A 56494-nucleotide genomic window follows, 5' to 3' on the forward strand; every position below is an offset into this window, starting at 1 on the left:
GCAACACTTTCTCCGTGGGGTCAAAGTCATCTAACAGCAACACTTTCTCCGCGGGGTCAAAGTCACCTAACAGCAACACTTTCTCCGTGGGTCAGAACGTGCCTAACAGCAACGCTTTCTCCGTAGGTCAGAACGTGCCTAACAGCAACGCTTTCTCCGTAGGTCAGAACGTGCCTAACAGCAACACTTTCTCCGTGGGTCAGAACATGCCTAACAGCAACGCTTTCTCCGCGGCCAACATAGTTATTTATGACTATGTTGGCCACTTTAAGGTTATTTAACGCCAAAGGTAAAACCTAGGCTTGTTTCGAACCAGATGGGATCTGAAACATCAATAGCGTAACCTTTAACATCAGATTTCAGTTTTTTAAGCTCAGTCAGGTGAGCTTCAATGTCGCTACTGTCATAATGCTTATTCGCATATTCTTCAGTCCATTCGATCAAGCTATTAATAACGCTCACAGCAGCTTCAACTTCACAGTCGAAGTCAGCAACGTTCGCACTGTTTAGCGTTCCTTCATCGTCATAAACATAAATCACAATGTCTTCCAGCTGGAATGTGAACGAGTGACCTGATGAGCAAGTGCCATCCCAAGGCGTTTCTGGGGTGTCTGTGTCTTGTGTGACAGGTCTTCCACAGGTAGGGCAAAGAGGGCGAGTAAGATCAGAAGTGTATGTGTAAATTGTCATCGGAAATTCTCCGGTTTTGACCTTGACGATATGTCCGGCCTTTGAGATATATAATAGGGCATTTTACCCTAATTTGTCAAGTTGCATATCAATAAAAATCCAATAATTACAGTTATTTATTGACGATTTTTGGTTTGATGGGTTATATAAAAAATCTTTTCCCTGGAGTAAATATCTCTTTTAGATAAGTTGTTTTATAAATAACTTTTAACAGAGTGGTTAAGTATCAAACAAAGCCAGTAATTGTTGACCTATTGAAACTTGAGGGAGCTGCTTAGTCTGATGATGCAGTCTTGCTTAGAGTTGTGATTGTTCTCAACAATAAGGTTATTGATCTGATTTACCCTTAGTGTTCAAATGCTCAATAGCATTGATAATAAAAAAATAATGCTTTTCCACTTACATCTTCCTTTCGATTTCTATTTTTCCGTAAATACTTGTGACGGCTGGATCAAAAACAGCACGAGCACTATTGTTTTTATTAGGAATAAAGTTCATATCGTGAGTAAGATATTCGATAAACTGTAATTTGTTGAAACTCATGTTAGAGTGTGCTTTCGCTATCATTAATCGGAGTGTGGCTAACCTTTAATATGGAGTTAAAAACTTTAGCGGCTAAAATTGGCCTAAAGAGGGGCAGTTGGTGTACAACTACATTTTTTTTACCAATGTGCTAAAAATCTTAGATGAACGGCACATGACTAAATCAGAATTAGCAGAACGATCAGGGGTGTCTATATCGTTCTTATCTGATTTAACTACGGGGAATGCAAATCCTTCATTGAAGGTATTAGAAGCAATAGCGTCAGCTCTTGAAACACCGCTACCGCTTCTATTGGAATCTACGGACCTTAACAAAGAATCTCTTGAAGCCTTGGCGGGTGGTAAAGTATTAAGTAGTCTTCCTCCTGGCTACGAAAGGGTTTCTGTTATCTTACCTGAGCACAAGGCATTCCAGGTTAAGAAGTGGGGCGAAGAAACCAGATTAAAGCTCCAACAACTCAATTCCTCTAGAAAGTAATATCCATCCCTAATACTAATATTTTAGCGGCTAAATTTTAGCTGCTAAATTTAGCATCCCTTCATACACAAAATTCCACTATTTATCCTTCTTTTCAATATGGTTATCTCCATTTAAAAACGTGACTGCGCTCGCGTGGCGTCTCACTCGCAAGGCAAAAGGTAATTTTCTTTAAATTCTTTTGTTGTGTTTAGTTGCACATGGCTTAATTTCGGTATATCGTATGTTCAAGAAACGGATTTACCGAATTCAACTAAGTTTAAAGGCAATTGAATGCAACCTAACGAATCGACAGGCTCAGTAAAAGACAGAGCAAAAAGAAAGCTAGAAAGGGACATGGGTTCTGAACTACTAGCAATCTTTAATGATCCAAAAACCGTAGAGTTGATGCTCAATCCTGACGGCACAGTTTGGGTTGAAAAGCTAGGTGAAGATATGCAGTGCATCACCACACTTAGACCAGCTCAAGGCCGAGCTATTATCGAAACCGTAGCAGGTTTTCATGGCAAAGAAGTTACTTCATACACTCCGAATTTAGAGGCTGAATTTCCCTTAGATGGTTCTCGCTTTGCAGGGCAACTAGAGACTGTGGCAGTAGGTCAGGGTCCGTCATTTGCCATACGTAAAAAAGCGGTGAGCATATTCACGCTTGAACAGTATGTAGAAAACGGAATTATGACTGCCGCTCAAAAAGATTCTTTAGTGAATATCATTTCACAAAAGAAAAACATTCTTGTCGTGGGGGGGACTGGTTCCGGTAAAACCACACTGGCAAACGCCATTATTCGTGAAACCGTCGAACAGTTCCCTAATGACCGCTTCATCATCATTGAAGACACCAGTGAAATTCAGTGTGCCGCGAAGAACTATGTTCAGTACCGCACCTCTGAAACCGTCGATATGACCAGCTTATTAAAAACCGCATTAAGGATGCGACCTGACCGAATTCTAGTCGGTGAGGTGCGTGGTCCAGAAGCTCTCGATTTGTTAATGGCTTGGAATACAGGTCATCCAGGTGGCGTTGCCACAATACATGCGAACAAAGGCCCTTCTAGTGGTCTTGGGAGGTTTAAGTTCCTTATAACAATGCACCCTAAAAAACCAGACCCAATTGAACCGTTTATAGGCGAGGCGGTTCATGCGTTGGTGTACATCGCCAAAAACAAAAAAACCAACACTAGGGCCGTCGAAGAAATTATCGAAGTGTCCGGTTATCAAGATGGTCAATACGTGACCGAAACCTTATCAAACAAACCTATCTAGGAGTTATACAAATGCAATTCTCTCTATCAAAAATCCGATTCGACCGCTCGTCTATGTTCTACCTGGGCTTGTTTGCGTTGATGTTCTTAGCAATGGCGCTTCAACCTGCAATGGCATCCGAAGGCACTGGCGGCTCACTTCCTTATGAGAGCTGGCTAACTAACCTTCGTAACTCTGTTACTGGTCCTGTGGCGTTCGCTCTTTCAATGATTGGTATCGTTGTTGCGGGCGGTATTTTGATCTTCGGTGGTGAACTAAACGCCTTCTTCCGCACACTGATTTTCCTTGTTTTGGTAATGGCAATGCTTGTAGGTGCGCAAAACATGATGTCTACGTTCTTCGGTCGTGGTGCTGAACTTGCTGCGCTTAGCGAAGCTGTTATTAACCAAGTTGGCGGCGCGGCTTCTCGTGTTGTTAACGGTGTACAGGCGGCTTAATTATGGCTTTGCGCACGATCCCCATTCGTAGGGCTGGCAACAGAGCGAACTTGTTCATGGGCGGGGATCGTGAGCTTGTGATGTTCTCTGGTTTGCTCGCTGCCGCACTAATTTTTAGTGCTCAAGAAATTAGAGCAACTGTATTCGGTATTTGTCTTTGGTGGGGTGCGCTTTTTGTGTGCCGACTAATGGCTAAATCAGATCCTAAATTGCGTCATGTGTATCTGAGACACCGCATATACAAAGCGTACTACCCAGCACGTAGTACGCCCTTCCGTGAAAATACATCAGGCCAAGGGAAGCAATACAAATGATGATTCAATCTATTTCATTCGCCATTGCTGGCTTCGGTGCTTTGTTGTTACTAATCCTATTCTCCCGTGTCCGTGCGGTTGATGCTGAATTGAAACTCAAAAAGCATCGCTCTAAAGATGCAGGATTGGCTGATTTACTTAACTACGCTGCCGTTGTCGATGATGGTGTAGTGGTATGTAAAAACGGCGCATTTATGGCGTCATGGCTTTACAAAGGAGAGGACAACGCAAGTAGTACCGATGCACAACGAGAAATGGTGTCCTTTCGTATAAATCAGGCGCTTTCTGGTTTGGGTAGTGGTTGGATGGTTCACGTTGATGCTGTACGCCGTCCATCACCAAAATATTCAGATCGTAATTTATCTGAGTTTCCAGACAAGATTTCAGCTGCTATTGACGAAGAACGCCGCCAACTATTCGAAGGGTTGGGAACTATGTATGAGGGCTATTTTGTGCTCACTTTAACCTGGTTTCCTCCAGTATTGGCTCAGCGAAAGTTTGTTGAACTTATGTTTGATGACGATGCGGAAATTGTTGGTAAGAAAGAACAAACAAAGGGCCTGATTAATCAGTTCAAGCGTGAAATAACCGCTATTGAAAACCGTCTATCCAGCGCTGTTAATCTGAGTCGTTTGCGTGGTAACAAAATTACAAATGAAGATGGAAAAACCATCACTCACGATGATTTCTTGGGGTGGTTACAGTTCTGTATTACGGGCCTTAATCATCCTGTGACATTGCCTAGCAATCCTATGTATTTGGATGCGTACTTAGGCGGTCAAGAAATGTGGGGGGGTGTTGTTCCTAAAGTCGGTCGTAAATTTGTTCAGGTCGTAGCGATTGAAGGTTTTCCTATGGAGTCATATCCAGGAGTGCTTTCTGCTCTTGCTGAATTGCCTGTTGAATATCGCTGGTCATCACGATTCATATTCATGGACCAACACGAATCACTAAGACATTTAGACAAGTTCCGTAAAAAGTGGCGCCAGAAGATTAGAGGTTTCTTTGATCAGGTTTTCAACACTAATAACGGCACTGTAGATCAAGATGCACTATCAATGGTTCAAGATGCAGAGGCCGCAATTGCTGAAATCAGTAGTGGTGTTGTAGCTGCGGGTTATTACACAAGCGTTGTCGTCCTAATGGATGAAAACCGCGACCGACTAGAACAGTCTGCCCGCCAAGTAGAAAAGTCAGTAAACCGTCTTGGTTTCGCAGCTCGTACAGAAACTATCAATACTCTGGATGCTTACTTGGGAAGCCTGCCAGGTCACGGTGTCGAAAACGTTCGTCGTCCACTAATTAACACTATGAATCTGGCCGACTTGCTTCCAACAAGCACTGTTTGGACTGGTTCAAATAAGGCTCCTTGCCCAATGTATCCATCATTGGCGCCAGCACTAATGAACTGTGTAACAAGTGGTTCTACTCCGTTTAGGTTAAACCTGCACGTTCGAGATTTGGGGCACACTTTTATGTTTGGTCCAACAGGGGCGGGTAAATCAACGCACTTGGCATTAATCGCAGCTCAGCTGCGCAGATACAAAGGCATGTCTATTTATGCTTTCGACAAGGGTATGTCTATGTACCCATTAACAAAGGCTGTCAATGGATTACATTTTTCTGTTGGTGCAGACGATGACCGCCTAGCGTTCTGTCCATTGCAATTCTTAGATAGCAAATCAGATCGCGCATGGGCGATGGAATGGATTGATACCATTTTGGCGTTAAACGGGGTTAATACCACTCCAGCTCAACGTAACGAGATTGGTAACGCAATCCAAAGTATGTACGAAAGCGGTGCGCGTACACTGTCTGAGTTCTCCTTAACAATCCAGGATGAAAATATCCGTGAAGCGATGCGCCAATACACAGTAGATGGGGCTATGGGTCATCTATTGGACTCTGAACAAGATGGATTGTCTTTAACGGATTTCACAACATTTGAAATCGAAGAATTGATGAACCTGGGCGAGAAGTTCGCACTGCCAGTATTGCTTTACCTATTCCGTCGTATCGAGTGCAGCCTGAAAGGTCAACCGTCCGTCATTATTTTAGATGAAGCATGGCTAATGCTAGGGCATCCAGCTTTCCGTGAAAAAATTCGAGAATGGCTCAAAGTTCTTCGTAAGGCGAATTGTCTGGTTCTTATGGCAACACAAAGTCTGTCTGATGCGGCCAACTCTGGAATCCTAGACGTTATTGTCGAGTCTACTGCAACCAAAATCTTTCTTCCTAACGTGTATGCGCGTGATGAAGATACAGCGGCTCTTTATCGTCGAATGGGCCTCAATAGCCGTCAAATCGACATTTTGGCAACCGCGGTTCCTAAACGTCAATACTACTATGTTTCGGAAAATGGGCGCCGTCTCTATGACTTAGCTCTTGGCCCGCTTGCATTGTCGTTTGTAGGGGCTTCTGACAAGGAATCTGTAGCAATCATTAAACAGCTTGAAGCTAAGCATGGTGAAAAGTGGGTTGATGAATGGTTAGCAAGCAGAGGCATAAATATTAATAACTACTTGGAGGCCGCGTAATGAGCTTTTCCGACACACTAAAGGGGCTGATTTTCAAAAATCCCGCGCCAGGTTATCAATCAGAACCGACCGTTGAGAAAGAAGAAAAACAGGGTAAACGCCAAGAAGAAACTGAAAACCCTTATCTGACTGCCCGCCGTACTTGGAATGAACATGTGGGTTCAGTGGTTTCAGCAAAGCAGACCTGGCAGGTTGTGGGGATCTTGTCCCTGCTAATTACGTTGGCCGCTGTTGGTGGTGTGATTCACATTGGTAGTCAATCAAAGTTCGTCCCTTACGTAGTTGAAGTGGACAGCTTAGGTCAGGCTCAAGCAGCAGGACCCGTCACAGCTTCTTCAATGGCTGACCCGCGAGTTATGGGTTCGACGGTTTCAAAATTTATTGAAAATGCTCGCTTGGTGTCTCCAGACGTAGCTTTGCAACGTAAAGCTGTTTTTGGTGTTTACGCCCATTTATCACCGAAAGATTCAGCGACCATAAAAATGAATGAATGGCTAAACGGTAGTGCGGATTCAAGTCCATTCAAACGTGCCGCGAAGGTAATGGTAAGTATTGATATTAAATCAGTCATGCCGCAAACACCGACAACGTGGCAAGTCGATTGGGTGGAAACAGTACGAGACCGACAAGGTGTTAAACAAGGTGAACCCGCTCTAATGCGCGCATTAGTTACTGTTTACACCGCAGATACTTCAACGCAGACCACAGAAGAACAGATGCGCAATAACCCGCTGGGTATTTACGTTCGTGACTTCTCTTGGTCACGCCTGCAATGATTACGAGGCTTAAACCTATGAACAAGCAATTATCAGCTGTAATTCTTGGCACTGCGCTGTTAGTGCCTTCTCTAGCAAAAATCGCCAATGCGAACGGTCTAGAAGATAAATATTTTTCAAACAATAACCCGACTTTAACGCAACAAGAACGCCAAGCATTGGCTATTGCCAAAAAGTGGCAAGCGGGAAATGGTAACGGGGGTATTCGCCCGTTCTCTGGCCGTAACGGTTCGATACAGTATGTATTTGGAGTGCAATCACCAAGTGTTGTATGTGCTGTTCTGCAAGTTTGTGATATTGCCTTACAACCAGGTGAATACGTCAATTCAATTCAGTTAGGTGATACCGCTCGTTGGAATGTCGAACCAGCAATTTCCGGTACGGGTGCAGCGGAAACACAACACTTGTTAATTAAACCGTTGGATGTGGGCCTAGAAACAAGTCTAGTCGTCACTACAGACCGCCGTGTTTACCACATTCGCTTGCGTTCACACCGCAAAGAGTACATGCCTCAAGTGTCTTTCACATATCCCGAAGATGCTTTAGCTAAATGGGAAACAATTCGAACCCGTGAACGTCAACATCGAGAAGATAATACGATCCCTTCTACGCGAGAATACCTGGGCGATTTGTCTTTTGATTATCAAGTTTCTGGCTCAGCCGCTTGGAAGCCTGTTCGTGTGTTCAATGACGGTCACAAGACCATCATTCAAATGCCAAAGGCAATGCAACAGGCAGACGCACCAACGTTATTAGTTGTTCGAAATGATGGCGGTTGGTTCAGTGATGCTGAAACCGAAATGGTTAACTATCGAGTTCAAGGAGATCGTTACATCGTTGATACGGTGTTTAAGAAAGCGATTCTTATCTCTGGTGTTGGTAGCCGTCAAGACAAAATCACTATTACCAAAGAGGGCAAATAGTCATGCGTAAATTACTTGCCACAGCAATTTTTTCCCTAGCCTTGGTAGGGTGTGCATCGCACACCCCTTATGGGAACTTTGTAGAAAATCCAACCGGATTGAATCAACAAAAAATAGCAAACGATACTATTGAACAAATCACATCATTGTATCCACCTGCTAAGACTCGTTTTGAGATAAAACAAGCGACTCCTGATGCTTTTGGTACGGCTTTAGTTCGAGGGCTGAGAGATAAAGGTTACGCCCTCTTGGAGTTTGACCCTGAAACCGCTAAAGCGGCTCAAAGAACGTCCTCGCGACCTAATGAGTCAGCGCCAGAAGTAAAGGTAAAAACACCTGTTCAGCAAGGTTTTGGCCTGCCTATCTATTACGTGTTTGATCAGTTCTCTGGCACAAATATGTACCGAGTAACCGTCATGGTAGGCAATGAATCAATCACTCGTCCCTACGCCCAAGAAAACGGCACTGTTGTTCCTATGGGTTATTGGGTCCGTAAGGAGTAGTTCGATATGAGCGATAAAAACGATCAAATGTCTCCTGACGCTTCACCTGGTGACATGTCAAAAAAAACAGGCGTTCGCCGTGTTAATAATCGCCCAGTGATGATTCTTGGCGGTGTGCTTGGCTCTTTTTTACTGGTAATGATGCTAGTTGCCGCAGACCGTTCTGAGCAGCAGAATGCGCCAGCAGAAGGACAAAAAGAGTTTGCGGGCAATACATCAATGTTTGCCGATGAAATTGCAGGCACTCAAGAGGATGGTTTTATTCCCGCGGCACAGCCTCCTGTAATACCTGATTTAGAGGCGGGCGTTCAAGAATCGGAAGAAAGTACAGCTGAAAGCACAGCCAGCACAACCGCCGTTACGGTAGCTCGTCCAGCTAATCCAGACTTGCCACCAACGCCACCGCAAAACCCAACGCTAAATAGTCCAGAAATGGATGATGAAGCCCAGCGTATCCGTATGGCTAAGCTACAAATGCTACAAGAAGCTGTCAGCGCAAGAACAGGCGTTCAGGCGGTAGCTCCGCGCAGCAGTAATTCAGCCCCGGCTCCAGGTTCTCGCCCTGAGACTCGTAAAGAAATGCTCGCAGAAATTGCGCGTGTTCGTAGTCAAACGGCATCGCTCCGAAGCACTGACCCTAATGCAGTGTACCAAGAAGGATTAGCCCAAGCTCAGAATAGGAATAGAGGCGGCGGTTTTGGTGGCAGTTCATCAAACAGTGCGCCAATGCTCATGCAAACGTCAGCTCAAGGTGGTGCTAATGGATACGGAGAGTTTGATAGTAATGGCGGCGACCGTTGGCAGCTTAATTCACAAATGCAGGCGCCTCGTACACCTTTCGAGCTAAGAGCTGGCTTCGTAATTCCTGCCACGCTTATTTCAGGTATCAACTCAGATCTTCCAGGTCAGATTATGGCCCAAGTGTCTCAGAACGTTTCCGATACCGCGACAGGGAGTCACTTGTTGATTCCGCAGGGTTCTCGCCTCATTGGTTCTTATTCTAGCGATGTAGCTTACGGACAAGAGCGCGTGTTAGTTGCTTGGCAACGGATCATCTTTCCCGATGGTAAAGCAATGGATATCGGATCAATGCCAGGCGCGGATTCAGCAGGTTATTCAGGTTTCCACGACCAAGTAAATAACCACTATGTGCGTATCTTTGGTTCGGCTTTCTTAATGTCAGGTATCACAGCAGGTATCACATTAAGCCAGGACAACGACAACAGCAGCGATGGTAACGACCGTCAACGTGCAAGTGATGCGCTAAGTGAAGCTCTAGGCCAGCAGCTAGGACAAGTAGCTGTAGAGATGATCAGAAAAAATATGAATATTGCGCCGACTTTGGAAATTCGTCCTGGTTATCGCTTCAACGTAATTGTTACCAAAGACATGACTTTTTCTAAGCCATACAGCTCATTTGATTACTAACGCCAGGAGATAATGAAATGAAAACAAAAGGAAGAATTTTAGCCGCTAAAACTGTGCTGGTTGTCGCAATGGCAACGGGCTCGGTCGCTACTCTGATAACACAACCAGTGCAAGCAGGTATCCCTGTAATTGACGGTGGTAACTTGGCTCAAAATATTGTGACAGCGATGCAGGCTGCGGCACAAACGGCCAAACAGATTGAACAGTATCGCACTCAATTAAGTCAGTACGAAAACATGCTGCAAAACTCGTTGGCCCCAGCTGCTTATATTTGGGACCAAGCACAATCGACCATCAATGGCTTAGTGCAAGCAACGAATACACTTCAATATTACCAAAATCAGCTTGGGAGCTTAGATCGTTATCTTGGAAAATTCCAAGACGTTGCGTATTACCGTAGCTCGCCTTGTTTCTCAAATTCTGGTTGTAGTGAGGCTGAATGGTCAGCAATGAATGAGAATCGCCGCCTGGCGTCAGAATCCCAAAAGAAGGCTAATGATGCTTTGTTTAAAGGTTTAGAAAAGCAGCAGGACAATATAAAAGACGATGCTCGCCAGCTGCAACGACTCCAATCAACAGCGCAAGGGGCGCAAGGTCAACTAGAAGCTATTGGTTATGCCAATCAGCTCGCCAGTAACCAAACTAACCAACTGTTACAAATCCGTAGTTTGCTGATTGCTCAACAGAACGCAGTAGCAACCCGTATGCAAGTTGTGGCCGATAGAGAAGCGCAACACCAAGCCTCAGCTGAACAGCTCCGAAAAGGAAGCTACACACCAAGCCCAGCGCGTACCTGGTAAGGAAAATGATGAAATTTAACAAATTACAAGCACTAGGAGCCGTCATTCTGACGGCCCTATTAGCCGGATGTGGTGACGAACCCATGCCAGAAGTAAATGATGTGAATTGCACTATCAGCAACATCAAGAAAATTGAAAACCAAGAGACAAAAAAGGAATTTGCAACTAAGTGTCTACGCCGTAGCAGCACTGGTGACGGTGAACTCAAATCTAGCCCTAAAAAAGAATGGTAAGGAACTAATATGAAACTGCCAGCCAATCTTAAAATCGTTATGCCTGTGGTCGTCTGGTTGGCGTTTTTGATTGCCACCCCAGCTCATGCAGCAATCGACAACTCAGGCTTACTTGATGATGTACTTGCTCGCTACTCTACAGCCGCGGCCAGCTGGGCCAGCATTATCGTCGATGCGGCTAGTTGGTTATTTTGGACTCTAGCTGTTATTTCGATGGTGTGGACGTTCGGACAAATTCTTATACGCCAAGGAGGATTAAGCGAGATTTTTGCTGAGTTGATCCGATTCACTGTGGTTACAGGTTTCTTTTGGTGGCTACTTACAAACGGACCTAATTTCGCATCAGATATTTACGACTCTTTAAGAGAGTTAGCGGGTAATGCAACTGGCTTGGGTATGGGGTTATCACCATCAGGAATTGTTGATATTGGCTTTGCCATTTTCGACAAAGTTCTAGATCAATCCTCTTTCTGGTCGCCAGGTGATTCGCTCGCAGGGATTTTAATGGGGGCCGTTATCCTCGTTATCCTGGCGTTAATTGGTATCAATATGCTGTTACTGCTTTGTGCTGGTTGGGTGCTTGCCTATGGTGGTGTGTTCTTCTTAGGGTTTGGCGGTTCTCGCTGGACCACAGATTTTGCAATCAACTATTACAAAACTGTCTTAGGTTTGGGTGCTCAATTAATGGCTATGGTGCTCCTGGTCGGTATTGGTAAAACATTCCTCGATGACTACTACACGGCTATGAGTGAAGGTATCAGCCTCAAAGAAATGGGCGTGATGTTGATTGTTGCTGTAATTCTCTTAGTCCTCACAAACAAAGTCCCTGCAATGCTGGCAGGTATTATCACAGGCGCAAGTATTGGCGGTGCTGGAGTTGGGGCAATGGGCGCAGGCGCCGCTATGGGGGCGGCAGGTATGGCAATGGCCGCAGCTGCAACGGGCGGCGCTGCTATGAGCGCAGGTGCTTCAAATATGGCAGGTGGTGCTCAAGCACTTATGGCCGCAATCAACAAAGCAAACGAGAACGTATCAAACGGCACAGACGTTATGTCCAGTCTAAGTGGCGCCATTGGCGGGGGTGGGAGTGCAGACAGCAGCGAAGCTGGCACTGGAAGTTCACCTTTTGCCGAAGCCGCAGGTTTCGCTGATTCTTCGAGTCCTAGCAGTATTGAAACTGGCTCAAACAGTTCAGAAAGCTCTAGCAGCAGTGAAACACCTTCAAGTGATAGCCAAAAATCGGGCGGTTTCATGGCTGGGGCAAGTAAAGTTGGTCGTGTAGCTGCCGACACTGGCGCCAACTTAGCCAAAGGTATCGGTTCCGTTGCTAAAGCTAAATCAGACAATATGAAATCAAAAGCTATGCAGCGTGTCGGTGACACTGCGGGTGGTAAAGTCGCCGCAGCCATTAAAGCACAAGGCCAAGGTAGCGGCTCTGATAGCGAATCCCCTTCTTTCGACAATAACAGTCTAAGTGGCGGTAGTGGCGGTTGGGTCAATCAAACAGGTGGCTTCGATGCACTTTCCAGCGAAGACCAAGACAAGGCCCGTCAATCACACGCGGATTGGCAAGCAAGTAACCCAGATAAAAACACGTTTGATGTGGGTGAATATGTTTCTTATGCGCAAGAACGTCAGCAAGAGCGCAACGAAGAAGTTGCTAGCTTTGTAAACAAAGATCAAACAGCTTAACAAGGAGAAATTAAAGATGATTAAGACAAAAAAACAAGCAGGAAAACTATTGGTTGGCCTTAGCCTCTTTACTGTTGCTCTTACCTTTAATGCGCCAGCACAAGCAGCTTCACAAGATGAATGTTCGATTTGGCTATGTCTCCCTTCGGGCTTTCCTGGTGGTTGCGGTGCTGCGAAAAGTGCCATGAAAAAACGCATTAAGAAACTCAAGCCTCCGCTACCAAGCTTTACTTCATGTGCTGTAAATCCACCATCAGGAAGTGGTAGCCATATGTCTTCACAGCATGGATACGCAGCGTTTATTCCATCGCACCAAGTTTGTTCACAGTACCGCTATGGGGGTGACAGGAGGCGTTGTGTGAGCTGGGAAACTATACCGGACCAGTACATCAAAGGGACCCGTTGTCGACGTGATAGGGATGGTTATAGAACCCCCAAAGGTTGTACTAGAACTGAACGATTCGCTGAGGTTTATATAGAAAATGAGTTGGCTGGGCCGACTTACTACTGGTAAGGAAATACGTCATGTTACCGTTTATTGCAGATATGCCACCTTTAGAACAAGAGCGCGTTGTGTGCTCAATTTCAGCAGCTGCCAAATATGAAGTACCAGCCAACATTGTTTTGGCCGTGGCCGAAAAAGAATCAGGTAAACCAGGGCAATGGGTTAAAAACTCAAACGGTACGCATGACGTTGGTTTTATGCAGTTTAATACAGCTTATTTACGCGATCTTAAAAAGTATGGCATTACCGCAGAGCATGTAGCAGCGTCCGGCTGCTACCCTTTCGATCTCGCAGCATGGCGACTTCGCGGGCATATCCTAAAAGATTCAGGGGACCTTTGGACTAGAGCGGCTAACTACCATTCACGGACGCCAAAATACAATCAAATTTATCGTGCTGACTTGATGAAAAAAGCGATCAAGTGGGCTGATTGGCTGGATGAAAACTTTACCACTGTTGATGTGACAGCTCAGGGGGGTAAAACCCCAAGTGATAGCAACAAGATGCGCAAAGTATTGGAAGAAGCGGCAAAAATAGAAGTCAAATATAACCGTTCTGAACGCCAAGAAAAGAAGGGGACAGTTAACGCTTTAAAAGCTAAAGGTTATGTCCCTAGAACAATCTCGTTTAATTAGAGGTAGCGTAATGAATAGCCCAACAGTGAGCGCAAAAGCAGCGTTAACCATGCCTAAAATCATCATTTCGAACGGCACAATTGAAGGTTTGAAATTACTCGCCCTTATTTTGATGACTGGCGATCATGTTAATAAATACCTGTTCAATGGCACCTTACCTTATTTATTTGAAGCGGGACGATTGGCAATGCCAATATTTGTCTTTGTCCTGGCGTATAACCTCGCTCGACCAGGACAATTAGAATCCGGCGTATATGGCCGGACAATGAAACGTCTCGCTACATTTGGCATTATCGCTTCTGTTCCGTTCATGGCATTAGGGACCGTTTACGGGGGTTGGTGGCCGCTAAATATTCTCTTTACACTTTTAGCTATTACGGCCACTACATATTTCATCGAGAAAAAGCAGTTTTTCTTTGCCTTCTTAGTGTTCGTAAATGCAGGAACTGTGGTCGAATTTTGGTGGCCTGCCATGTTATTCGGGGTGGCAGTGTGGTCCTATTTAAAACAACCTTCTATTTATACAGCAGGGGTAGCAGTCCTGGCATGTGCTGCCCTTGGTGTTATCAATGGCAATATGTGGGCGCTGGCCGCATTACCAATCCTGGTTAGCTCCACAATGTTTGATCTTAAAGTTCCTCGTACTCGTTGGTTTTTTTACGTTTTTTATCCGTTACACCTCGGCGCCCTTTGGCTTATCAGAATCCCAATGAGTAATGCCGGTTATTTATTTTTTTGATTTTGGAGTATCGAGTTATGCGCAAATCAATTTGCACTTTTTTAGCTCTCAGCTGTTTAGCTTTCACTGTCCCTGCAATGTCAGGAACAAACGACTACAACAATTACAACAACAATAACGCAATGCGTGAAGTTGTATCGAGAACGGTATCTGTATCGTTCGGGGAAAGTAGCACCAGGTTTCGTCCTGGGCCTGTTGCGAAGGTAATGCTAGAAACGGCTCTTGATGCCTCAATGATCACAATCAACGGTAGAACAAGCACTAACAAGCCAAGTAAACGAGACGAAAACCTAGCGCTTGCAAGAGCGGTTTCAGCTCGAAATTATCTAGTTGCTCAAGGTGTATCACCGCTGAAAATCATGATCAACTACGTTTCAGCTGATGACTATTTAACAGAAAACTGGACGCCAGAAGGAAGACGTATCAACCAGCGCGTCGATATAGAAATGATTTATGTCCCTACCTACTAACTAAAGAGAGGTGTTTACTATGTCTGCCTTAAAGGAAACAAAAGAACTGTTATCAATTGTCAGCAACCAGAAGGGGGTCATCCCAGGATGGATGTGCAAAGACGCTTCTAAAAAGCTCGATGGTGACAAACCTAATACAGAACGCGCCGAAGCGATCATTAAAAAGCTCAATGAAAGCGAAAAGCACCCAGCTTTAGCGGCTAAAGTTCGAAGCGCTGAAAAAGAAATTGCACAGCACAAAAATCTCAACCAGGACCAACCCCAAAAACGCAGTATGCGAATGTGATTTATTGACCTAACGATCAAATCAATCAGTTGCATATTAGTTATGATGTTTGGAATCGAATGATTTCAAACATCACTACCAAACCAAAAAAGGATTTCTCATGAAAAAGTTGGCAATTATTTCTACTTCACTATCAATTCTACTATCAGGTTGTGCAGGGCTAGAAAAAAGCATTAATGATTTCAATGAATCAATGGCATCAATGAGCGATGGATTAACTCCTGAACCTGTCATGGTGACGGACACCGCGGGAAGAATATGCCAAGAGGCTCAAAAGAATGAACTAAGGGCAGAAAATGCCTACGTAGGTAAGGGCATTGTTGTTCAGGGGGTTATCGCCAGTAACTTTACAACTTATAACGCTTTTTCTAAAACATTTACCGTTACTAAAAACGATGAAATCAGCTATTTGGTTAGCAGTGAAGGTATCGACACTAACAAGCTCAATAAAGGTGACGCAATCAACCTAAAAGGGGTTATCACTGCTATTTCTACTGCATATCCAGGGTGCTCAATTTACGTCTCTAAGCCAGGTTATAACAACAACCAAGCAAGTTAGGGGAGGGTAGTCGTGTTCATTTTAAGAGTTCTAAACCTTTCTTGGACTGTTGCAATCGTAAGGCCCGCGACAGTGCTATTTATTTTCCTCTTGGCAGCTATGGTTCTTTCAGGAGGTTCAGAAGGGTTTTCCCGTTCCTTTTTAAACAACATTAAACACGTTGTATCGCTTGGCCCAGCTCCCCAAGGATTTATTAATTTGGAGTCTTGCGATGACGAACGGCTAGAAATTCAAAACATTGAAAAAATGCCCCGAACCGTAAATTGTGAAAACTTAGTAGTAGTACAAGTGCCAATGGATAAACTATCTAAAAAGTTCGGGGAAGTATTGATTTGGTGCTATTTTTCTGCGGCAATGCTTGGCAATTTAGTTGCGTTTCTATTCAATGGATTTAGCAAACCTTGGGGGATAGGTCCTGCTAGGACAATAAATAATTTGAGTGCGTCAAGATCATCCGAGGGAGAATAATATTTCATGAATTTCTTAGAACTATTTTCAGGTGCTTTAGCTCAACTACGGTTCTTAATACCTTTAATAGTTATGCTGATTATCGCTTATATATTTAAGAGTCGATGGTTTAAAGGTATGTTTGGCGAGTATTTGGTAAACAAACTATTGTCTCAGTTACCAAATCCAGACTACACGTTGGTAAAAAATGTAACCTTACCCACAGAAGACGGAACAACTCAAATCGATCATATTGTTGTATCTAAATTTGGTGTCTTCATCGTTGAAACGAAAAATATGCGCGGCTGGATATTTGGTTCAAAAAGCCAAAGACAATGGACTCAAAAAATATATCGTCATACTTCTAAGTTCCAAAACCCACTCCATCAAAATTACAAACACATCAAAACTCTGGAGTCGTTATTAGGCATAGATTCATCAAAGTTGCACTCAGTAATTGTTTTTATCGGTGATAATACGTTCAAAACGGATATGCCTGACAATGTTACTTACGCCCGCGGTTGTCTGAACTACATCCAACGTTTCTCACAGCCTGTATTTTCAGAGACTGAGTACAATCAAATTATCGAAGCCATAAATGAAATCAAACTAAAGAGAGGCGTTGTTACAGACTTAAAGCACAGGCGGCACGTTAAAGAGTTGGTTGCAGCAAAAGAAAAAGGCCGCTAGATAGTGGCCCTTTTTTCAAGCTTTTTTTTGTACTCAGCCCATATACGCTTAACCTGGCTTGTACTACACCCAGCAAGCCGAGCAGTTTCCTCAATAGTGTGATTTGGACGTAAAGAAAGGATAAGTTCATGTTGTTTGTGATTAGCCTTTCTTCCCTGGTACTTACCTTTTTTCTTTGCAAGCTCAATACCTTGCTTTTGCTTCTCTCGTCGGTCCTCGTAATCATCCCTAGCCATTTGCAAAGCCAATTTTAGTAATAGTTCCTGGACTGACTCCAATACAACTTTGGTAACACCACTGGCGCCAGAAACTAATTCTGTGAGGTCTACAACGCCAGGGACAGAAAGCATTGCGCCTTTGACACGAATTGAATCAATCAGCTTTTCAGCTTCCGGTAAAGGCAGGCGACTAATGCGATCTATTTTTTCAGCTATGACCACTTCACCAGGTTGCAAGTCGTCAATCATACGAAGTAATTCAGGGCGGTCTGAACGCGCTCCTGACGCTTTTTCTCGATAAACCCCAGCGACATAGTAACCAGCCGATTTAGCGCCCTCGATGATTTGTTCTTGGCGTTCTAAATCTTGTGATTCGGTACTAACTCGCAAATAGACCCTGGCTACTTTGTTAATTGTCATCATATATTCAAAATACCGATTTAATGTTTTTTCGACGTTTACGCGCTTCAACCTCTCTATTAAAGGTTTCCAATGTTTCTATTAGGTGCGCGTATCGTGTTTCTACATTTGAATACTCACTACTTTTAGTTAGTTCGAGAAGGTTTGCTACTGCGTCTTTAATTGGCACTTTGGCTACCCAAGAATCTTTCTCAAACGAAAATTCCCACGCTTGATTGAGGTATTCCTCTAAAGACCTTTGAGCCTTTTCGCGCATAGTCCAAATATGACGCTGCCTAAGCGTATGATCACTGTCCAGGTAGTGATTCTCGATATTATCGTTAATGTCTAACTCCCAAGATTCGGGAATGTTACGCATACGTGTAAAGTGCGCCGCAGTCACCCATAGACAAAGCTGCTCTTTGGTGAAAATATCACTGTCTGAGTTCAGAGATTCCAAGACCTGAGTGGCGTATTTACTGCATTGGGATTTAATGTGCGCCAGTTCTTGAGCCTTGCGCTTTTCAATGCGAGCTTTCTTCTCTTTGATATGTGCAAATTTATGCTTGGCTTGACTCAAAGCTTGAGCCGCAACTTTCATAGCTTCGATTTCTTCTGGCTCAAACAGTTCTGTTGCTAATGGGTTCTCGATAACTTCTTTAAGCAAGCCGTTAGAAAGCTTTGTCAGTGCCGTTTGCTTTTTTCGAGCACGCTCAGAAGTCCAGTATTTAGTAAATTCCATATCAGACATTACTTTTCCTCTCTGATTTATTCTTATTGAAAGTCTCAAAAACTGTGATTATACCTACTTGTACTGTCCACTATCGAACTTGCTTAATATCATCTTCGGGACTTGCTAAATTCGCAGCATATAGCATTCTGCGCCATGCGTTCGCATCAATTTCTCGGTGTTCTTTTTTATCGCTTGCAGTTTCCCATTTACGAACAATAGAACAACCTTTGGGACTTACCGTCTTACCAAGAAAATAGCCAAGTTTTGCTTGAGACAAACCAAGATAAACTCGCAGCCATTTTATTTGCTCTGGTGTCGGTGAAAGATAATCAGGATCACTCAAAGGCAAAGTGCATTGAGAGTTCATTAGATCATCTAGCGTCATTTGCGGTTCAAAGCCGCTGTATAGTGTTTTATCTTCACTCATATTAACAAACCCTTAGAGCGCGACACAGTGTGCCGCGCAGTCATAACTAAATTATCCCATGCTCAGAGAACGCATAAGTTTCTTCAACACTGACCACGATGTGATCCAAAGTACGAACATCAACCAACTCCAAAGCGTCTTTTATTCTTCGTGTAATACGACGATCAGAACTAGATGGGGTTGCAACACCTGACGGATGATTATGAGCCAGGATCACAGCTGCGCCATTGTGTTTGAGAACGGATTTTACAACCTCACGCGGATATACAGAGGCACTATCAATCGTTCCCTGAAAAAGCTCTACGGCTTCAATTAGTCGGTGCTGATTATCGAGTATTAGCAGCATGAAAATTTCACGCTCAGATGTAGCAAGTCGAGCCTGGCAAAAGCCTTTAACTAGATCAGGACTGGTAAAGGCATCACAAGTTTTGATTTTTTTTGCAAAAATAGCGGCTGCTTGGTCAATGATGCTTTGTTCTTCTGGTGTAAACATTGCGTTTCTCCATTTATAGGTCATGGAACATTCCCGACCTTTCGTAAACAATTATACCGCCCCACTGTGGCGGCGTCTACTTTTTTTTAATCTATTTCTTCATTATTTCCAATGTGTAATAAGACTTTAGGGCTAACGCTCCACTCAAAAATTGTAACTATTCACCCACGAGCTATTGACGACGGTTTACGCTAAAAATACTGGTGCCTGATAATCAACTTTCAACATGTGATGTTCGACGATTTCACGCAGCCATTTATAAGCAGAGACCTGCTGAAGTTTGGCGGTTTCTATCAGCGAGAACATTCGTTCGCGGAACTGGTCGCCTCGATATGAGCGAGTCACGTAACAACACTTCCTCATCAGTATGTAATTACGGAGAACTCGCTCCGCTGCGTTGTTTGTTAACGGGCACTCGGAGTCGTCCATAAACCGCCAGACCATGGCATCATCAGCGATGAGGTTTCGACATCTACCTCGATATCGTTTTGAGCATTGATAACTACCCAATTTGAGCCAATGAAGCCAGCTCTTTCGTAATCGCCTGAGTCGCCGGTAATATTGGCTTTCGGTAATTTTTTCTTCGATATATCGGTGATGACACCTGAATACGCTATGAGCGATTAAAGCGAGTTTTTCTCCGATTTTTTGGTTTTCAGGACAAACGCTCTCCTCGATAGCGATGACGTTCCTTAATATGTGAGCCCAGCATAATTGGCGCTTAGATTCGTCGATATATTTGTAGGCAGAATATTGGTCAGTCACTAAAAGGTGTGAAACCGCTTCACCAAGTAGTCGTTTGGCAGCATGTTGGTTTCTTCCACTGTTAATTTGGAAAAAGGCTACGTCATTGCTGAGTGCGGCCCACATCCAGCGTTTATCATTATTGCGCTGATGTGAAGTCTCATCAGCCATAATCAGTTTAGATGCTTTTACTGTGTCATGGATTTGAGTATGAGTATCAGCTAAGTATTCAGTGACTCGTCCTTGCGCCGCAGATATTGCACCTGTTGAGAAGTTTAGCTGGAAGACGTCTTTCAGCATAGATTGTATTTTACCTATGCTTTGGTGGTGCTGCGTCGCTTGGATTGCGATAAAGCTATGTAGATTTGGCCCCATTTGAACATCGGGCACAGACTCTGGAAGCTCCGCTTGGTGCTTATCACCACACCATGAGCACTCGCCTTTAAAAATTTGATGTTCAACAAGCGTGTATGAGATATCTGGCAAGTCAAAGATTTGGTGTCGTTTATAAGGTTTTCTATTTGGAATAACACACCCACCGCAGTGGCATATCTTATTCGGTAAGTATTGCTCAACCGAGGCACTGTCTTCAACAGGGTGAAGCAGTCGGCGATGGCCTTTATGACCTGGTTGAGCTCCTTGCTTTTTTCCAGATTTCTTCCGATTTGGCGAAGTATTCTTAGCTTTATTATGCAGGGGTTGTTGAGATGATGGCACAGAAGAGTTTCGACTATTTTGATTTAGTCGGTCTTCAAGCTCTGCCAGCTTATTCCATAAAAAGTGTATGATGTCTTTCGCCTCTTCAGGCGAATCGAAATCTGGCGGTGGAGGTAATGTTTTCTTATTCATACCTCCAGATTGCCACCACAAAAAGATCACTCAAGTTGAATGTGGGATCAAGTTAACTCAGTCACATAAATTTGCTGTCAATAGCTCCTGGGTGAATAGTTACCAAAAATTGATAGCATTTACTTTTGGCGTAAAAACAATCATGTGTCTTTTTAAGAGGTGTTCATTTTAGGTATGCTCTATTTACCTGGTGAATGTTGATAGGACAATATAAGTGAACATCGAGGCTATTTGACCAATTCAATTTAACCAACCCAAATTAGCTAGGTTAGGTTATTTTCTAGCAGCTAAAAGGAATAAAGCTATTGGATTTCCTTCCTGGCGTAATTTTCATCGAGTATAGACACCTATATCTATGGCAGCTGTGGCCGTCATAGACATAAATGTCTATACTGGCCACAGAGTAAGGAATGAGGGTTAGAAAGTGGGTTATTTAGGCGCTAAAAGTGGAAGCGGGGTGTTTCAGACAATTATCAATCTAATACCGCCACACGATACTTATATCGAAGCATTTCTTGGTACGGGTGCAGTCATGAAAAGGAAAGCCCCTGCTCAAAAAAATATTGGCATCGACTTAAACAAGAAATGTATAGATGAATTTGACTATGCTGCAGCAAGCTTGATTTGTGGTGATGCTTTTGATTATTTACGTACCCATGATTTCGAGTCCAGTGGTAGAACGGTTGTCTATGCCGACCCTCCTTATGTCCCTGACACGCGCACCAGTTCAGCTAAATATGATTATGAACTCACTAATGAGGACCATATAGAACTACTGGAAATACTTTGTAGCTTACCTTGTTATGTCCTTCTTTCTGGTTATCGCAGTGACCTATACGACGAACACCTAAAGGATTGGTGGAGTATAGATTTTCAGTGTATGAGTCGAGGAGGGGTCCGAACAGAAACAGTGTGGTGCAACTTCAAGCCTGGGGACATTCATTACCATACGTTCGCAGGGACAAACTTCACCGACAGACAACGCATCAAAAGAAAGGCGGCTAGATGGGCCAACAATTTTAAGTCTTTGCCGCCAGGTGAAAAGCAAGCCGTTTTATCAGCAATTTTACAATCGTTGTGAGAGAGTAATAAATTCGTTACCAAGTAATAAATCGTTACTGAGTATTAAAGTATCATAATAAAATGGCAGCGATCGCAATCGATACGCTGCCATTCCTAAATCTAAAATGCCCCAAAACAATTCAGAGCAAAAGATCTTGCTCAGTTCGAACCTAGTAATTTCCCCTATCAAAAGTTATCCGAAGGAGTTTGGGCACCAGCATTTTTCTGAAATCATCAGGCATCATACAATCTAATCTCTGTTAACTTTCATTAACCTATTGATTACACGTTGATGTGGTATTAAAAAGGTTACATGATAGGAATATGAAAGGCGGCTAAAATCCGCATAGAAAGCGTTATGCAATTTGAGGACTTCGTTTGAAAGTAGGTATAGAGACAGTTCACGAGTTACGTGAAAAATTAAAATTTGAGCGGCAACGAGTTACTCAAAGTTATCACCCTTATGATTTCTTCAACTTTGTGGTCACTGCATGGCACTTGCACCACGACTGGATTAAAAACGATAAACAAAATCGGCCTAACTTGTTTAATAAAAAAGTTAATCAAGCGCCGCCACAAATGAAGGAACTAGTTAATGCTACGCGCGATCTAGCAAATGGTTCGAAACATTTTCGATTGGACAAACCTAGCGATGAAAAAAAGGTTGTTACAGAGGTCCACAAACCAGAAATTAGGGATCATTTTACTTACGTGTTTGGACCTCAGCCTGGAATTTCAGTAGCGAACGCATATTAGGGGTAGACAGGGAAAACGGAAAATATCCTACGCTAAGCACGTGGCCACCGGTATTCTCCGGTCAGAGTTATGTAATCCCCCATCCGAGTGGCGAAATATGCTGTAGCGTGACCTTATTAATATAAGAGCCCTACGACAAGACAACTTTTCTTATATATTCATAAGCGTATTATTTGGAGCTGCAGTCCTTGTCCGTTAATAACTTCTTTACATCTAAGATTTCTATTAACCCATCGTAACTCTCAGCAAACCCTTCCTGAGCTGGCGGTAGTACTTTAATTTTAGCGCGGATAAAGATGGGCTGGTAAGGGCTTTTTCGCACTATAGCTTTATTAAAGCTTGCTTCATTCAGCGGCTTAGTAATAGCCGTTTTACCTGTTGCCCAATATTGATAATTTGAAGCGCACGGCTCAAATGACACCACCTCATGCCCCCAAGTGTATAAACCATCAAGTATTATAGTATCACCCACTTTTAACTCAGAAGCGTCTCTGTAAGGCGTCCTTACAAGGGGTAACTCTGCTTCTATCTGCTCACGCTGCTTTTTCAGCATATAATTACTGGACGGCTTTCCATTGGCATCGACTAGCCATACCCTGTTTTCACCAACCATCCATGTGCGCTTATCCTCGCCTCGAAAGGTAATCCTGCTACCGGAGTCATCCCAGTCGAATAGGCCTTCACTACGAAATATGCCATCTTTTTCCCCTAAATACGTTTCCTCAAGCCTGTAATAGCCACCTTCGCTGACCGTGAGAATCATCTTGATACCAGGACAGCTCGCGCAAGGAATCGTACCAATGTAGACGCCATCCCAGTCCACAGCATTTTTAGTACTATGTGCTTGGTCATAAAGGTTATTAGTGGTTCTTGCTGACAAGTCATCCCCTGAGACATCACTTACCACCGCCTCTGAAAGCGGTAGTAGAGATTTCTCGTTTGAACTGCAGCCAGCGAGGAAATAAAAGGCCAATAAATAAATAGTACCAACGGCGATACGTTTAATTACTTTCATTTTCACTGCCCTAGCCCAAAAACAAGCTCTTTGTCTGACGTCAGAATAGTAGCGCTGTCTCTGGAGTCATTTTCAGGGTATTTCACGCCGTCAAATTTAAGACGAGCATCGCTAGAGGGGTAGCCACCACCGCTCTTTCGTACAATGATGTCTCTCATGCCAAAAGATGTTAGCTTAGAAAGATAAATAGGTTCGTTTACGATAGGCGTATTGCTTATAAAGCGTAACGTTTCGTCTTCACACAACAGAGCCACTAATGAGCAACCCGCGTTGCCACAATAACCGCTCTCATAGTTCATTAATATTAAAAAATCAGGGCAACTGTCACCATTAAAATCTATTGCCTTAGATTGATAGTGTTCTATTTTGATACCCGCATCGTCCTGTTGCAGGGTGTAAAGCACTTGATGATTAAGGCGATACAGTAGCCATTCATCAAATGTTGAGCCCCCCGGCAGATTACAATAGCCTCTATCACCTTGATCCGCTTTTTCTATAGCGCTTTTACCACCAATTAAGCTGCAGTGCGTCGATGCAGGATTAGCCAAAGCCCCTAGACTCTCTGCATGCTCCAACGCGGTATTAGAGCATGCAGAGATAAAGAGGAAAAAACATAATGCAGTTATATTCTTCAAGCTGTCTAACCAGGCTGCTTTATTTTTAATTATGCGATTCATTAATTTATTTACCTCTGCTTTGTTGCTGTATAAACACACCCTCCCCAGAAGAATATACTTCACGGAGACGGCACGTATTAAATATGACTTCATTATACTGCTCCGATCATTCTATTCTTCGCTAGTAGCCGTGTAACAGTTGAAGGGTGAACTCTGAATAGTCGGGCGGCATCAGCCGCTGTTTTCGTCCCTGACGTAACAAGCGAAATTATTTCATTTTGTTGTTGTGGCGTTAGTTTGGGTCGCCGACCACCAACTCGCCCTTCCTTTCGCGCTGACTCAAGCCCAGCTTTTGTTCTTTCTCGTAGCATCGCTCGTTCAAATTCCGCAAACGACCCGACAATTTGCATCATCATTCGACCGGCTGGCGTTAAGGTGTCAATGGATTCTGTCAGGCATTAAGAATGCCGCCCCTGCTTTCTCTACTTTCTCAAGAATCATTAAAAGGTCTTTTAGTGATCTTGATAGCCGATCCAGTTTCCATACGACAAGCACGTCTCCTTTGCGTAACTGCTCTAACAGACGTTGAAGCTCTGGCCGATCCCAACGACCACCGGAAGCCTGTTCATGAAAAATCAATTCACACTTTGCTTTTTCAAGGGCGCTAACCTGAGCCTGAGAGTCTTGTTCTTGTGTCGAAATGCGAGCGTAACCAATATGCATGATTGCGTTTATCTATTGCCATTTGTTTTGATTGTGCAATATATTTATGCAACGCACAAACCCTTGTTTTTCCGTTACGACTAATACTGTTGCACAAACTAACGTTTATACAAAAGAGGAAGTGATGCCCAGACGACAATTATTGACCAAGATGGAAAAAGAAGCGCTGCTAGCAATCCCCTCCGATGAATCGGGACTCATTCGGCTAACAACATTCAGTGAACACGATTTATCTTTAATTAAGCGACACCGAGGCGAATCCAACCGGCTAGGTTTTGCGCTACAATTTTGCTATTTGAAATATCCAGGCTGCGTGCTTGAAAAAGGTGCTGAGCCAGATTCAGCTCTGCTGCTACGGGTTGCAAAAAGCCTAAAAACAAAACCTGAGCAGTGGCAGTTTTATGCAGAACGTTCTGCAACTCGTTGGGAGCATTTACAAGAGCTGTACGGTTATTTGGCAATACGTCCCTTCACACAAGATGATGATCAAGCGGTCATTGATGCCCTGACTGAGTTAGCTACGCGCACGGATAAAGGCATGGAGTTGGCCAAGGCGATGGTTTTCTGGTTGCGTCAAAACAATATTATCGTACCCTCAATATCAGTTATTGAGCGAACATGCACCACGGCCCTGACGCAGGGAAAGCGTCAAGTCTATGCGTTGTTGAATGATGCGTTATCACGCCAGCAAAGACGAGCATTGGACGGATTATTAGAGCGGCACGAAAGCAGCCATATGACAGAGCTCGTTTGGTTACGCCAGCCACCGTTAAAAACCAATGCGAAGCATATTTTACTGCATATTGAGAGACTTAAAATCCTGGAGAGTTTAGAACTCCCCAATGGTATTGACCGACTCATTCATCAAAATCGATTATTAAAGCTTGCCCGTGAAGGCAAGCAAATGACGTCCAAAGACTTGTCCAAACTGGAAGCAGCACGTCGTTACGCAACACTGACCGCTATAACAGTAGAGGCGCGAGCCACTGTCATTGATCAAATCATCGATTTACACGACCGTATTATTAGTAAGCTATTTAGCAATGCAAAACGTACTCAAGCAGACAAGCTCCAGCAATCGTCAAAAACGATTCATGCCAAACTAAGACAATTCCACCAAGTTGGCCTGGCACTTATAAAAGCAAAACAAGCGGGTCAAAATCCATACGAAGCAATCGAGCAAATTTTGCCCTGGAATCAATTTGAGACTAGCGTCAATGAGACACAGTTATTGGCCAAACGAGAAGATTTTGACTCCCTTTATTTGGTTAGCGATGGTTATCGTGCCTTGCGTAAATATGCCCCCGCAATGTTAAGTGTATTGCAAATGAAAGCAGCGCCTTCAGCCTCTGGAATTCTGACAGCTGTAAATGTTTTACGTCAAATGAATGAACAACAGTCCCGTAAAATACCGGAAACCGCGCCAACTGACTTCATACCTAAACGTTGGAGAAAGCTGATCTTTACTGATGAGGGTGTTGACCGGCGTTACTACGAAATATGTGTTCTTACTGAATTGAAAGGGGCGTTACGGTCAGGCGACATTTGGGTAACAGGATCACGGCAGTTTAAAGACTTTGATGATTATATGGTGCCAATGCCACACTTCAAAAACCTTCAAGCTACCAACGCATTACCTGTTAGCATCAGTATTCAAAGCCATGATTATTTGGAGCAACGATTAACATTACTTAGCGAGCAATTAGAAGTCGTTAATGATCTCGCCATCACCGATAAATTGCCCGATGCATCCATTACAGAAGTTGGGCTACGAGTATCTCCTTTAAAGAAAATAGTTCCCGACGAAGCGGCTGCATTGAGCACTCAAGTATCTGGGCTTTTACCGAGTATTAAGATTACGGATTTACTCATGGAGGTTGATAGTTGGACTGGCTTTACTCGTCATTTCACCCACTTAAAAACAGATAATGAGGTAAAAGATAAAACGCTATTGCTAACCAGTATCCTCGCTGACGGCATCAACCTAGGGCTTAGTAAAATGGCTGAATCTTGCCCTGGCACGACATATTCCAAGCTTGCGTGGTTACAAGCATGGCATGTGCGAGATGAAACCTATTCATCGGCATTATCTGAGTTGATTAATGCACAATCTCAGCATCCATTCGCGAAAAACTGGGGTGATGGCACAACATCATCATCTGATGGACAAAACTTTAAGGTTGGTGCACGCGGCGATTTTTCTGGGCGAGTCAATCTGAAGTATGGACAAAAACCAGGTGTGCAATTTTACACCCATATTTCAGACCAATACGAGCCGTATCATGTACAAAATATTAGCACCGCAATACGTGACTCAACACATGTCTTGGATGGTTTGCTATACCATGAATCGGATTTGAGAATTGAAGAGCATTACACCGATACCGCTGGCTTTACCGATCACGTATTTGCTTTAACCCATTTGCTGGGTTTTCGCTTTGCACCCAGAATCAGGGATCTTCACGATAAACGGTTGTTTATTCCTCCAGGAGAGAAAAGTCACTCTGCATTATCCTCCCTAATTGGTAGCAAACTCGATATAAAGCTGATTCAAACTTACTGGGACGAAATATTACGTCTGGCGACATCAATCAAACAAGGTACTGTCACGGCTTCGTTAATGTTGCGCAAACTGGGGAGTTATCCTCGACAGAACGGGTTAGCGCTCGCATTGAGGGAATTAGGGCGTATCGAGCGTACTTTGTTTATGTTGGAATGGATGCAAAGCACCGAGTTACGGCGGCGTGTTCAAGTGGGGCTGAACAAGGGCGAAGCACGTAATGCTTTGGCCCGTGCGGTTTTCTTTAATCGCCTTGGAGAAATCCGAGATCGCAGTTTTGAGCAACAACGTTACCGTGCCAGTGGCCTGAATTTAGTAACAGCGGCTATAGTTCTATGGAATACAACTTATCTGGAGAGAGCTGTCCAGGCACTCAAAGACCAAGGCACTGATATTAATGAAGACCTGCTACAACATATCTCGCCACTCGGATGGGATCATATAACTCTGACTGGAGAATACCGGTGGCCACGTGCTTAGCGTAGGATATTTTCCGTTTTCCCTGTCTACCCCTATTACACTATTGGAGAGTTGGTCGATATTCTCGATGAGTATTTTGAATGGTTGTTTGATGATCTTATTCCAGCTGATAGCTTTCCAGATAAATTGCAAAAAATGCTTATGGCTAGGGTGCTCTAAAAATTTGCATAACAAATTGTTCAAGAGTGATTCGGCACGCGTGGCATTTTTACTATGCGTTGTTTTTAGTGGTCAAGGTGGCATGCGGGATCTTCGGTATTGCGCGCCTCACACCTTAACAAGGCTACATGGTTCATTGGAGGATTAGCAGATTGAAAAGAGATATGGCTTTAATCAGAAGATTACTTCTTTCTATTGAGAAGCATCCTGACCGAATTTCTGGCTTTAATTTTGAAAACTATAAGCCAGAGGACATAAATTATCATGTTGCTTTGTTAATTGATGCCGGATTATTGGAAGGTGATTACGTTAGAAGTCACTCCTCCTCATCGATGGCTCCTGCAAGGTTTGTTATAACTAGTATGACTTGGGCTGGGCATGAATTTTTAGATAACTTGCGCCAAGAAGATGTATGGAATGTTATCAAAACTAAGTTCAAGGACGATAGTGTGGCAACTGTTATAGCAGTTGCAAAAGATTTGGCTGCGAATTTTGCTAAGAAAAAGCTTAAAGGTCTTATGGATGAAAATGAACCATAACAAACGCTTTAAGACGGATTCGCAACGCGTGGCATTTGTAGTTTACGGTAAGTGTAGTGATTTAGGTGGCGTGCAGAAAGAGCGGTTTCAAGAGCAAAATTACAAGCTCGATCTTCAGCTAAGAAAATTGAAACCACCTCTATGAATCACACACATAAGCCTAACGTTTAAGGTTTCAAGATACTTTTTCTAATCCAAATCTCGCGCGTTAGAACCCATACTCTAACGTGCTTTTGTCCATCAACGTGTCAGCTTGCTCTTAGCTGGCACGAAAATGCCCCTTTATGCGTTAGACCCTTTACTCATTCACACCCTGTTAATGAGATTTCCCCCTATTAAAAGTTATCCATTCATCTAATTGTGTTCGTTGAAAATCCTGTGCTGTATTGCGGCGTAAATTGTACTGAACTATCAAGGTTCGCTGTAAAACGTATTCCTCTTTCGAGGTGGTCGAGGCATGAAAGAAAAGAAATCGACGACATCAAAATGCAAATAAGCTGTTAATATAATGATCTTGTCCATGGAAAGAGTGCCACTATAAGCATATAATTTCATCGCTTTTATGTTTGGGTAGGAACACGATGTTAAAACCAAAAATTAATGCAATACATTTTGGCGATGTTTACGCTGAGAATGAAATTCTATACTTGAAAGACTACAAAGATTACTTTTATAACATCGGGAATTGCATCGAAAAGATACAGTCTCAGAAAAAATTTGTAGTCATAGGGCGTAAAGGAACAGGAAAGACCCTCCTCGCACACGTTGTATGTGAACGAAACAGAGAGCAATCATTAATAGCTGAGGTCGAATCACTAAAAGACTTTGTGTTTCATGAGCTTATCCATTTTCAGGGAGCGGACATTTCAACTACTAAGTATGTGCCAATATTTGAATGGATGATTTACATTAATTTAGCCAAGCACATAGTTAAAAACAATTCTGATTTTGATGAGCAAAAGATTGCGGTTTTGCGCGAGTTTCTGGCATTTTTAGGTCATGTGGCTGGCGATTTGAAGCCAGAAAAAACTATTGAACTAACACGAAAATTGGAAGAAAAAGCTGAGGGGAAAGCAACGTTTTTTTCTTTTGCTTTAGGTCTAGGTTCAGTTGAAGGTACAACAATCAAAGAAGGTGCGCGTAGCTATCTTGAGAACTTAGAGAACTTAAAATCATTCGTTAACTCAAAAGACCTTCAGCCCGGTGGAATCAATTACCAGGTGTGCGATTTCACCCCGGGTGGGCGTTTTGAAACTGATATTAACCGACTTTGCCCGCCTGCTGACACAGCTGTAATCCGGGCAGCGTAGCGGAACGTTCATCAGAGAAAAAATGGAATCAATAAAGCCCTGCGCAGCGCGCAGGGTCAGCCTGAATACGCGTTTAATGACCAGCACAGTCGTGATGGCAAGGTCAGAATAGCGCTGAGGTCTGCCTCGTGAAGAAGGTGTTGCTGACTCATACCAGGCCTGAATAGCTTCATCATCCAGCCAGAAAGTTATGGAGCCACGGTTGATGAGGGCTTTATTGTAGGTGGGCCAGTTGGTGATTTTGAACTTTTGCTTTGCCACGGAACGGTCTGCGTTGTCGGGAAGATACGTGATCTGATCCTTCAACTCAGCAAAAGTTCGATTTATTCAACAAAACCAGTTACAGCCCTTCGGCGATGATTCTCGCCGCTGAAGCCAGCACATCGCGGCGGCTCTCTGCGTTCTGTTGCGGCTGGGTAAAATAGGTCACCAGAACCAGCGGCGCACGACCCTGCGGCCAGATCACCGCAATATCATTGGTGGTGCCGTAGTCGCCGCTGCCGGTCTTATCACCCACAGTCCACGACGTCGGTAAGCCGGCCCGAATGCTGGCTGCGCCGGTCGTATTGCCTTTGAGCCACGTCACCAACTGCGCCCGCTGGGTTTCGCCCAGCGCATGACCCAGCGTAAGCTGACGCAACGTCTGCGCCATCGCCCGCGGCGTGGTGGTGTCTCTCGGGTCGCCGGGAATGGCGGTATTCAGCGTAGGTTCAGTGCGATCCAGACGAAACGTCTCATCGCCGATCGCGCGGGCAAAAGCCGTCACGCCTCCCGGGCCACCGAGCTGGGCAATCAATTTGTTCATGGCGGTATTGTCGCTGTACTGCAACGCGGCCGCGCTCAGTTCTGCCAGCGTCATTGTGCCGTTGACGTGTTTTTCGGCAATCGGATTGTAGTTAACCAGATCGGCAGGCTTGATCTCGACAGGCTGATTAAGCAGCTGCTTTTGCGTTTCACTCTGCTTAAGCACCGCCGCGGCCGCCATAACTTTACTGGTACTGCACATTGGAAAGCGTTCATCACCGCGATAAAGCACCTGCGTATTATCTGCGGTATCGATGAGCGCGACGCCCAGCCGCCCTCCGCTGCTTTTCTCCAGCGCCGCCAGCTTTTGCTGCACCGCACTCGTCTGCGCATAAAGCGGCGCGCTGCCCAGCAGCAGCGGAATGCACGCCGCCGCCGCGAACATCATCCGTTGCACTCTCTTTGTCACCATCTCAAACTCCCAATACGGTCAATCCGTGTTACATCAGTATTCCCTAAATTCCACGTGTGTTTTTTATTAGCTTCAAAAATCACTATTTCACGAAGAATTTAGACTGCTTCTCACACATTGTAACATTATTTACAACCACCTTTCAATCATTTTTGATAAATCATTGATTTCATCTTTGCTGCAATGATACTTAATAAACTCTGCAAGTTATCCACAGAGCAACACTCAATTTTATTGATGATATTCTTATTATACCAGACATTTTTCATACACTCCCTTGTACGGATAGTTTTCCGACAACTTCATGATTACATATCTTGCGGTTTTGATTATTTTTGCTGCAAGAAATACATACTTCAAACGAAAGGTCTTTATTTGCTGTCTGTATTCTGAAGAGTCCAAGGAATCAAACTTGAACAACAAAAATAGGTTATATGAAAGCATCATCATTCGGAACCTTCTAAAAGTGATAATTGTGCTCTTTCTTTTTCTGGTTTCAGTACGCGAGATACGACAAATCTTCTGTCTTTTTCCCATTTAACTAATTTTGTATACAGTTCTGTAGTTTCTCTACCTTCTTCTCCTTTAACGAATACAATTGATGAATTCGTTGCTTGTGAGGTGAGTGTAGAATAACTTTTGGCTTTAATTAAATATTTGCATCCAAGAGATTCTATCGTTTCGATAATTTTTTCATCAAAGTAGCCACTATCCATTCGAAATAAAATTTCTAAATCGTCTGATTTGATGTTAGCAACAATTTCTTTGATCATTTCCGCAGCACCGTTTGCAGTGTAAGTATTGCCACTTCTTACAAATCCGGTAACATATGCTTTTAATTCGTCGCAAAATGCAAATTGGATATTGTAGCATCGGTTTCCCAGTTTCTTAGGATTATATCCTTTTGACGCACCTTCTTGATGACCTTCTACGTTAATTACACTACTATCAATATCAATCGTAATGGATGTCAATTTACTTTTAGTGAGCAGTTTTTTAAAGACTTTAAAATTAATGTCTCTAAACATTTGGGTTGTCTTGAAGTTGAAGTTTCCTAGAAACCGTGACACTGTTTCAGGTTCTTTTACGGAAATATCAAACTCGTTGACGAGGGGATCATTTTGAAGTAGCTTTAGACGTTCTAACTTATCAATGCCAATGAAGTGACCGCAGAGCATGGTCTTTATATGATTCATCTTGATTTTATTTGTTGAGTCATTATCAAATACGAGGTCATTTTCAATAAAATCAAAAATCCCATTGCTTTTTGCATTCTCAAGGAGCAGAAAAAGACCTGCATTTGATGTTAGATTCTTAGCTTTGAAATCAATTTTATTAATCATAATTAGAACCCCTTTTTACTACTTTTCTTACTATTATTTTACCATATATCGAGTCATAAAAGCTGATAATTTAACATATTTTTGAGCACTTTTCTTTCACCCAATGGGTGAAAGCTGAATTTCGAAGGAATGCATATTTATCAAGGCTTTGATTATGCTTTTTGAAGTACTGACGTAGAATCTAGGTGTTAGCCACTTTAATGTCAGGAAGCTTAAGCTCTGTTAGTGTTTTGGCTATTCTCTCTCCTCTTGGAAGACTGGTTGAAAGAGCCAGGAATATTTCCAATAACCCATTAAGTCAATCCCTCTACACTGGGCGCACCGATGAGTTTGGCCAAATAGAGTTTGCTTTACGAATGATGCAAGCTGAAACAGGCGCCATAGTAGGTCGCATAGGTGATGCATCAAATCGGCTTAGCGAACACACCCGAGGCCTACTAAAGGATATTGAGTCAAGCAATGTACTTACAGTTGAGCAGCAGGCAGAGACAGATCAAATAGCAACGGCAGTAAACCAAATGGTGGCAAGCATTCAAGAGGTTGCGAGCAATGCACAGCATGCTGCAGATGCGGCCGGAAGAGCAGACACTGAGACGGCATCTGGCCAGCGTCTGGTAGCCCACACAAGCCAGTCAATCACTGCCCTTGAAGGTGAAATTAGGCAAGCCACTCAGGTTATTCATGAGCTTGAAGGTCAAAGTAACGAGATATCAAAAGTTCTTGACGTTATACGAGGGATCGCCGAGCAAACGAATTTGTTGGCACTCAACGCAGCAATTGAGGCCGCGCGTGCTGGTGAGCAGGGGCGTGGTTTTGCTGTTGTCGCCGATGAGGTTCGCAGTCTTGCTGCTCGCACACAGCAATCGACAACGGATATTCAAAGCATGATCAGCGCTCTACAAGAGCGAGCGCAATCCGCTGTTACAGTCATGGAGCAAAGTAGTCGGCAAGCGCACACGAGTGTAGCTCACGCAGAGGAAGCAGCTACAGCTCTTGATGGAATTGGCCAACGCGTTAACGAAATTACCGACATGAACGCGCAAATAGCGACTGCGGTCGAGCAGCAGGGAGCAGTAAGTGAAGACATAAACCGCAGTATTATCAATATACGCGATGCTGCTGATACCAATGTACAGACCGGGCAGAATAATTTGCAAAGTGCGAAATCTGTCGCTCAGTTAACTAGCGCTCTGAGCGAACTGGCAAAACAGTTTTGGGAAAAACGAGGATAACGCTTTTCAGTATCTCGACAGGGATAACTTACTTTACCATCGGTTATCCCTTTTAGCCGCACAAATTTTAGCCATGGCTTTTCAGGAAGTCAGGGCTATCAGAATGGCCTTAGAAAGCCTAGTCAAAGAGCTGTCACGAGAACACCGTTAGCTTAGCGTACGATTTTTTCCGAATTCTGCGGTTCCCCCGTTAATAGCAGCAAAAGGGCGGGTCAAGGCCGCACACTTTCGACACGACGGTGAAACATGCAATGAATCCCTCAACGAAATTCCACAAATCCCCGCTTGGCATCACTTCCACCTCAACTATCCACTAGAGATCATCGACGCCTTAAAAGACGGCTATCAAGCGGATAGCAAGTCACCAAACGTGTTTCAACACTGGAAGTCTGGATTACATCGCTTTCCACGTGCGGCCAAAGAAGAACTGTTTAGCCGTGACGACTGGACAGATAATCTCACCTTTACCGATACAGCTAGAACCATCCTTGGCAGCTTACCGCTACTAGGGTTTAGCCAGTGGATGCGTAACACCTTACAAATGCGCGTTCACACCTTGCGCGAAGCAATAGATCAAGGTACAAAGCATCGAGCGTGGCTTGAAATTGAGGCGCACCGTCAGCAAGCTATTCTCAAAGCATCGCTCTATCTGTTTGAATACCAACTAGCGGATAAAACCGTGATTCATAAAGTTGGGAGAACATCGAGAGCGCCAGAACAACGCCTGAAAGAAACGGTACTCGATCTAGAAAAAGCCACAGAAAAAGCCGTAATAAAAAGCACGGTTTTGCGTAAAGTTGCGAATTGTGGTCACGTTGAAAAGTATGTTTTTCATCGTTACAACAATCAGTTAGCTAACATTAGCTCACACACGGAATACCTGGTACTTGATGCCAAATCATTGAAGCGATTGAAAGCGGAATTTACCAAGCTGACCAACAACCTAGAACCCTTTAACAAAGCAGAACGATTCATTGTTACAGGCCGTTGGAAGTATGAAGAAAAACGCCTCGCAGCGTCTAAACGCGGCATCGAGCTAACCCAACGCGAAAGTGGTAAGTTTGGTCGGCCTAAAGGCTCTACGACCAACACTGATGACTTTCTGATAAAGCACTCTGATATTGTCACCAGTTTAGAACGTGGACGCTCTATCAACCAAACCGCAGAGTTTACAGGTAAGGGACGTTCAACCGTGAAGCGTGTAAAAGCTGCCATGAACAAATAGAAAGGGATTCATCGCGAATCCCTTTTTCTTTCTTCATTGCCAAACGTTATCGACTTCGACTTTTTTTCATGGGTTTGGGTACTATCTCAGCCTTTGGGTGTTTCTTCTGAATGTCCGTGAATTTCTCTCCAGAAAACAAACCGATCCACTCACCATCTTTTTTGACAGCTCTATCATAAGATTTTTCTGAGCCAGGGATTTTAATTTCAAAAGCCATTACTTACTTTCTCCTTAACTAACGCGGGCTGCCCGCTTTTGCTTGTGAACTTGTTCTTGATGGAGCACTTGTTTATCCTCGCGCTTCCGTTCTGAATCCTGAATAGCCTTACTTACCGTAGCCCTTACCTGGCGTTCGACCCCTTCTTTGCCTAAAAGACTGTTATTAGCTAAGTCGTTGTAGTCGGTGTGGCGATATAAGTTCTCAATGGCTGACAACTGTTCATCACTCAGTAATGACTTTTTAAGCTCTGTATGCTTATCCTCTGGGGCCGTTTCCAATACCCTCTTTGCTGCACAATGCTCTCGGTACGTTTGAGGGGTAACTTTTGGTAGGTCAACTGGATACTCAGCTTCACCAGGCGCGAAGATTGGAAAGGCAGCTGTTCCACTTACAGCTTTAGCCGCTTCACTTGCCTTTTCTTTACCAGGATTAACACCTGTCATTAACTCTTGATGACGGTCATCATCACCAAAAATCACCATCGGCTTATCTGGAAATACTTCCTGTAGTGCCTTAGCTACTACAGGTAAGTTGCCTGCATCAAAAGTTGCGACAGTTGGAAAACCCAAGGCTTCGGTATTGGTTGCTGCGGTTGCATAGCCTTCATGCAAAACAATGGCCGGAGCATCTTCTAAAGACTTCATATCCCCGCCGACGATATGAAAACATCCCTCTTTCTTGGAGTCTTTTGCAAAGCGTTTTGTACCGTCCTCTTGAATGTATTGCATCGTCCACTGCTTGCCTTGAACATCACTCAAAGGAATGTAAGTTTTTATTCCTTCGGAATCAGTTAGAACGCCAGGAAGGGGCTGAATATTTTTGCGCTCCTGGTAAGGGGTTTGCTGCGTTGCAGGGACCAGGGAAGCGACTTGACGGCTAACTCTATCAGCGGTTGCATTTTGTAAGCGTTTTTGCTCTTTTTCTCTAGCAGCTAATTTCTCTGCGGCCTCGGCTTGTAACTTTGCCTTTTCTTCTGGAGATAAGGCATAGCCTTTTGATTTCCATTTAATATCAATGCCCGTTCGATTATTCCTGATATAACCTGCGGGGTGGCCGTCAAGATGACCGACATAGAAACCTGAACCAGCACTATGGCTCAAACTATTTTTATCACCAGTGGTACGTATACGGTGCTTTTTGCCGTCCATAATGGGATGCTCTCCATCCACTTCACAACCTACAGACCGCAAAGCTTCTGCAAATTCCTCTTTAGGCGTCATCGCTGGATCTTGTTGGGTTTGGACCCTATCAGGCGACCAACGGCTCAAACGTTCCTTATCACCATTAGGACCTACATACCAAGATTTAGCGCCTGCATCCCAAGCAGCACCCGCGGCTTTTGCTGCTGCTCTTTCCCCGTAAGGAACAGCTAGATATTGGCGGGATTGCTCGACCTGTTTAGATTGGATTTGTTGATTAGCTTGTACCGATTCCTGATTATCATTGCCCTCCGTGGCCCATTTGGAAAACTGGTTAACATCAACGCCAGGAGGAACATACCAGGAGCGCTGTTCACCATCCCATTTTGCACCAAGTCCTTTAGCTTCGTTCTTCTCTTTAAACGGAACGTTGATATACGTTTTTTCTCCCTCGGCTTGAGTGGGAACTGAGTCTGGTTGCTGCTGGGGCTTCCGTTCCTGTTGCTCAAATTCAGCAATACGCTGTTGTAAATCACCATCGTTGAGCGTTGCGGCCATTTCTGCTGATTTACGGGTTTCTTTAGCGGCTAAAATATCATCATCCGAGCTGTTAGGGTTTAAACGAACACGAATTTCATTTATACGAGCAAATTTAGCGGCTTGTTCATGCTCATTGGGTTCTGACAGGGCATCTACCACACTAAGCAAATTCGCAAGTTCTTCGGCTTGATGTTGAGTATCGAGATCAGCGACCCATTGATGCATTCCCTTTTCATGCTGCGCATACACACCCCAAAATTCAGGCGTAACTCCCTCAGCAGGTTCTACAAACTTTTCGCCGTTTTCATCGGTGTATATAACGTTACCTTGTAACTGAATATCACCAGACCAATCAGCAGGTAGTAAAAATCCAAGATTCTCCTTTGCCACTTCTTCGAAAGATTGAGGTTCTGACTCACCAGAAGCTAAACGCTTTCGTTCTTCCGCAACTAGAGTTAGGGCGCGTAAATCTTCCTGTGAAAGCGTTGATAACACCTGATCACGTATTGGCTGTGTTTGAATTGGTAGCTGCATATCTAAATCCTGATCTTTATTGTCCTCGCTAGGTTTTAACTCAGAGGTTTGTTTCTGGATTTGGGTTTGCTCAATCACCTGTTTCTGTTCCAGGTCCATCACATACCCGCATATTTTTTCAGCATCGGCAGAGGCACGGAATATTTCTAAAGGGTCCTCTTGAAGTGCTTTAATCCAAGAGCCGACATAAGCGGCATGTTGTTCAGGGTCATGACCGATACCCAATTCATCACCTAAGATCATGCTACTTATTTCAGCGCGCAATTCTTCCTTGGCGTACCCTTCTGAACCGAATGGATTTGATAAATCTCGGTCCAGACGCGAACTATGACCAGTCCAATGACCGAGTTCATGTAACGCTGTAGCATAATAATTGTCAGAGGTCGGGAATTGTCCTTTATCGGGTAATTGAATATGGTCAGAAGACGGACGGTAAAAAGCTCTATCACCACCGTGACGAATATCAGCACCAGACGCATTGAGTATCTTTTCAGCTCGCTCAGAAGCATCCCAAGTTTGCTCTTTACGCTCTAAAGGAGGCAATCCGTCTATCTGTTCGCCATTGAATACCGTAGCAAAGAACACCCGCGGGCGTTCTAGCTTGATGGTTTCCTTTACTGGTTTTCCTTTTTCATCAATGACAGGCTTTCCGTTATCATCGAGCTTGGTCCGTTCTTCTGTAAACTTCCAGTATTGGACCCCTGTCCCTTTTTCTTTACCGCGAACTTGAGCACCGAGTTCTTTAGCTTGCTTGTACGTCATCCAACGGTTATCACTTCGTCCCTGAGACATTAGGTGAATCGCGTTAATGCCCTTGTAACGGTTGCCTGTAAGCGGGTTTGTTGGCATGAACCCTGGCGCCCCAGGGTCCCAAGGTTTTTGCCAGGGTGCAGTGCCGGCTTTTAGTTTTTCTATTAGATTATTAGCAACCGTTTCATGAAATGGGGGTTTCTTTTCAGCCATTGGTTAACCCTCCTTAGTATCATCAGGGGCAACGAGATCCAGCAGGTCAGCCGTACTTTCTTCGGCGTCTTGTTCTGATAGAGCATCTTCAAAAAACGCCCCAGCTTTTTCAGCTTCAAGTGGGTCAAACTCCACTTGATAGCCAGGTATCATTGCGTCTTCTAACTTTTCTTGTAGGGCTGCATCTGCGGCAGGTTGATTAGTTGTATTCGTCATTGGGGTTACTCCTTGTCAGTATTGTTACGGCCCTTGCTATAATTAGGGCGCCCTTTCATATCTGGATAAGATTGCTTACAAGTAGGGAAGTTTGAACAGGACCACCAATACTGCCCTTTCTTCCTTGGTGAAGGACGGCGCGATAACCCTGCTCCACATGACATACATTTGAATACATCCGAGATTACAGCCGCTTCTTTACCTCCAGCGATTGCTACAGCTCCATTATTGGCCTTTGCAACCTGGTCTTTGATAAACGCCTCTTGTTTGGTAATAAAGGCACTCAGTTCTGTTTTTCCGGATTCAACACTTTGCAACATACGCTCATAAAGAGCTGTTAGAACCGGACTTTTTACCACTTCTGGCAACGCATCAATCATGCTTCGACCTAAAGTGGTACTCACAATTCGCTTACCCTGCGTTTCCAAGTAATTACGGCGTTTCAGTTCAGCAATGATCGAAGCTCGTGTAGCCTCTGTCCCAATACCATCCCCTTCACGTAGCATTTTTTTATGTTGAGGGTCCGTCACAAACCGATGGATATTTACCATCGCAGTGATTAACGTACCTTCTGTAAACCTTGCTGGCGGCTTCGTCTTGGCGTCTCGTCTGACTGATTGTCCACAATCAATAGCATCGCCTTTTGTCATTCTTGGTAATGATTGTTCATCACCATCTTGATCGCCTTCGTCTTCTTCGGACTCGTCCAAATACACATCATGCCAACCACCAAACGTGACAACCTTCCCTTTAGCCCCAAACGTTTCCCCTTGAACGTCAACAGTGATGGTTGTACTTAGGAACTCATGCACTGGATAAAACTGCGCAAGGTAGGCTCTTACAACCAGGTCATAGATAGCTCTTTCTTTGTCATTAAGTTTGTTCAAATTTCCTTTGTGCATCGTGGGAATGATGCCGTGGTGTGCCGAGACTTTCGCATCATTCCAAGTGCGGGATTTTATTCCCGTATCTGCTCGGTCTATGATGGAAGATAAATGAGGGTTTACCGCTTTCACTGCTGCTAGAACCGCGGGCGCATCTTCAAACTGAGATTCTGGCAAATACGCACAGTCAGTTCTTGGGTAAGTAGTTAACTTGTGTGTTTCGTACAATGATTGACACGTATCTAGTACATCTTGAGCACTGAACCCAAATTTTCTTGATGCCAAGGCGGTCATATCAGACAAGCTAAAAGTAAGCGGGTGATTTTGCTTCTTGGCTTGTTGGATATAATCTGTGATTGTTCCAGGTTTACCGCTCAGGGACTCAACTAGCTTATCAGCAATCTGTGTGTCGATTAGACGGCCTTCCTCGTCTAGCCCTTCCTGATCTTCTTTCGCTTTCCAACCCGCCCAAAAACTGCCGGACTCATGTTTAATTTCAGCTCGAATAGTATGGAACGGTATAGACTTGAAAGATTCGATTTCACGGTCCCTATTCACTACTAGAGCAAGGGAAGGTGTTTGTACGCGGCCTACTGTCAATAAAGCTCTTGAGCCGCCTCTTTGTGCTCTCAAAGTGTACGCCCTGGATAGATTCATACCTATCAACCAATCAGCTTTACCTCGCCCTTCCGCAGCATGGGCGAAGCCGTGAAATTCGCGGTTATCTTTCATGTTGGTTAACGCACGTTTAACAGATACGGAGTCAATAGCGTTAGCCCAATAGCGAAGAACTGGCTGTGTACTATTGAAATGCACTAGCAATTCATCAACAAGCAATTGCCCTTCACGGTCAGGGTCCCCAGCATTCACAATTTGAGTGGCAGACTTGATCAACTTGCCGATAGTTTTCACCTGTTTTTTGGCGTCGTCTTTGGGTCTTAAAATCCATTGTTGAGGAATAATTGGGAGTTCTTCAACACGCCATAATTTTCGGCCTTTGTCATTCGTAGGTACATCGTCCGGTGTATATTCATCCGGCCCAGCTTGCTCCAGCATGTGACCAAAACACCAGGTAACTCTATCCTTGCCACATTCAATAAAACCGTCACCCTTACCTGTTACTCCTAGCTCTGCGGCAATGGCTTTTGCTACTGAGGGTTTTTCTGCGATAAATAATCTCATACCTTTTCCTTACCAAGTGAATACTGGACGAATAACCGCTTTCACTTGAGAACGATTAACAGGCCCAAAATAACGGGCATCAAATGAGGTTCCGCTAACATCCGACATAAGCAGTAATTCAGAGTTACCAAGCGTGTACTGACTTGTTTGGTATCGAGGCAATTCTCTCCCTGCTGGGTCCGTAGTTTTTAACTTGCTGTGTTTCAGCAAGCTACCTTCAACTAAAACCCCTTCATCAGTGATTTTTACGGTGTCACCTTTAGCCGCTAAAATTCGCTTCATCATGTAGCCATAGTCACCTGGACAGAATCCGGCGGCGATGTAACCACGTTCTTTTGCAGTAGCAAACACACCAATTTCAGGCGGGCAAAAAAGAACATAAGCCCCTTTTTCTATTGGTGCGTCAGTGGTCCAATACAGGCCGACAGGAATGCTTTTTGTTGTGTTGATTCGAGCACCAGAGAAATAACAGGTTGCTCCGAGCACCATAAGAGACGCGCCAACAATTGCGACACCTGAATAAATTCGCTTCATCATATTTGAATCCCTTCCTCTACTTGCTCGACGACTCGTAACTTATCGCAAACTTTAGGCGCTTCAATTTGGGCGCGAGCAAGAAAAATAGGGTCTTTGAAGTAAAGAGGTTGTTTGCCATAAACCGCGGGATAACCCGCGACATACACAACCATATCGCCCGCGGTATCAATATCACCCTTGGCGTTTTTAACTGGCCCAGGCATACGCAAACATTCGTCTGGCGTTAACAACGGTCGTTGTACTTCTTGAATAGTTCGAGATACTTGCCCTAGTAGCGCAGAAGTACGGCGCCCACTGGTTGTAATCTGCTCTTTTACTACAGTTGTTTGGCCCGTTAATCGAGACAAGTGTTCGGCGGTTTCGATTCGGTTTGGCGGGTATGCGTTCTGAACGTGACAGTTAGATGTGATGGTTTCATCAGGGCCATAACCTGTTTCACGGCTTTTAAGTTGGTTTAAGTCCTGGCAAATCAAGTAACACTTAATCCCATAGCCCGCAACGAAAGCTAGTGATTCTTGCAATATTTCTAGCTTCCCTAAACTTGGGAACTCGTCCAGCATCGCCAACAGTCTGTGTTTGTAATGGGCTACAGGTCGGCCTTTCTCAAACGTCATTTCATCAGCCAACAGGCGAATGATCATGTTTACCAATATTCGGACCAATGGGCGCAAACGGGCTTTATCATTTGGTTGCGTAACAATGTAAAGGCTGACAGGGTTATCATGGTTCATCAGATCTCTAATCTTGAACTCAGACTCACTCACGTTTCGAGCTACCACTGGATCGCGGTAAAGAGCTAGATATGATTTTGCGGTCGATAGAACAGAGCCACCTTCTTCCTCTGGTCTATCCATCATGTCACGCGCAGCAGAACCAACCGCAGGGTGGTTTTGACCGTCCACATGACCATAGGTAGCCATTTCCATCCAAAGTTCGCCTGTGTCGCGCTCAGGGTCAGCAAGCATTGCATCAACCGCAGGAAGGGTCGCGGGTGTCCCTTCGTTTTTAGCTTTGTATAAAGCATGTAGAATTACACCAACCAAAAGTGCAAAGGCGGTTTTTTGCCAGTGTGATTCCATGCCTTTACCATCGGGGTCTACAATCAGCGTTGCTAAGTTTTGAACGTCCCCTACTTCGTATTCAGTGCCTATTCGGATTTCGTCTAACGGGTTCCAATGAATACCGCCGTAATTTGATGCAGGCTCAAAACGCAAAACTTTATTGTTTGCGTACTGCTGACGCCAGCCCGCAGTCAAAGCCCAAAGTTCTCCTTTAAGGTCTGTAATCACGGCACTTTGCGCCCAGGAAAGCAATGTAGGAACAACAAGACCGACACCTTTACCCGAACGTGTTGGCGCATATGTTAAAACGTGTTCTGGACCATTGTGGCGCAGGTAGTAAAAGTTTCCTTCTTCATCTTCCCAACCCCCAACATAAACACCCGTTGAGCTTGGTGCGTCTTTACCTGTCACAACTTCCAACAGATTACGGTTACGAGGTAATAAACCCGCAGATTGAATATCTTTCTTACCCGCCCAACGTGCGGAACCATGCAAATATTCATTTGCTTTTGAGCTGTTATTGGTGACTACCTTTGTGATAGTCACACCCAACAGACCAACCGAAGTCACAACCATCCCAACGCTGGCCGCTTCCATAAACTGATTGGGGTAATTGCTATACCAATCACTCGCCCAATTTAAAATTTTCCAGGGTGCGTATACATTATTAATATTTGCCCCTAGCGACTCTTGATAATTAAAAGAGTGTGCAAAGTATTGGGTCGCTGACTGTAAGCCAACAGCAATCGACACGGCTCCCAAAGCGGGCAATGTGCGATTTTTGCTTGTTTTTTTTGCCCTGACTTGAGGACCAACTGCATTGTTTATTTTTGGATTCATCTGCTCCTTCCTTTTGATTTGTTGAGCGAACCTTGAGGGGTAACTGTCACAGCTTCACCAATTCGCACACGCTTCATGCGCTGAGCGGTAGCCTTATCAATTGGAAGCACTAGAACTTCATCACCTCTGTTTAAGAGGGCCAAAGCCTGTCCCTCCACGTTACGGATGCCGCCATAAGTAAATGCACCTGGTTGATTATTATAGCGTGAATGCTTCGGTATATCGAAACCTTTTGCACGTTTTGACTCGCGTTCAGATAAATATTTATTTACAGCGACCTCGCCAGGGTTTAGTCGTCCCCCCCCAGAAACTCCCCATCGCAATTGGTTATCTGGTTTGGTTCCTTGGTGCTCCAACTGACCAGAAACATCACTCGGCAGTAACATTTCACTTCTTCGGGCGAAGCGAACCACACTGAGTGAGGACAACGTTCGCAGACGGTTTTTTGCGATGGACGGCGGGTTTCGTCCAATGCCTGTAACGTTGGGCTTTGGCTTTCTGAGGACATTGCCGCCATCATTTCCGGCGTTGGCTCCACCGACTGAGTTGCTTGTACTTGGGGCGCTATCTGCTCCGTTGGTGTTGCTTCGGTCGTCGTTTGCGATGGTTGTTCTGGTTCCTGAGTCGGTGTGCTCGGTAATTCCTCGTCCAAGGCGGCTAGTGCTTGGTCGATCAGATCTTCCTCGTTCAGTTCTTCCGGTTGTTTGTTCTCGTCGGTCATGATTATTCTCCTGATTCAATAGGTCTTGCCTGCGGCGCTCCATGCCCGCATCAGCAAAAGTGATTGGTAGATTTAAAGTGGCGGCAGTAAAAATCACCTGGGCTTTAAACTGAGCTGACCCATTAACAGTAATTCGACTGCCATAACGTTCTTTAGCTAACAACAAAGCATTTTTGAGCGCTTCATTTGTAGCTTCTCTTGAGATTTGAAGTTTCTCCCCATCGTCACGAATAGCACTTTTACCTGCTCTATAGATAATCGTGCCTTTCTTGGTAATGTTATCCATGACAGGGGCGTAACCTGGCTTGTGTTCAAAGTGAACAGCTCCAAGTGAAGACATTGAACGGAGACGATTTTTAGCAAATGCAGGAGGCTTTTTCCCGATTGGGGCAACATTAGGCTTGTTAAGGCCCTCTAAGTTGACAGGGGAGCTTTTTTTCTGCTTCCCGCTAATCACATCGCCTTTAAGTGCCTTAGCCTTGTCACGCGCTCTCAGAGCTTCTAAAGCAGTCTTATTACCTTTCAAAGATTCTTGTTTAAGCCAGTCAGCCCACGCTCGACGTTTATACTTTTCATACAACGCTTGGCGCTCTAATTTATTGGCCTTATTGATAGCCTGTATGTCAGCTTTAAGTGCTTTATGCGCCTGGGAATAAAGTATTTTCTTATTTAGACGACTTTCACCCATTAGCTTTATCGCAGCTCTACGGAGTCTGTTTTTTCTCTTAGCAGCCTCGATGCGACTATCTTTTCTTCCCTTGGCGTTAATCCATTCAATCTTTCTTGCCGCGGTTAGTTGTTTTTGTTCTTCTTGATACTTCGCATATAACTCAGTCGTGTTTACTTTGAATTTCGTAGGTCGTTTTTCATATCGGCGGCGTTTATCTTGGGGAGGAACGGGATTGTTTATTTGTTCAAATTCACCTAATTTCTTTTCCAACTGCTGCTTTGATAAATCCCTAGCTAAAGTGCTTGCCTTCACTTGAGTTCCATCAGCAGATTCAACAACAAAGCCGTTACCTTGCTTGCGAATTTCTAAGCTGTTTTCACTTAACACCTGGTGAAGTTGCTGCCAGTTTTCAGCGGCCCTAATTTCTTCTAAGCACTCACGCTTAACCCAACTAACTAGGCTTTCTATACCAGCGTGCTTTTCCATATCAGAGGCTCTACCTTCTGATACGGTTTTAAAACCTTGGTGATTGTCTTTTTCAAGCCCATATTCATTCTCTAAAATATCACTGAGGCTTCCAAACTTGCGGTAAGCCTGAAAGGGTTCGTGCATTGTTTTGTTGGTAGGATGAATTTTGTTTATAGCTATATGAATATGCACATTGTCGGTATCATGGTGTACAGCACTTACTCTTTGGTGTTCAGAGAAACCCAACCCAGAACATACCCTTTCCTCAATGGCTTTTAGAACATCACTATCAGGCTTCTCGCCAGGACGAAAACTGACGATTAGATGATAAGTTTTATCGCCCGTTGCGCGGGTGTTGGTATGCTGAGTTGCAAGCACCTCACCAATAACCGCCTGCATTGTATTAGCATGGCAATTTGTCACATTGACTAGACCAAGCCTTTCAGTCTTACTTTGCTCATCGGTGATATATTTCACCAAACCAGAAAAGTCAGATTTTTTAGCAGAGCGCATCGGAACGTGTTTAATTATCAAAATAGACCCCTGAAATTTTTAGCCGCTAAAATCACTGTTCTGATCGCGGCATAACTATTTTTGTCATCACGGCGCCCATTTCTTCTTGTGTAGCTTCTATCTTGCTAAGAACAGCTCTAATCGTTGATTCGCCAAACTGAGCGGTCCTGACATCGTTTGTAAGCCAAAGTTTTAGCAAACCACCTAAGCGGCCTAAATCGCCGTTAATTTTCGCTAGCTCATGCACTTGATCGTAATCAACCACACCTTGAATGTGATAACCCTGCCCGACTTCTCGAAGGTATCTTGCTGCACTCATACCAGCTCGCGCAGCCTGTGCCTCAATTAATTCCTTTTCATCGGGTAAGCAGTACACCTTGATTGGTGTGCTGTTTTTCCTAGTTACTTTTTTTTCTTCTGTCATTGCTGTTCCTCTTTTCCGACGGTAGTCGGTAGCCTCGCAGAGCAGGATTCCCGTTGAGCCCGAAGGCGCGAATAAGGGTTAGAGTGAAGTAGCATCCACCAACTTGTTGGTGGGGCTACTTCACCTATCCTGCCCGCCTTACGGCGTTAATAACTCCAAGAAAAGTGTACACCAACCTTTTCGATTTATCCGCAGCTTTTGCACTAAATTTGCGCTATAGCACAAACGATATAGTGAAATTTTGCCAAAACCCCCTATAATGGCGGTTAGTAGCAGATATATAGCGATAAAATAGCGAGCTTATAGCGATATAATGAAAGATCACAACGTGATAGATTTGTGATCACGAAAGAGATAAGACGGATAAGTGATTATGGGGAAAGCAAAAAAATATACTGATCAACTTGCTGAATGGGTAAAGAAGAGAGACGAAAAACGAAAGCGCCAGGATAAAAATGTCGTAGCATTTCTTGCTGTACAAAAGGATATAGAAGAAGCGATAGCCGCTGGTTACTCAGTAAAAACCATTTGGGAGCACATGTTAGAAGAAGGGAAGATTCATTGCAGATATGAGACTTTCACTAAGCATGTTAATCGTCACATTAAGAACAAGGAAAGCAGCTCAAATTTTTTAGCCGCTAAAAAAACCGAAGAAGTTACACACGAAACCCCCGCAACTAAGGGGCCAGAAAAACCGACAGAAACAAAGTCACTAGAAAAAAATAGTGATTCTGCTCAAGTTCAAAATAAAGATAAGCCAAAAGGAATTACTGGCTTTAATTTCAATTCAAGACCGAATAAAGAGGATCTAATCTAATGGCTAAAGTACATATCATTTTGCAAGGTAAGGGCGGTGTAGGTAAATCCGTGATCGCAGCTATCGTCGCTCAATACAAAAAAAGTAAAGGTCAGGAACCAACTTGCATAGATACTGACCCTGTAAATTCTACGTTCGAAGGTTATAAATATCTGAACGTAACCAGGCTAAATATTATGACTGACGACGAAATTAATACTCGCAATTTTGACTCGTTAGTTGAGCTAATAGCGACAACCGAGAATGACGTCATTATTGATAATGGTGCGAGTTCTTTTGTGCCGCTATCACACTACCTAATTTCTAATGAAGTCCCTGCCCTACTAAACGAAATGGGGCATGAGATTGTAGTTCATACCGTTATTGCTGGTAGCCAATCACTATTAGACACGGTGAATGGTTTTTCACAACTGGCAGACCAGTTCCCAAAAGAAGCTCTTTTTGTTGTGTGGTTGAATCCATATTGGGGGCCAATCGAGCACCAAGGGAAGTCGTTCGAGCAAATGAAGGCGTACACGAATAATAAAGATCGAGTTTCAGCAATTATTGACCTGCCAAAACTAAAAGATGAAACCTATGGCCGTGATTTCTCTGAAATGCTTGAAAACAGAAAAACATTTGATGAAGCGTTGGCCGATGACAATTTGACGATCATGTCTCGACAACGATTGAAAATTGTTCGCGGTCAAGTGTTTGGTCTACTGGATAATGCGGCGGTATTGTAATGACAGACAAGGTTGAAGAAACCATAAAGGAAATCGCGGCCAAACACGGCATTGCCGTTGGTCGCGATGACCCTATATTGATTTTGCAGACGATCAATGATCGCTTGATGCAGGAAAGCACCGAAGCTCAGCAAGCTATCCTAGACTCCTTTAAAAGCGAGTTAGAAGAAATTGCGCACCGATGGGGGGAAGATGCTAAAAATAAGGCAGAAAGAACGCTTAATGCCGCTCTGACAGCCAGTAAGCAAACTATGGCGACTTCGATGCAAGAAAGCGCAAAACTCGCCGCAGAAGCTGCTAGGAGTGAAATTGAGAAAACAATAAAAGAGCAGGTAGCCCCTTTGAATAAGGAAACTCGTCAAGTAGCTAGGATGAACCTAATAGCAGCAGGAATGACAGTATTTGCAGCAGGCATAGCGTTATGGGCATCGCTGTAGAAAAAAAGAAAGCCTGGAGTGATAACCCAGGCTTTTCTCTAGTTAGTAGGGTTTATTTATCCCAAGAGTATGCGAACGGCAACGCTCTTGGTTTTGCTTCCTTTCATATTCTTGTTTCTTAACTAGCGCCTGGTGATGCCTTTGGGCTTGTCTCATTGAATCCCAATCAGCAGCTAGTTCAGGGTTTTCTGCCCTCATCTTCCTTGTTGCTAACTCATCAATACGGGGAGAATGAACACCCATACCATCTTTAATCTCTCGAACAGCCTCTAGGCGAACATGCAACGTTTGTAAGCGCGACTGCTGTTGAGACTGACTAACCATCCAGTTTTTCTTTGTTCCTGGCATAGATAGAAACCCAGGCTTACTTAGTTGAGATTGCTGTAAGCGAGCTTGCTGACGACTAATCAAATTTTCTAAACGGTCCTCGATACGTTCAACTTGATCATGTTTAGCTTGTGCATACGTTGCTAATGTCTCTTGATAGCTTTGCTCGACTGTAGCACTATCCAACATCGAAGACTGTTCAGATTCTAATCTTTCAGCCTCCGAAAGTAAGCCACTACCAGCTAAGACCGAACGGTCTGTGCTCGCTCTGCCTTGCGGCGTTTCAGTTCCGCTCTGGCCCACTCGCTCGCTGTTGCCATATCTTGCCTTAGTGATTCGATCTCGGATTTGTTCAACCGTCTTGGCTGATTTGAGGTGTCCGGCTTCACCTTGTGTGAGTTTGTCGAGTTCATAACCAAAAGTATCCTTCCAAAATTGATTCATTGCTGGGCCGTGTTTACTATTAATGGCCGCTAACATTCCAGGCTTAACAGGTAAATTAAGCGCACCTTCATGAGCGGTCATAACAGACGCAGCCACAACTTGACCACCTCGATTCTCTACATAGCCTTTTAGAGAGGCTACGGTTCCACCCATTGCTAGAGTGTCATCTACAATTAAGTATTGTTCACCCTTTTTGACATTTCCGTCAAAAGTTGGATTAAACGCCAGGCGATGATCTGCCCCCGTATCAGTGCGACCAACCTTGTCACGCTGAACGATATTTAATTCAACATCCAACCCCAAACGATCTGCCAAAACCTCAGCCATAGCCAACGGTATTTTATTATTGCCAGCTGACTCCACAGCCAAAACAGGCAATATACGGGGCTTGCTTTCCCCTATGTACTCCTTAATAGATTTCACTGTTTCATCAGTAATCAATCTATCTACCAGGTCAATAGCTGCGGGCATGTCTCCTGACTTGGCCGCTTGGTATTCAGGTTCGTTTTTTAACGCACCTAAATCACCATTTCTAATTAACTTTGGAAAATCTCCCCAAGGAGAACGCTCTCCAATGCCTAACTTATTCAAAAATCACCTCCAGTTTTAGCGGCTAAAACTATCGGGAGCGACCTCTACTAAGCTTCACGGCCTGGGTAACTACAGCTTTCCCCGAAGCATCATAATTGATGCTTTTTACACTCCCAACTTCAGGTACTATATCGAAATTTTCTTTAGAGTGCATGACAAAATTTTTACCAATTTGTTGATAAACCTTATTGGTGTCAGCATGGACTATCATGCCGTCATGGCTTTTTGACTTATCAGCCTCTTTCGCCATGTAGAGATTGTAAATACCAGGCTTTAACGCACCTGCTTTTTCAACCTTTTGATTTGTCCATGCGCCACTGTTATCAGTTTGAATGATTCGCTGGCCATTCATAACCAATAAGCGTTGTTTCATCTGCGGCGCTCCTATCTTCTACATAATGCATTTGGTTGCAATGCAATCAGCCACAAAAAACCGATCTCGGCAACCAATCGAGATCGGTTCCAACGATAACCGATATTTTTTTCTCAAGGACACTCTAATATTATGACAAAACCTTATATTTATCAGGTTGTTTTTAATGAGAAGTAGCTCAATTGCACGAAGTTAAGGCAATTTTAAAACCTTCAACCTAATCAAACATGCAAAGAATTACCCCGCATAGAGCGGGGTAGTTAGGAGTGAGAAATTTCAGACTTCGTGACGATGTAACCTAGCCTTCAATCAAGGACATAAGCTGAACATCCCCCAAGTCAGTTTCAAATTCGTGGCCGTCATCTTCATACTTCAACCAAGCCATACCATCAGAAGAAGGGCGGCGGTCTAGGACCAAACGAGCCGAACGGCTATCATGTACCACCATGACAATCGCTTTTTTCAATTTGTTTGGATCAACTTCTTTAGGTGGCTTAGGGTCGTTATTGCCTGATTCTTCCTGATCTTGATTTTCTTCTTCATCTTCACCAGTAAAGGCTGATTCATCTTCTTCTTCTTCGGCATGATGACGTTTATCATCCAAATATTCTCGTAGAAGCTTCACTGCTGGACGGGTAATTTCCTGATCTTCATCTTCCAGCCAAGCTGAAACTTCATCAGGGTTCTTCTTATGCGTTTTAACAAGCTCATTAATTACTGTTACGTCATTTGCTCGACCAGAGTTAAACGCAGCGGCTATAGGCTCTGGCAGGTCCAACAAAGTCACATGCTGACTAACAAACGCGGCTGATTTACCAAGTGATTCAGCTATTTCACCTTTTTTAACACCCTTAGCCAATTCACGACCAATGTAATCAGCAATCTCGCGGGCAGTAAGGTCATTACGTTGTAGGTTCTCAATCACTTGATCAGCTTCGTTGTAGTCGTTATCAATGAAGCCTGGAATAACATCCTTTCCTGCAATCTTAGATGCTCTGGTACGTCGAGCGCCGTGGTTAATAATATAACGCCCAGGTTGTTCAAGGTTCTCACGAACTGAAATAGGAGTTTTAACGCCACGGTGACGAATCGTAGCAGCCAGCTCCCCTAGACTATCCTTACTAAAGCCAGGGCTATCATCTTTCCGTGGTTGATTTGGATCTTCATCAATCAAATCCAAAGACAGCATCAAAGGACCAGAACCGCCATTATTAGATTCAGGCTCGTTTAGCAAACCAGATAGGTCGCCAATATCTTCAAGGCCCAATCCTGTCATATCATTGTTATTTGCGGTCATGCTGTAATCTCCATCTTATTAAACACGTATTCAGCCAAGGCTCTAACTTCTTTTGCTGCGACTCTAGCAGCTGATTTTTTTATCCCCCATACAGGAGTACCAATTGCACATGCCTCGGCAATGCTGTCGCGTTCTCCAACCGTGTGCGGGATCATTAGTTGAGGGAAAGCGTTCTGGAGAGCTTCCAGGTTACGGCGGTGGCGAGGCTTACGATTATCAACCTTGCTCGGAAACATTCCCAAAAATGAAAGGGTAGGGTTTACTTTACGCATGTTAGAAATAACAGCGTTCATTTTCTTAATACCCTGAATAGAATAAACTTCTGGCTCAATAGGAGATATTACATAGTCACTTGCAAAGAGTGCCGCGGCCAGTGATACCCCAAGAGAGGGAGCTGTATCAATCAAACAAATATCAAAACCTTGAGATTCCAAGGATGCCAAACCTTTTTTAAGGTTCTGACCTGCATCGGCCAGTGACATTTTTTCCATGTTTGCCAAAGCGGAGTCAGCTTTAAACAAATGAATCCCCGATTCATTTGCGTTGGTGATATTGATGGAACCACCACTAACAAAGCTACTTGCGGTAACTCCTTCAACACAGAATTGATCCAATGTGTAAGAAACATTACCCTGAGTATCAAGGTCGATCACAGCGACCTTCTTTCCTCGCTCTTGAAAATCAAAAGCAAGATGCACGACGGTTGCAGATTTACCAACCCCGCCTTTTTGGTTCGCTACGACCGCTGATTTCATCCCTTGTTTCCCCTTTTCTTTTTTGCGTCCTCGGCCCACTTCTTGACGATGAACGCTTGATGTTCCGGCAGTATTGCCGTTATTCGCTCGTATCCTTCCGGCGCTTGTGCCGTGTGAGCTTCCCATACCCTCTTGACGGCTTGTGATACCGCCCCCTTCGTCACTCCCAACAACGTCACAAATTCGGTTTGAGGTTTTCCCTCTACTAAGACCCCGTGCGCTATCTGTAGTGTTTGAGGTCCCACTTCCAAACTCTTGATTGCAGCCTGAAATTGAGACTCTGTTAGCCTTTTCTTCATGGATTGCACCCATATAAACCCCACACCCTAATTGTAAAAATTTGACGGTGACAGCCGCCTAACTCAAAAAAAGTATAGCTAAACTTTATTATAGGGTCAATACTTTAGCGGCTAAAATTACGTATCTTTTGGCCTATATATCGAGACAAAGTAAGTAAGTAGTGTTAGCGCGAGAAAATGCGCGAAGAACGTCCATCCAGCGTGAACTTCTGGATTATCCCAATAATAAAAGGCTCGAATAGCCTGGAAAAACACATTAATGGACACAATCCATTTAAGAACGGGCCAAATCAAAACAGTTGTAATCCAGATCCAACGTACAATGGCCGCAAAGAATCGCCCTTTCTTAGCGGGTTTCTGCGGCTTAGTATCTGATACTTTATTAACTTGTTGTTCATGTTCAGGTGGGGAATTGGAACCCGTAGGCCCAACTTTGGGAAACTTCACTACGTTTGACATTTTCTTGACCCTCCACGCTATCCGTGCTCCAATTATCTATTGCTCACTATTCGGGACCACACCCTAACGAGCAACAGGTTTGGTGTGACAGCGCCGGACCAAGCGCCTCGGTTATCACCGAGGCGTTATCTATTTAATCTCAACCCAACGCAATTCTATTTATAGTCATCGACATATCTCGGTTTATGACCTTGATGATTTATCCGGCCTTAACCTGCACGATAGGACATATTGCCCTAACAAGTCAAGTTAAATTTTTCGGTAAATCGAAATAAATTTTAGCCGCTAAAATGTGATTCTGCTAATTACGATTATTTCCAAATAACTCCCAGTCCAGCCAAGTAGCAAAGTTGCCCCCAAGCTGAATATGGAATATTTGACTCTTCTCCGGTCCAACGTCGAACCGTTCGCGAGCCACTAGGCCCCAACCCTAATTTTTTCGCCGCTTGGCTACCAGTAAGCCCAGCTAAACGCAAAACCTCTCTAATTTCTTCACCTGTTGGTCGTGACCATTGTTCAGCAGGTCGAAGACACTCTAGTCTAATATTTACATTATTCATTAACTGTTTACTCCGTATCAGATACTAAACGCAATTGATTAAAAGCATAAATCGACTGCACTGCCTTGGGATCATTTTCAAGAACTCGGCTCCCCTTTCTGTTGATCCGATATGTTTCTGGCTTGTCATCATGCGCCCAAACCTGAGAAGAAGAAGAACTTACCGAAGTTATAATTACAAACTTACCAACGTCACTTTCAAAAACAGGATGATGAACACTTATAACCTGGCAACGCTGTCCAGGAATGAACTGCCTACTTTCTGGCGTTACTTTTTTGTGTTTTTCAACCTCTCGTTGAGGTTTGGAAACGACTGGAGTCGCTTCCGGTAGATTACATTCACTCTCTATTTTATCTAGCTTTTGTTGAGCCTCTTTAGCCCATTTTTTCGCGATGTATGCCTTTTGTGAAGGCAGTACCACATCAACCAAAACAAACCCTTTCGGAACGTTAACATTTGCCGGAGAACGTCTAGGAGGTGGGGTGAGCGTATCAACAAAACTAGGAAATGACGCTTTAGCCAGAACGTCTCTATACTCTGGTTTTATGTCGTGGCGTTTATCTTTTAGGTAGTCAGATAGGATAGCTTTGGCCGCTTCATCGACTGTCAATCCGTAGCACAGTTCACCAATATGCGAACGATAACCGGTTGCTGAAATAAACCATGAATCCAAATCTACAGGTCTGAATTCAAAATGCGTATTTCCCCAACCTCCCAAACTACTAAACTCTACAAGAACTCTAATCGCATCCACAACCACAACAAATTTACCTGACTGCCCCCATTTAGGAATATCGCCAGATTTAGCACTACAAAAATTATCAACAATGTTTGCTGGCGAATTATCACCATTAGCACTACCAAAAAAGCGCCCGCCGTTGAGCTTCCAAATAATCGCTTGGTACTTATCGTTCGCTTGCTTAGCCAAATCTATATTGGACGCCAAAACAGAACCATGAATTTCATCTACAAATTTGACAGCTAGATTTAGCAAATCATCACGGTCAGTTGGCATAGATGCGGCTAGTTTAGCTGCATTTTCTTCACGTTCGTTCATTTCATACATCATAATTAGAACCTGCAAAATTGCCCTGGCAATTACCAGGGCATACTTTATTAGTCGATAGCGCGTAGAATGAGAGATGACTCTTTATGCTCTTTAGCAAAGTCTCTCAGTAGGTGGTAGAGCGTTATAAACCTATCACCTAGCGCAGTCCCCTCAGATTCTCCTGCCAATTGACCAAGAGCGAACAAGGTTGCAATGATACCAGCTGCATCAGCTGACATTTCACCCGAAAACCAGTTGCTAGAAATTTCAAGAAAAAGCGATGTATCCATATTCGGCGCCATGTAATAGCCACCATTTGAAAGGGAATAGAAGTCCCAATATCCACCGTCATAATCCTCTGAAAACTTAGTCATGTAGCCCATTACATAGGCTTCGCCTCGCATCATGAAACGAGATCCAAAGAAAGTAGGGTAGAAACTTAGACGGTCTGAAAGAGCGACCTTAGAAGCAACAATAAGGGTGATTTCATTAATTGAATTCATCGGAAATTCTCCGGTTTTGACCTTGACGATATGTCCGGCCTTCGAGATATATATTAGGGCAATTTGCCCTAATTAGTCAAGCTGTAAATGTAGAAAAGAACAGTTTTATTACCTGTTTATGTTAATTAATACAGCGAGTTACAAATACTATTCTTTGGCGTGAAATTTAAGGATTTAGAGAGCTATTTCAGAATCTACGTGAGACGATAAAAAAAAAAAAAAATAAAAAAATTTATTGATAGCGGAGCGTTACTCGAAGCGAGCAAAGAGCTTTCGTGCTGGCTGTGGTAAAGCTATTGATGCGTTTCTTTGCATCAATAGCTTTTCCATCAGACAAGCACCAATATCGAGTTATTCACAATGGATCACTTTCTTTTTAATAATAAAGTTTTTATAGGTTTTTAAAGAGTTTTTAGATCTTTTTAGGGGCTTGTAACATTATGTACTTAAAAGGTTTTTCGGGTTAAACAGCAACACTTTCTCCGGTAACAGCAACACTTTCTCCGTAAAACCCCTTTAAACAGCAACACTTTCTCCGGTAACAGCAACACTTTCTCCGTGCTAACAGCAACACTTTCTCCGTGGGGTCAACAACTTATCAACAGATAGTGTGGATAAGATTTGACCAGTATCCCAAAAAAGCAAAATAGCAACTTTACTTTTTTAGTTGTTGCTGTAATCATTCAAGGCACAAGAAAAATATTTGTTGGTTAGGTCTAGTTATGAAAAAGCTTAATAAATTCAGGGAACCAATCAATGTGTTTCCTGCTTCTCTTGGGGCTGCTGAACAAGATGTATTCGCCCTAGTGTTGTGTGAAATATCAAAAGTAGTGGGTTTTAATAGCACTCAAATAAAGCAATGTGATGATTTTGAAAAGAAACCGATACCTTATCAGTTTGAGTTTTCAGAAGAAGAACTGACAACGTTGTTTCAATGCTCCGTTGATAATTTGCGCAAGACAATAGAGCCAGCTGCCAAATCTCTGGTAAAGCGTGAGGTTTCGTACTCATCAGAGCGAGGTTTTGACGTTTTTTCTCCTATAGCGCGAGCTCGTTATAATATGGGACAACCATTCTTTATAGAAATGGCCCCTAGTGTTGCTGAATTGCTTGCTGAAAATGTTGAAGCTGGTTTTTCAGAAATAGATTTTAAGTTGTTCGTTTCTCTTAGTGGTCGTTATGAAAGGAGATTGCTAAAAGCGCTGTCTCAATGGAAACACAACCCTAGTAAAGAGGTTAAATTTAAAATCCAGGATTATAGAGATTATATAGGGCTTGAAGATGGTGAATATCAACGGACTGAGGCGCTTGTCAGAAAAACCATCAAGAAACCTATATCGGATATTATCGAGAAATCAGAAGGTTGCTGGGTCCCTACTGATCCAGAAAAGAAGGGCTTTCTCTTGACTCGTGAAGGAAAGGGAAGGGCGTACACGCACGTAACTCTTAAACTGCGGTACGATCCTAAAGCTGCTTTGTTGCTTTAGTGTAATGCTTCCGGTGTTAATAGATCTAACAGCAACACTTTCTCCGCGGGGTCAAAGTCACCTAACAGCAACACTTTCTCCGTAGGTCAGAACATGCCTAACAGCAACACTTTCTCCGTAGGTCAGAACGTGCCTAACAGCAACACTTTCTCCGTGAGCAAACCGTGATGCTTTTTAAGGTATTAGCTCCCTTCGGTCGAGTTGTACTCCAAGAAAGGATTGTTTTATCCAGGCGTTAACACTGCCTGAACATCCTGTAATATCCTGAGTATCCTGCTAAAAATACAAAAAATCGGGCCGTTGTGAGGTGTTGTCGGGCCGATGTGAGTCGCCCCCCTAACAGCAACACTTTCTCCGTGGGGTCAAAGTCATCTAACAGCAACACTTTCTCCGCGGGGTCAAAGTCACCTAA

At 43.8% G+C, this 56494-nt stretch carries 58 protein-coding genes and 3 pseudogenes; 31 read left to right on the forward strand and 30 right to left on the reverse strand.

Annotated features, from left to right (window positions below):
• Nucleotides 1-273: 273 nt before the first annotated feature.
• A complete protein-coding gene (locus R7Z78_RS22185) occupies nucleotides 274-690 on the reverse strand; it encodes a hypothetical protein (protein ID WP_012774843.1) in 417 nt (138 codons plus the stop codon).
• 643 nt (nucleotides 691-1333) lie between these two features.
• Here R7Z78_RS22185 and R7Z78_RS22190 point away from each other — a divergent pair.
• From R7Z78_RS22190 to R7Z78_RS22285, 20 genes are all read left to right on the forward strand, one after another.
• Complete coding sequence (locus tag R7Z78_RS22190) at nucleotides 1334-1711, forward strand: transcriptional regulator (protein WP_012774845.1); 378 nt, start codon at nucleotides 1334-1336, stop codon at nucleotides 1709-1711.
• Nucleotides 1712-1984: 273 nt separating this feature from the next.
• Complete coding sequence (gene trbB, locus R7Z78_RS22195) at nucleotides 1985-2974, forward strand: P-type conjugative transfer ATPase TrbB (RefSeq protein WP_012774846.1); 990 nt, start codon at nucleotides 1985-1987, stop codon at nucleotides 2972-2974.
• A gap of 11 nt (nucleotides 2975-2985) precedes the next feature.
• Complete coding sequence (gene trbC, locus R7Z78_RS22200; RefSeq protein WP_012774847.1) at nucleotides 2986-3411, forward strand: conjugal transfer system pilin TrbC; 426 nt, start codon at nucleotides 2986-2988, stop codon at nucleotides 3409-3411.
• A gap of 2 nt (nucleotides 3412-3413) precedes the next feature.
• The gene (locus R7Z78_RS22205; RefSeq protein ID WP_012774848.1) at nucleotides 3414-3725 is read left to right on the forward strand and encodes a conjugal transfer protein TrbD; all 312 of its coding nucleotides are present in this window, start codon (nucleotides 3414-3416) and stop codon (nucleotides 3723-3725) included.
• On the forward strand, nucleotides 3722-6262 hold the full coding sequence (locus R7Z78_RS22210) for a VirB4 family type IV secretion/conjugal transfer ATPase (RefSeq protein ID WP_225492228.1): 2541 nt from the start codon (nucleotides 3722-3724) through the stop codon (nucleotides 6260-6262). Before R7Z78_RS22205 ends, R7Z78_RS22210 begins: the two co-directional genes overlap by 4 nt.
• On the forward strand, nucleotides 6262-7038 hold the full coding sequence (locus R7Z78_RS22215; RefSeq protein ID WP_012774850.1) for a conjugal transfer protein TrbF: 777 nt from the start codon (nucleotides 6262-6264) through the stop codon (nucleotides 7036-7038). Before R7Z78_RS22210 ends, R7Z78_RS22215 begins: the two co-directional genes overlap by 1 nt.
• A gap of 17 nt (nucleotides 7039-7055) precedes the next feature.
• Nucleotides 7056-7961 carry a P-type conjugative transfer protein TrbG gene (gene trbG, locus R7Z78_RS22220; RefSeq protein ID WP_169628991.1) on the forward strand — a complete coding sequence of 302 codons (906 nt, stop codon included), beginning with the start codon at nucleotides 7056-7058 and terminating at the stop codon, nucleotides 7959-7961.
• Nucleotides 7962-7963: 2 nt separating this feature from the next.
• Nucleotides 7964-8464 (forward strand): TrbH protein, encoded by a 501-nt coding sequence (locus R7Z78_RS22225; RefSeq protein WP_012774852.1) that lies wholly within the window; start codon nucleotides 7964-7966, stop codon nucleotides 8462-8464.
• 6 nt (nucleotides 8465-8470) lie between these two features.
• Entirely contained in the window at nucleotides 8471-9892 is a 1422-nt protein-coding gene (locus R7Z78_RS22230) for a TrbI/VirB10 family protein (RefSeq protein ID WP_012774853.1), read from the forward strand.
• Between the two features lie 17 nt (nucleotides 9893-9909).
• On the forward strand, nucleotides 9910-10692 hold the full coding sequence (trbJ, locus tag R7Z78_RS22235) for a P-type conjugative transfer protein TrbJ (RefSeq protein WP_012774854.1): 783 nt from the start codon (nucleotides 9910-9912) through the stop codon (nucleotides 10690-10692).
• A 5-nt stretch (nucleotides 10693-10697) separates the two neighbouring features.
• Complete coding sequence (trbK, locus tag R7Z78_RS22240; protein WP_086959606.1) at nucleotides 10698-10925, forward strand: entry exclusion lipoprotein TrbK; 228 nt, start codon at nucleotides 10698-10700, stop codon at nucleotides 10923-10925.
• Between the two features lie 9 nt (nucleotides 10926-10934).
• On the forward strand, nucleotides 10935-12617 hold the full coding sequence (gene trbL / locus R7Z78_RS22245) for a P-type conjugative transfer protein TrbL (protein ID WP_169628992.1): 1683 nt from the start codon (nucleotides 10935-10937) through the stop codon (nucleotides 12615-12617).
• Between the two features lie 16 nt (nucleotides 12618-12633).
• Nucleotides 12634-13131 (forward strand): conjugal transfer protein TraL, encoded by a 498-nt coding sequence (locus tag R7Z78_RS22250; protein WP_086959604.1) that lies wholly within the window; start codon nucleotides 12634-12636, stop codon nucleotides 13129-13131.
• A gap of 11 nt (nucleotides 13132-13142) precedes the next feature.
• On the forward strand, nucleotides 13143-13757 hold the full coding sequence (locus R7Z78_RS22255) for a transglycosylase SLT domain-containing protein (RefSeq protein WP_012774857.1): 615 nt from the start codon (nucleotides 13143-13145) through the stop codon (nucleotides 13755-13757).
• Between the two features lie 10 nt (nucleotides 13758-13767).
• Nucleotides 13768-14496, forward strand: coding sequence for a TraX family protein (locus R7Z78_RS22260; protein ID WP_165761827.1), 729 nt, complete (start codon nucleotides 13768-13770; stop codon nucleotides 14494-14496).
• 17 nt (nucleotides 14497-14513) lie between these two features.
• Entirely contained in the window at nucleotides 14514-14966 is a 453-nt protein-coding gene (locus R7Z78_RS22265) for an OmpA family protein (protein WP_012774859.1), read from the forward strand.
• Between the two features lie 19 nt (nucleotides 14967-14985).
• Entirely contained in the window at nucleotides 14986-15252 is a 267-nt protein-coding gene (locus tag R7Z78_RS22270; protein ID WP_169628993.1) for a hypothetical protein, read from the forward strand.
• A gap of 100 nt (nucleotides 15253-15352) precedes the next feature.
• Complete coding sequence (locus R7Z78_RS22275) at nucleotides 15353-15811, forward strand: OB-fold protein (RefSeq protein ID WP_169628994.1); 459 nt, start codon at nucleotides 15353-15355, stop codon at nucleotides 15809-15811.
• Nucleotides 15812-15823: 12 nt separating this feature from the next.
• Complete coding sequence (locus tag R7Z78_RS22280; protein WP_169628995.1) at nucleotides 15824-16279, forward strand: hypothetical protein; 456 nt, start codon at nucleotides 15824-15826, stop codon at nucleotides 16277-16279.
• A gap of 6 nt (nucleotides 16280-16285) precedes the next feature.
• Nucleotides 16286-16948, forward strand: coding sequence for a nuclease-related domain-containing protein (locus R7Z78_RS22285; RefSeq protein WP_169628996.1), 663 nt, complete (start codon nucleotides 16286-16288; stop codon nucleotides 16946-16948).
• Here the strand turns inward: R7Z78_RS22285 and R7Z78_RS22290 are convergent.
• The 5 genes from R7Z78_RS22290 to tnpC form a co-directional block, all read right to left on the reverse strand.
• Nucleotides 16945-17586 carry a recombinase family protein gene (locus R7Z78_RS22290; RefSeq protein WP_012774862.1) on the reverse strand — a complete coding sequence of 214 codons (642 nt, stop codon included), beginning with the start codon at nucleotides 17584-17586 and terminating at the stop codon, nucleotides 16945-16947. The two genes, R7Z78_RS22285 and R7Z78_RS22290, sit on opposite strands and share 4 nt — an antisense overlap.
• A 7-nt stretch (nucleotides 17587-17593) precedes the next feature.
• Nucleotides 17594-18316: a hypothetical protein gene (locus tag R7Z78_RS22295; protein ID WP_012774863.1), complete on the reverse strand. Its 723-nt coding sequence runs from the start codon at nucleotides 18314-18316 to the stop codon at nucleotides 17594-17596.
• 70 nt (nucleotides 18317-18386) lie between these two features.
• Complete coding sequence (locus R7Z78_RS22300) at nucleotides 18387-18725, reverse strand: helix-turn-helix domain-containing protein (RefSeq protein ID WP_012774864.1); 339 nt, start codon at nucleotides 18723-18725, stop codon at nucleotides 18387-18389.
• 46 nt (nucleotides 18726-18771) lie between these two features.
• Entirely contained in the window at nucleotides 18772-19218 is a 447-nt protein-coding gene (gene radC, locus R7Z78_RS22305) for a RadC family protein (RefSeq protein WP_086959602.1), read from the reverse strand.
• Nucleotides 19219-19404: 186 nt separating this feature from the next.
• Nucleotides 19405-20811, reverse strand: a complete 1407-nt coding sequence (tnpC, locus tag R7Z78_RS22310) for an IS66 family transposase (RefSeq protein ID WP_169628997.1) — start codon at nucleotides 20809-20811, stop codon at nucleotides 19405-19407.
• Nucleotides 20812-21235: 424 nt separating this feature from the next.
• Here tnpC and R7Z78_RS22315 point away from each other — a divergent pair, with 424 nt between their 5' ends.
• Both R7Z78_RS22315 and R7Z78_RS22320 read left to right on the forward strand, forming a co-directional pair.
• Complete coding sequence (locus R7Z78_RS22315) at nucleotides 21236-21892, forward strand: DNA adenine methylase (protein WP_012774866.1); 657 nt, start codon at nucleotides 21236-21238, stop codon at nucleotides 21890-21892.
• A gap of 359 nt (nucleotides 21893-22251) precedes the next feature.
• Nucleotides 22252-22629, forward strand: coding sequence for a hypothetical protein (locus tag R7Z78_RS22320; RefSeq protein WP_169628998.1), 378 nt, complete (start codon nucleotides 22252-22254; stop codon nucleotides 22627-22629).
• A gap of 169 nt (nucleotides 22630-22798) precedes the next feature.
• Here R7Z78_RS22320 and R7Z78_RS22325 read toward each other — a convergent pair whose 3' ends face one another.
• The 4 genes from R7Z78_RS22325 to R7Z78_RS22340 are packed head-to-tail and all read right to left on the reverse strand — an operon-like array spanning nucleotide 22799 to nucleotide 24984.
• On the reverse strand, nucleotides 22799-23644 hold the full coding sequence (locus R7Z78_RS22325) for a copper resistance protein NlpE (protein WP_169628999.1): 846 nt from the start codon (nucleotides 23642-23644) through the stop codon (nucleotides 22799-22801).
• A 2-nt stretch (nucleotides 23645-23646) separates the two neighbouring features.
• Entirely contained in the window at nucleotides 23647-24414 is a 768-nt protein-coding gene (locus R7Z78_RS22330; RefSeq protein WP_212668986.1) for a DUF333 domain-containing protein, read from the reverse strand.
• Entirely contained in the window at nucleotides 24414-24677 is a 264-nt protein-coding gene (locus tag R7Z78_RS22335; RefSeq protein ID WP_318117000.1) for a recombinase family protein, read from the reverse strand. Before R7Z78_RS22335 ends, R7Z78_RS22330 begins: the two co-directional genes overlap by 1 nt.
• A gap of 22 nt (nucleotides 24678-24699) precedes the next feature.
• Nucleotides 24700-24984 (reverse strand): recombinase family protein, encoded by a 285-nt coding sequence (locus R7Z78_RS22340; protein WP_282960979.1) that lies wholly within the window; start codon nucleotides 24982-24984, stop codon nucleotides 24700-24702.
• A 124-nt stretch (nucleotides 24985-25108) separates the two neighbouring features.
• Here R7Z78_RS22340 and R7Z78_RS22345 point away from each other — a divergent pair, with 124 nt between their 5' ends.
• The 3 genes and pseudogenes from R7Z78_RS22345 to R7Z78_RS25055 all read left to right on the forward strand — a co-directional run.
• Entirely contained in the window at nucleotides 25109-28024 is a 2916-nt protein-coding gene (locus tag R7Z78_RS22345; protein ID WP_169629008.1) for a Tn3 family transposase, read from the forward strand.
• A gap of 311 nt (nucleotides 28025-28335) precedes the next feature.
• On the forward strand, nucleotides 28336-28722 hold the full coding sequence (locus R7Z78_RS22350) for a DUF2513 domain-containing protein (RefSeq protein WP_169629000.1): 387 nt from the start codon (nucleotides 28336-28338) through the stop codon (nucleotides 28720-28722).
• A 581-nt stretch (nucleotides 28723-29303) separates the two neighbouring features.
• Nucleotides 29304-29852, forward strand: a pseudogene (locus R7Z78_RS25055) (hypothetical protein); the annotation flags it as partial.
• A 57-nt stretch (nucleotides 29853-29909) separates the two neighbouring features.
• Here the strand turns inward: R7Z78_RS25055 and R7Z78_RS22355 are convergent.
• The 3 genes and pseudogenes from R7Z78_RS22355 to R7Z78_RS22365 form a co-directional block, all read right to left on the reverse strand.
• Nucleotides 29910-30293: pseudogene (locus R7Z78_RS22355) on the reverse strand (IS5-like element IS903B family transposase); the annotation flags it as partial.
• A gap of 79 nt (nucleotides 30294-30372) precedes the next feature.
• Nucleotides 30373-31248 (reverse strand): extended-spectrum class A beta-lactamase CTX-M-14, encoded by an 876-nt coding sequence (locus tag R7Z78_RS22360; RefSeq protein WP_001617865.1) that lies wholly within the window; start codon nucleotides 31246-31248, stop codon nucleotides 30373-30375.
• A gap of 249 nt (nucleotides 31249-31497) precedes the next feature.
• Nucleotides 31498-32591 (reverse strand): annotated as a pseudogene (locus R7Z78_RS22365) (IS1380 family transposase).
• A 200-nt stretch (nucleotides 32592-32791) separates the two neighbouring features.
• Here R7Z78_RS22365 and R7Z78_RS22370 point away from each other — a divergent pair.
• Together R7Z78_RS22370 and R7Z78_RS22375 are read left to right on the forward strand one after the other, a co-directional pair.
• On the forward strand, nucleotides 32792-33823 hold the full coding sequence (locus R7Z78_RS22370; protein WP_014342102.1) for a methyl-accepting chemotaxis protein: 1032 nt from the start codon (nucleotides 32792-32794) through the stop codon (nucleotides 33821-33823).
• A 370-nt stretch (nucleotides 33824-34193) separates the two neighbouring features.
• Nucleotides 34194-35048, forward strand: a complete 855-nt coding sequence (locus tag R7Z78_RS22375; protein ID WP_237306412.1) for a GIY-YIG nuclease family protein — start codon at nucleotides 34194-34196, stop codon at nucleotides 35046-35048.
• 46 nt (nucleotides 35049-35094) lie between these two features.
• On the opposite strand, the gene R7Z78_RS22380 is transcribed toward R7Z78_RS22375, so the two are convergent.
• Genes R7Z78_RS22380 through traJ form a run of 8 tightly spaced genes read right to left on the reverse strand, consistent with a single transcriptional unit; the run spans nucleotide 35095 to nucleotide 45960 of the window.
• Nucleotides 35095-35265: a hypothetical protein gene (locus tag R7Z78_RS22380; RefSeq protein WP_165761826.1), complete on the reverse strand. Its 171-nt coding sequence runs from the start codon at nucleotides 35263-35265 to the stop codon at nucleotides 35095-35097.
• A 14-nt stretch (nucleotides 35266-35279) separates the two neighbouring features.
• Entirely contained in the window at nucleotides 35280-38444 is a 3165-nt protein-coding gene (locus R7Z78_RS22385; protein WP_169629001.1) for a zincin-like metallopeptidase domain-containing protein, read from the reverse strand.
• Nucleotides 38445-38447: 3 nt separating this feature from the next.
• Nucleotides 38448-38660 carry a hypothetical protein gene (locus R7Z78_RS22390; protein ID WP_012774823.1) on the reverse strand — a complete coding sequence of 71 codons (213 nt, stop codon included), beginning with the start codon at nucleotides 38658-38660 and terminating at the stop codon, nucleotides 38448-38450.
• 5 nt (nucleotides 38661-38665) lie between these two features.
• Entirely contained in the window at nucleotides 38666-40726 is a 2061-nt protein-coding gene (locus R7Z78_RS22395) for a DNA topoisomerase III (protein ID WP_012774824.1), read from the reverse strand.
• Between the two features lie 9 nt (nucleotides 40727-40735).
• Nucleotides 40736-41263: a conjugative transfer signal peptidase TraF gene (gene traF / locus R7Z78_RS22400; protein WP_012774825.1), complete on the reverse strand. Its 528-nt coding sequence runs from the start codon at nucleotides 41261-41263 to the stop codon at nucleotides 40736-40738.
• Complete coding sequence (locus R7Z78_RS22405; protein ID WP_012774826.1) at nucleotides 41260-43164, reverse strand: type IV secretory system conjugative DNA transfer family protein; 1905 nt, start codon at nucleotides 43162-43164, stop codon at nucleotides 41260-41262. The genes traF and R7Z78_RS22405 overlap by 4 nt, the downstream gene beginning before the upstream one ends.
• Nucleotides 43161-45557 (reverse strand): TraI/MobA(P) family conjugative relaxase, encoded by a 2397-nt coding sequence (gene traI, locus R7Z78_RS22410; protein ID WP_169629002.1) that lies wholly within the window; start codon nucleotides 45555-45557, stop codon nucleotides 43161-43163. Before traI ends, R7Z78_RS22405 begins: the two co-directional genes overlap by 4 nt.
• A gap of 31 nt (nucleotides 45558-45588) precedes the next feature.
• Nucleotides 45589-45960 (reverse strand): conjugal transfer transcriptional regulator TraJ, encoded by a 372-nt coding sequence (gene traJ / locus R7Z78_RS22415; protein WP_012774829.1) that lies wholly within the window; start codon nucleotides 45958-45960, stop codon nucleotides 45589-45591.
• Between the two features lie 373 nt (nucleotides 45961-46333).
• Here traJ and R7Z78_RS22420 point away from each other — a divergent pair, with 373 nt between their 5' ends.
• The 3 genes from R7Z78_RS22420 to R7Z78_RS22430 are packed head-to-tail and all read left to right on the forward strand — an operon-like array spanning nucleotide 46334 to nucleotide 47939.
• A complete protein-coding gene (locus tag R7Z78_RS22420) occupies nucleotides 46334-46777 on the forward strand; it encodes a TraK family protein (RefSeq protein ID WP_012774830.1) in 444 nt (147 codons plus the stop codon).
• Nucleotides 46777-47502 carry a TraL transfer origin protein gene (locus R7Z78_RS22425; RefSeq protein ID WP_012774831.1) on the forward strand — a complete coding sequence of 242 codons (726 nt, stop codon included), beginning with the start codon at nucleotides 46777-46779 and terminating at the stop codon, nucleotides 47500-47502. The genes R7Z78_RS22420 and R7Z78_RS22425 overlap by 1 nt, the downstream gene beginning before the upstream one ends.
• The gene (locus R7Z78_RS22430) at nucleotides 47502-47939 is read left to right on the forward strand and encodes a conjugal transfer protein TraM (RefSeq protein ID WP_212668987.1); all 438 of its coding nucleotides are present in this window, start codon (nucleotides 47502-47504) and stop codon (nucleotides 47937-47939) included. Before R7Z78_RS22425 ends, R7Z78_RS22430 begins: the two co-directional genes overlap by 1 nt.
• Nucleotides 47940-47981: 42 nt before the next feature.
• Here R7Z78_RS22430 and R7Z78_RS22435 read toward each other — a convergent pair whose 3' ends face one another.
• From R7Z78_RS22435 to R7Z78_RS22475, 9 genes are all read right to left on the reverse strand, one after another.
• A complete protein-coding gene (locus tag R7Z78_RS22435; protein WP_012774833.1) occupies nucleotides 47982-49301 on the reverse strand; it encodes a phosphoribosyltransferase in 1320 nt (439 codons plus the stop codon).
• A 28-nt stretch (nucleotides 49302-49329) separates the two neighbouring features.
• Nucleotides 49330-49674 (reverse strand): IncP plasmid survival protein KfrB, encoded by a 345-nt coding sequence (gene kfrB / locus R7Z78_RS22440; RefSeq protein WP_012774834.1) that lies wholly within the window; start codon nucleotides 49672-49674, stop codon nucleotides 49330-49332.
• A gap of 298 nt (nucleotides 49675-49972) precedes the next feature.
• Complete coding sequence (locus R7Z78_RS22445) at nucleotides 49973-50971, reverse strand: transcriptional repressor gene korB (RefSeq protein ID WP_169629003.1); 999 nt, start codon at nucleotides 50969-50971, stop codon at nucleotides 49973-49975.
• Nucleotides 50968-51726, reverse strand: coding sequence for a ParA family protein (locus R7Z78_RS22450; protein WP_086959612.1), 759 nt, complete (start codon nucleotides 51724-51726; stop codon nucleotides 50968-50970). The genes R7Z78_RS22445 and R7Z78_RS22450 overlap by 4 nt, the downstream gene beginning before the upstream one ends.
• Nucleotides 51723-52025, reverse strand: a complete 303-nt coding sequence (locus R7Z78_RS22455) for a transcriptional regulator KorA (protein WP_086959610.1) — start codon at nucleotides 52023-52025, stop codon at nucleotides 51723-51725. The genes R7Z78_RS22450 and R7Z78_RS22455 overlap by 4 nt, the downstream gene beginning before the upstream one ends.
• A 117-nt stretch (nucleotides 52026-52142) precedes the next feature.
• Nucleotides 52143-52484, reverse strand: coding sequence for a KleE stable inheritance protein (gene kleE / locus R7Z78_RS22460; RefSeq protein ID WP_012774837.1), 342 nt, complete (start codon nucleotides 52482-52484; stop codon nucleotides 52143-52145).
• A gap of 311 nt (nucleotides 52485-52795) precedes the next feature.
• A complete protein-coding gene (locus R7Z78_RS22465; protein ID WP_169629004.1) occupies nucleotides 52796-53044 on the reverse strand; it encodes a transcriptional regulator in 249 nt (82 codons plus the stop codon).
• Between the two features lie 7 nt (nucleotides 53045-53051).
• A complete protein-coding gene (locus tag R7Z78_RS22470) occupies nucleotides 53052-54113 on the reverse strand; it encodes a klcB (RefSeq protein ID WP_237306414.1) in 1062 nt (353 codons plus the stop codon).
• A 47-nt stretch (nucleotides 54114-54160) separates the two neighbouring features.
• Complete coding sequence (locus tag R7Z78_RS22475) at nucleotides 54161-54595, reverse strand: antirestriction protein (protein ID WP_012774840.1); 435 nt, start codon at nucleotides 54593-54595, stop codon at nucleotides 54161-54163.
• Between the two features lie 722 nt (nucleotides 54596-55317).
• Here R7Z78_RS22475 and R7Z78_RS22480 point away from each other — a divergent pair.
• On the forward strand, nucleotides 55318-56082 hold the full coding sequence (locus R7Z78_RS22480) for a replication initiation protein (RefSeq protein WP_012774841.1): 765 nt from the start codon (nucleotides 55318-55320) through the stop codon (nucleotides 56080-56082).
• Nucleotides 56083-56494 lie beyond the last annotated feature (412 nt).

Source organism: Vibrio sp. 1167 (assembly GCF_033340375.1).
GTDB lineage: Bacteria > Pseudomonadota > Gammaproteobacteria > Enterobacterales > Vibrionaceae > Vibrio > Vibrio alginolyticus.

Bases quoted from the DNA above. Each gene is read 5' to 3' on its own strand.
- R7Z78_RS22185 (WP_012774843.1), bottom strand. From the start codon at position 690: ATGACAATTTACACATACACTTCTGATCTTACTCGCCCTCTTTGCCCT.
- trbB (WP_012774846.1), top strand. From the start codon at position 1,985: ATGCAACCTAACGAATCGACAGGCTCAGTAAAAGACAGAGCAAAAAGA.
- trbC (WP_012774847.1), top strand. From the start codon at position 2,986: ATGCAATTCTCTCTATCAAAAATCCGATTCGACCGCTCGTCTATGTTC.
- R7Z78_RS22205 (WP_012774848.1), top strand. From the start codon at position 3,414: ATGGCTTTGCGCACGATCCCCATTCGTAGGGCTGGCAACAGAGCGAAC.
- R7Z78_RS22210 (WP_225492228.1), top strand. From the start codon at position 3,722: ATGATGATTCAATCTATTTCATTCGCCATTGCTGGCTTCGGTGCTTTG.
- R7Z78_RS22215 (WP_012774850.1), top strand. From the start codon at position 6,262: ATGAGCTTTTCCGACACACTAAAGGGGCTGATTTTCAAAAATCCCGCG.
- trbG (WP_169628991.1), top strand. From the start codon at position 7,056: ATGAACAAGCAATTATCAGCTGTAATTCTTGGCACTGCGCTGTTAGTG.
- R7Z78_RS22225 (WP_012774852.1), top strand. From the start codon at position 7,964: ATGCGTAAATTACTTGCCACAGCAATTTTTTCCCTAGCCTTGGTAGGG.
- R7Z78_RS22230 (WP_012774853.1), top strand. From the start codon at position 8,471: ATGAGCGATAAAAACGATCAAATGTCTCCTGACGCTTCACCTGGTGAC.
- trbJ (WP_012774854.1), top strand. From the start codon at position 9,910: ATGAAAACAAAAGGAAGAATTTTAGCCGCTAAAACTGTGCTGGTTGTC.
- trbK (WP_086959606.1), top strand. From the start codon at position 10,698: ATGATGAAATTTAACAAATTACAAGCACTAGGAGCCGTCATTCTGACG.
- trbL (WP_169628992.1), top strand. From the start codon at position 10,935: ATGAAACTGCCAGCCAATCTTAAAATCGTTATGCCTGTGGTCGTCTGG.
- R7Z78_RS22250 (WP_086959604.1), top strand. From the start codon at position 12,634: ATGATTAAGACAAAAAAACAAGCAGGAAAACTATTGGTTGGCCTTAGC.
- R7Z78_RS22255 (WP_012774857.1), top strand. From the start codon at position 13,143: ATGTTACCGTTTATTGCAGATATGCCACCTTTAGAACAAGAGCGCGTT.
- R7Z78_RS22260 (WP_165761827.1), top strand. From the start codon at position 13,768: ATGAATAGCCCAACAGTGAGCGCAAAAGCAGCGTTAACCATGCCTAAA.
- R7Z78_RS22265 (WP_012774859.1), top strand. From the start codon at position 14,514: ATGCGCAAATCAATTTGCACTTTTTTAGCTCTCAGCTGTTTAGCTTTC.
- R7Z78_RS22270 (WP_169628993.1), top strand. From the start codon at position 14,986: ATGTCTGCCTTAAAGGAAACAAAAGAACTGTTATCAATTGTCAGCAAC.
- R7Z78_RS22275 (WP_169628994.1), top strand. From the start codon at position 15,353: ATGAAAAAGTTGGCAATTATTTCTACTTCACTATCAATTCTACTATCA.
- R7Z78_RS22285 (WP_169628996.1), top strand. From the start codon at position 16,286: ATGAATTTCTTAGAACTATTTTCAGGTGCTTTAGCTCAACTACGGTTC.
- R7Z78_RS22290 (WP_012774862.1), bottom strand. From the start codon at position 17,586: ATGACAATTAACAAAGTAGCCAGGGTCTATTTGCGAGTTAGTACCGAA.
- R7Z78_RS22295 (WP_012774863.1), bottom strand. From the start codon at position 18,316: ATGTCTGATATGGAATTTACTAAATACTGGACTTCTGAGCGTGCTCGA.
- R7Z78_RS22300 (WP_012774864.1), bottom strand. From the start codon at position 18,725: ATGAGTGAAGATAAAACACTATACAGCGGCTTTGAACCGCAAATGACG.
- radC (WP_086959602.1), bottom strand. From the start codon at position 19,218: ATGTTTACACCAGAAGAACAAAGCATCATTGACCAAGCAGCCGCTATT.
- tnpC (WP_169628997.1), bottom strand. From the start codon at position 20,811: ATGAATAAGAAAACATTACCTCCACCGCCAGATTTCGATTCGCCTGAA.
- R7Z78_RS22325 (WP_169628999.1), bottom strand. From the start codon at position 23,644: ATGAAAGTAATTAAACGTATCGCCGTTGGTACTATTTATTTATTGGCC.
- R7Z78_RS22330 (WP_212668986.1), bottom strand. From the start codon at position 24,414: ATGAAGTCATATTTAATACGTGCCGTCTCCGTGAAGTATATTCTTCTG.
- R7Z78_RS22335 (WP_318117000.1), bottom strand. From the start codon at position 24,677: ATGATGATGCAAATTGTCGGGTCGTTTGCGGAATTTGAACGAGCGATG.
- R7Z78_RS22340 (WP_282960979.1), bottom strand. From the start codon at position 24,984: ATGCATATTGGTTACGCTCGCATTTCGACACAAGAACAAGACTCTCAG.
- R7Z78_RS22345 (WP_169629008.1), top strand. From the start codon at position 25,109: ATGCCCAGACGACAATTATTGACCAAGATGGAAAAAGAAGCGCTGCTA.
- R7Z78_RS22360 (WP_001617865.1), bottom strand. From the start codon at position 31,248: ATGGTGACAAAGAGAGTGCAACGGATGATGTTCGCGGCGGCGGCGTGC.
- R7Z78_RS22370 (WP_014342102.1), top strand. From the start codon at position 32,792: ATGTCAGGAAGCTTAAGCTCTGTTAGTGTTTTGGCTATTCTCTCTCCT.
- R7Z78_RS22380 (WP_165761826.1), bottom strand. From the start codon at position 35,265: ATGGCTTTTGAAATTAAAATCCCTGGCTCAGAAAAATCTTATGATAGA.
- R7Z78_RS22385 (WP_169629001.1), bottom strand. From the start codon at position 38,444: ATGGCTGAAAAGAAACCCCCATTTCATGAAACGGTTGCTAATAATCTA.
- R7Z78_RS22390 (WP_012774823.1), bottom strand. From the start codon at position 38,660: ATGACGAATACAACTAATCAACCTGCCGCAGATGCAGCCCTACAAGAA.
- R7Z78_RS22395 (WP_012774824.1), bottom strand. From the start codon at position 40,726: ATGAGATTATTTATCGCAGAAAAACCCTCAGTAGCAAAAGCCATTGCC.
- traF (WP_012774825.1), bottom strand. From the start codon at position 41,263: ATGATGAAGCGAATTTATTCAGGTGTCGCAATTGTTGGCGCGTCTCTT.
- R7Z78_RS22405 (WP_012774826.1), bottom strand. From the start codon at position 43,164: ATGAATCCAAAAATAAACAATGCAGTTGGTCCTCAAGTCAGGGCAAAA.
- traJ (WP_012774829.1), bottom strand. From the start codon at position 45,960: ATGACAGAAGAAAAAAAAGTAACTAGGAAAAACAGCACACCAATCAAG.
- R7Z78_RS22420 (WP_012774830.1), top strand. From the start codon at position 46,334: ATGGGGAAAGCAAAAAAATATACTGATCAACTTGCTGAATGGGTAAAG.
- R7Z78_RS22425 (WP_012774831.1), top strand. From the start codon at position 46,777: ATGGCTAAAGTACATATCATTTTGCAAGGTAAGGGCGGTGTAGGTAAA.
- R7Z78_RS22430 (WP_212668987.1), top strand. From the start codon at position 47,502: ATGACAGACAAGGTTGAAGAAACCATAAAGGAAATCGCGGCCAAACAC.
- kfrB (WP_012774834.1), bottom strand. From the start codon at position 49,674: ATGAAACAACGCTTATTGGTTATGAATGGCCAGCGAATCATTCAAACT.
- R7Z78_RS22445 (WP_169629003.1), bottom strand. From the start codon at position 50,971: ATGACCGCAAATAACAATGATATGACAGGATTGGGCCTTGAAGATATT.
- R7Z78_RS22450 (WP_086959612.1), bottom strand. From the start codon at position 51,726: ATGAAATCAGCGGTCGTAGCGAACCAAAAAGGCGGGGTTGGTAAATCT.
- R7Z78_RS22455 (WP_086959610.1), bottom strand. From the start codon at position 52,025: ATGAAGAAAAGGCTAACAGAGTCTCAATTTCAGGCTGCAATCAAGAGT.
- kleE (WP_012774837.1), bottom strand. From the start codon at position 52,484: ATGTCAAACGTAGTGAAGTTTCCCAAAGTTGGGCCTACGGGTTCCAAT.
- R7Z78_RS22465 (WP_169629004.1), bottom strand. From the start codon at position 53,044: ATGAATAATGTAAATATTAGACTAGAGTGTCTTCGACCTGCTGAACAA.
- R7Z78_RS22470 (WP_237306414.1), bottom strand. From the start codon at position 54,113: ATGATGTATGAAATGAACGAACGTGAAGAAAATGCAGCTAAACTAGCC.
- R7Z78_RS22475 (WP_012774840.1), bottom strand. From the start codon at position 54,595: ATGAATTCAATTAATGAAATCACCCTTATTGTTGCTTCTAAGGTCGCT.
- R7Z78_RS22480 (WP_012774841.1), top strand. From the start codon at position 55,318: ATGAAAAAGCTTAATAAATTCAGGGAACCAATCAATGTGTTTCCTGCT.